Annotated in this window: 49 protein-coding genes (2 of these 49 only partly in view); 21 read left to right on the top strand and 28 right to left on the bottom strand. The window is 38.7% G+C overall.

Features of this window, described 5'->3' with window-relative positions:
* Together ACFSR6_RS10100 and ACFSR6_RS10095 are read left to right on the top strand one after the other, a co-directional pair.
* Positions 1 to 644, top strand: the 3' end of a protein-coding gene (locus ACFSR6_RS10100; RefSeq protein ID WP_379078301.1) for a DUF1800 domain-containing protein. Its footprint begins 799 nt before the window's first position; 644 of the gene's 1,443 nt are visible here — the last part of the coding sequence; its start codon lies beyond the left edge, outside the window; its stop codon occupies positions 642 to 644.
* Between the two features lie 127 nt (positions 645 to 771).
* The gene (locus ACFSR6_RS10095) at positions 772 to 1,971 is read left to right on the top strand and encodes a DUF1501 domain-containing protein (protein WP_379078299.1); all 1,200 of its coding nucleotides are present in this window, start codon (positions 772 to 774) and stop codon (positions 1,969 to 1,971) included.
* Between the two features lie 60 nt (positions 1,972 to 2,031).
* Here ACFSR6_RS10095 and ACFSR6_RS10090 read toward each other — a convergent pair whose 3' ends face one another.
* Positions 2,032 to 2,385 (bottom strand): hypothetical protein, encoded by a 354-nt coding sequence (locus ACFSR6_RS10090; RefSeq protein ID WP_379078297.1) that lies wholly within the window; start codon positions 2,383 to 2,385, stop codon positions 2,032 to 2,034.
* A gap of 107 nt (positions 2,386 to 2,492) precedes the next feature.
* On the opposite strand from ACFSR6_RS10090, the gene ACFSR6_RS10085 reads away from it, so the two are divergent.
* A complete protein-coding gene (locus ACFSR6_RS10085) occupies positions 2,493 to 2,861 on the top strand; it encodes a YccF domain-containing protein (RefSeq protein WP_183766007.1) in 369 nt (122 codons plus the stop codon).
* Positions 2,862 to 2,936: 75 nt separating this feature from the next.
* Here the strand turns inward: ACFSR6_RS10085 and ACFSR6_RS10080 are convergent, their stop codons facing one another.
* Positions 2,937 to 3,911 (bottom strand): App1 family protein, encoded by a 975-nt coding sequence (locus tag ACFSR6_RS10080; protein ID WP_379078295.1) that lies wholly within the window; start codon positions 3,909 to 3,911, stop codon positions 2,937 to 2,939.
* Between the two features lie 58 nt (positions 3,912 to 3,969).
* On the opposite strand from ACFSR6_RS10080, the gene ACFSR6_RS10075 reads away from it, so the two are divergent.
* Positions 3,970 to 4,839 carry a diacylglycerol/lipid kinase family protein gene (locus ACFSR6_RS10075; RefSeq protein WP_379078293.1) on the top strand — a complete coding sequence of 290 codons (870 nt, stop codon included), beginning with the start codon at positions 3,970 to 3,972 and terminating at the stop codon, positions 4,837 to 4,839.
* Here the strand turns inward: ACFSR6_RS10075 and ACFSR6_RS10070 are convergent.
* The 5 genes from ACFSR6_RS10070 to rbfA all read right to left on the bottom strand — a co-directional run bounded on the left by ACFSR6_RS10070 (position 4,831) and on the right by rbfA (position 7,855).
* Positions 4,831 to 5,220 carry a hypothetical protein gene (locus ACFSR6_RS10070; RefSeq protein WP_379078291.1) on the bottom strand — a complete coding sequence of 130 codons (390 nt, stop codon included), beginning with the start codon at positions 5,218 to 5,220 and terminating at the stop codon, positions 4,831 to 4,833. The two genes, ACFSR6_RS10075 and ACFSR6_RS10070, sit on opposite strands and share 9 nt — an antisense overlap.
* A gap of 9 nt (positions 5,221 to 5,229) precedes the next feature.
* Entirely contained in the window at positions 5,230 to 5,883 is a 654-nt protein-coding gene (locus ACFSR6_RS10065) for a TonB family protein (protein ID WP_379078289.1), read from the bottom strand.
* 266 nt (positions 5,884 to 6,149) lie between these two features.
* Positions 6,150 to 6,836 (bottom strand): peptidoglycan DD-metalloendopeptidase family protein, encoded by a 687-nt coding sequence (locus ACFSR6_RS10060; RefSeq protein WP_379078287.1) that lies wholly within the window; start codon positions 6,834 to 6,836, stop codon positions 6,150 to 6,152.
* Between the two features lie 6 nt (positions 6,837 to 6,842).
* Positions 6,843 to 7,472 (bottom strand): PAQR family membrane homeostasis protein TrhA, encoded by a 630-nt coding sequence (gene trhA / locus ACFSR6_RS10055; RefSeq protein ID WP_379078285.1) that lies wholly within the window; start codon positions 7,470 to 7,472, stop codon positions 6,843 to 6,845.
* A 5-nt stretch (positions 7,473 to 7,477) separates the two neighbouring features.
* A complete protein-coding gene (gene rbfA / locus ACFSR6_RS10050; protein ID WP_147227499.1) occupies positions 7,478 to 7,855 on the bottom strand; it encodes a 30S ribosome-binding factor RbfA in 378 nt (125 codons plus the stop codon).
* 266 nt (positions 7,856 to 8,121) lie between these two features.
* Here rbfA and ACFSR6_RS10045 point away from each other — a divergent pair, with 266 nt between their 5' ends.
* Positions 8,122 to 8,415, top strand: a complete 294-nt coding sequence (locus tag ACFSR6_RS10045) for a four helix bundle protein (RefSeq protein WP_379078736.1) — start codon at positions 8,122 to 8,124, stop codon at positions 8,413 to 8,415.
* A 140-nt stretch (positions 8,416 to 8,555) separates the two neighbouring features.
* Here ACFSR6_RS10045 and hflX read toward each other — a convergent pair whose 3' ends face one another.
* The 5 genes from hflX to ACFSR6_RS10020 all read right to left on the bottom strand — a co-directional run bounded on the left by hflX (position 8,556) and on the right by ACFSR6_RS10020 (position 13,787).
* Positions 8,556 to 9,746: a GTPase HflX gene (hflX, locus tag ACFSR6_RS10040; RefSeq protein WP_183766021.1), complete on the bottom strand. Its 1,191-nt coding sequence runs from the start codon at positions 9,744 to 9,746 to the stop codon at positions 8,556 to 8,558.
* 89 nt (positions 9,747 to 9,835) lie between these two features.
* Positions 9,836 to 10,618 carry an indole-3-glycerol phosphate synthase TrpC gene (gene trpC, locus ACFSR6_RS10035; RefSeq protein ID WP_379078283.1) on the bottom strand — a complete coding sequence of 261 codons (783 nt, stop codon included), beginning with the start codon at positions 10,616 to 10,618 and terminating at the stop codon, positions 9,836 to 9,838.
* Between the two features lie 200 nt (positions 10,619 to 10,818).
* Entirely contained in the window at positions 10,819 to 11,433 is a 615-nt protein-coding gene (locus ACFSR6_RS10030) for an anthranilate synthase component II (protein ID WP_379078281.1), read from the bottom strand.
* Between the two features lie 52 nt (positions 11,434 to 11,485).
* Complete coding sequence (locus ACFSR6_RS10025; RefSeq protein WP_379078279.1) at positions 11,486 to 12,883, bottom strand: anthranilate synthase component I family protein; 1,398 nt, start codon at positions 12,881 to 12,883, stop codon at positions 11,486 to 11,488.
* 457 nt (positions 12,884 to 13,340) lie between these two features.
* Positions 13,341 to 13,787, bottom strand: a complete 447-nt coding sequence (locus ACFSR6_RS10020) for a cytochrome B (RefSeq protein ID WP_379078277.1) — start codon at positions 13,785 to 13,787, stop codon at positions 13,341 to 13,343.
* Positions 13,788 to 13,900: 113 nt separating this feature from the next.
* Here ACFSR6_RS10020 and ACFSR6_RS10015 point away from each other — a divergent pair, with 113 nt between their 5' ends.
* The 6 genes from ACFSR6_RS10015 (at position 13,901) to ACFSR6_RS09990 (ending at position 25,346) form a co-directional block, all read left to right on the top strand.
* Positions 13,901 to 16,921, top strand: coding sequence for an amidohydrolase family protein (locus ACFSR6_RS10015; RefSeq protein ID WP_379078275.1), 3,021 nt, complete (start codon positions 13,901 to 13,903; stop codon positions 16,919 to 16,921).
* A 75-nt stretch (positions 16,922 to 16,996) separates the two neighbouring features.
* The gene (locus tag ACFSR6_RS10010; RefSeq protein ID WP_379078273.1) at positions 16,997 to 18,307 is read left to right on the top strand and encodes an amidohydrolase family protein; all 1,311 of its coding nucleotides are present in this window, start codon (positions 16,997 to 16,999) and stop codon (positions 18,305 to 18,307) included.
* Between the two features lie 184 nt (positions 18,308 to 18,491).
* Entirely contained in the window at positions 18,492 to 19,727 is a 1,236-nt protein-coding gene (locus ACFSR6_RS10005; protein ID WP_379078271.1) for a carboxypeptidase-like regulatory domain-containing protein, read from the top strand.
* 318 nt (positions 19,728 to 20,045) lie between these two features.
* Positions 20,046 to 23,255, top strand: coding sequence for a TonB-dependent receptor (locus ACFSR6_RS10000; protein WP_379078269.1), 3,210 nt, complete (start codon positions 20,046 to 20,048; stop codon positions 23,253 to 23,255).
* A gap of 104 nt (positions 23,256 to 23,359) precedes the next feature.
* The gene (locus ACFSR6_RS09995; protein ID WP_379078268.1) at positions 23,360 to 25,111 is read left to right on the top strand and encodes an ABC transporter ATP-binding protein; all 1,752 of its coding nucleotides are present in this window, start codon (positions 23,360 to 23,362) and stop codon (positions 25,109 to 25,111) included.
* 19 nt (positions 25,112 to 25,130) lie between these two features.
* Positions 25,131 to 25,346 carry a PLDc N-terminal domain-containing protein gene (locus ACFSR6_RS09990; RefSeq protein WP_379078266.1) on the top strand — a complete coding sequence of 72 codons (216 nt, stop codon included), beginning with the start codon at positions 25,131 to 25,133 and terminating at the stop codon, positions 25,344 to 25,346.
* Positions 25,347 to 25,426: 80 nt separating this feature from the next.
* On the opposite strand, the gene ACFSR6_RS09985 is transcribed toward ACFSR6_RS09990, so the two are convergent.
* From ACFSR6_RS09985 to ACFSR6_RS09950, 8 genes are all read right to left on the bottom strand, one after another.
* Positions 25,427 to 26,713: an MFS transporter gene (locus tag ACFSR6_RS09985; protein WP_379078264.1), complete on the bottom strand. Its 1,287-nt coding sequence runs from the start codon at positions 26,711 to 26,713 to the stop codon at positions 25,427 to 25,429.
* Positions 26,714 to 26,884: 171 nt separating this feature from the next.
* Positions 26,885 to 28,759 carry a RagB/SusD family nutrient uptake outer membrane protein gene (locus tag ACFSR6_RS09980; protein WP_379078262.1) on the bottom strand — a complete coding sequence of 625 codons (1,875 nt, stop codon included), beginning with the start codon at positions 28,757 to 28,759 and terminating at the stop codon, positions 26,885 to 26,887.
* Positions 28,760 to 28,793: 34 nt separating this feature from the next.
* Entirely contained in the window at positions 28,794 to 32,066 is a 3,273-nt protein-coding gene (locus ACFSR6_RS09975) for a SusC/RagA family TonB-linked outer membrane protein (RefSeq protein ID WP_379078260.1), read from the bottom strand.
* A 444-nt stretch (positions 32,067 to 32,510) separates the two neighbouring features.
* Positions 32,511 to 34,616, bottom strand: coding sequence for an ATP-dependent DNA helicase RecG (recG, locus tag ACFSR6_RS09970; RefSeq protein WP_379078258.1), 2,106 nt, complete (start codon positions 34,614 to 34,616; stop codon positions 32,511 to 32,513).
* A 6-nt stretch (positions 34,617 to 34,622) separates the two neighbouring features.
* Positions 34,623 to 35,525, bottom strand: a complete 903-nt coding sequence (locus ACFSR6_RS09965; protein WP_379078257.1) for an EamA family transporter — start codon at positions 35,523 to 35,525, stop codon at positions 34,623 to 34,625.
* A 2-nt stretch (positions 35,526 to 35,527) separates the two neighbouring features.
* Positions 35,528 to 35,908: a RidA family protein gene (locus ACFSR6_RS09960; protein WP_379078255.1), complete on the bottom strand. Its 381-nt coding sequence runs from the start codon at positions 35,906 to 35,908 to the stop codon at positions 35,528 to 35,530.
* Between the two features lie 10 nt (positions 35,909 to 35,918).
* The gene (locus ACFSR6_RS09955; protein WP_379078254.1) at positions 35,919 to 36,056 is read right to left on the bottom strand and encodes a DUF6728 family protein; all 138 of its coding nucleotides are present in this window, start codon (positions 36,054 to 36,056) and stop codon (positions 35,919 to 35,921) included.
* Positions 36,057 to 36,153: 97 nt separating this feature from the next.
* Positions 36,154 to 37,500 (bottom strand): OmpA family protein, encoded by a 1,347-nt coding sequence (locus ACFSR6_RS09950; protein WP_379078252.1) that lies wholly within the window; start codon positions 37,498 to 37,500, stop codon positions 36,154 to 36,156.
* 173 nt (positions 37,501 to 37,673) lie between these two features.
* Between ACFSR6_RS09950 and ACFSR6_RS09945 the strand changes: the two genes are divergently transcribed.
* Positions 37,674 to 38,963, top strand: a complete 1,290-nt coding sequence (locus ACFSR6_RS09945; protein WP_379078250.1) for an aminopeptidase P family protein — start codon at positions 37,674 to 37,676, stop codon at positions 38,961 to 38,963.
* 28 nt (positions 38,964 to 38,991) lie between these two features.
* Here ACFSR6_RS09945 and meaB read toward each other — a convergent pair whose 3' ends face one another.
* Positions 38,992 to 39,891, bottom strand: coding sequence for a methylmalonyl Co-A mutase-associated GTPase MeaB (meaB, locus tag ACFSR6_RS09940; RefSeq protein WP_379078248.1), 900 nt, complete (start codon positions 39,889 to 39,891; stop codon positions 38,992 to 38,994).
* Between the two features lie 58 nt (positions 39,892 to 39,949).
* Here meaB and ACFSR6_RS09935 point away from each other — a divergent pair, with 58 nt between their 5' ends.
* From ACFSR6_RS09935 to ACFSR6_RS09910, 6 genes are all read left to right on the top strand, one after another.
* Positions 39,950 to 40,825: a glycosyltransferase family 2 protein gene (locus ACFSR6_RS09935; RefSeq protein WP_379078246.1), complete on the top strand. Its 876-nt coding sequence runs from the start codon at positions 39,950 to 39,952 to the stop codon at positions 40,823 to 40,825.
* 46 nt (positions 40,826 to 40,871) lie between these two features.
* Positions 40,872 to 41,939: a glycosyltransferase family 4 protein gene (locus tag ACFSR6_RS09930; protein ID WP_379078245.1), complete on the top strand. Its 1,068-nt coding sequence runs from the start codon at positions 40,872 to 40,874 to the stop codon at positions 41,937 to 41,939.
* A 207-nt stretch (positions 41,940 to 42,146) separates the two neighbouring features.
* On the top strand, positions 42,147 to 43,964 hold the full coding sequence (locus ACFSR6_RS09925; protein ID WP_379078243.1) for an ABC transporter ATP-binding protein: 1,818 nt from the start codon (positions 42,147 to 42,149) through the stop codon (positions 43,962 to 43,964).
* Positions 43,965 to 43,971: 7 nt separating this feature from the next.
* Positions 43,972 to 45,138: a glycosyltransferase gene (locus ACFSR6_RS09920; protein ID WP_379078241.1), complete on the top strand. Its 1,167-nt coding sequence runs from the start codon at positions 43,972 to 43,974 to the stop codon at positions 45,136 to 45,138.
* 23 nt (positions 45,139 to 45,161) lie between these two features.
* Positions 45,162 to 45,986: a glycosyltransferase family 2 protein gene (locus ACFSR6_RS09915; RefSeq protein ID WP_379078239.1), complete on the top strand. Its 825-nt coding sequence runs from the start codon at positions 45,162 to 45,164 to the stop codon at positions 45,984 to 45,986.
* 1 nt (position 45,987) lies between these two features.
* Complete coding sequence (locus ACFSR6_RS09910; RefSeq protein ID WP_379078237.1) at positions 45,988 to 46,794, top strand: DUF5672 family protein; 807 nt, start codon at positions 45,988 to 45,990, stop codon at positions 46,792 to 46,794.
* Here ACFSR6_RS09910 and ACFSR6_RS09905 read toward each other — a convergent pair.
* A complete protein-coding gene (locus tag ACFSR6_RS09905) occupies positions 46,791 to 47,657 on the bottom strand; it encodes a glycosyltransferase (RefSeq protein WP_379078235.1) in 867 nt (288 codons plus the stop codon). The two genes, ACFSR6_RS09910 and ACFSR6_RS09905, sit on opposite strands and share 4 nt — an antisense overlap.
* Before the next feature lie 227 nt (positions 47,658 to 47,884).
* Between ACFSR6_RS09905 and ACFSR6_RS09900 the strand changes: the two genes are divergently transcribed.
* Entirely contained in the window at positions 47,885 to 48,892 is a 1,008-nt protein-coding gene (locus ACFSR6_RS09900) for a hypothetical protein (RefSeq protein WP_379078233.1), read from the top strand.
* A 2-nt stretch (positions 48,893 to 48,894) separates the two neighbouring features.
* On the top strand, positions 48,895 to 49,974 hold the full coding sequence (locus tag ACFSR6_RS09895; protein WP_379078231.1) for an acyltransferase family protein: 1,080 nt from the start codon (positions 48,895 to 48,897) through the stop codon (positions 49,972 to 49,974).
* Positions 49,975 to 50,278: 304 nt separating this feature from the next.
* On the opposite strand, the gene ACFSR6_RS09890 is transcribed toward ACFSR6_RS09895, so the two are convergent.
* The 5 genes from ACFSR6_RS09890 to ACFSR6_RS09870 all read right to left on the bottom strand — a co-directional run bounded on the left by ACFSR6_RS09890 (position 50,279) and on the right by ACFSR6_RS09870 (position 57,070).
* Positions 50,279 to 51,511, bottom strand: coding sequence for an ATP-binding protein (locus ACFSR6_RS09890; RefSeq protein ID WP_379078229.1), 1,233 nt, complete (start codon positions 51,509 to 51,511; stop codon positions 50,279 to 50,281).
* Positions 51,512 to 51,680: 169 nt separating this feature from the next.
* A complete protein-coding gene (infB, locus tag ACFSR6_RS09885) occupies positions 51,681 to 54,746 on the bottom strand; it encodes a translation initiation factor IF-2 (RefSeq protein ID WP_379078227.1) in 3,066 nt (1,021 codons plus the stop codon).
* Positions 54,747 to 54,808: 62 nt separating this feature from the next.
* Positions 54,809 to 56,053 (bottom strand): transcription termination factor NusA, encoded by a 1,245-nt coding sequence (gene nusA / locus ACFSR6_RS09880; RefSeq protein ID WP_183766072.1) that lies wholly within the window; start codon positions 56,051 to 56,053, stop codon positions 54,809 to 54,811.
* A 2-nt stretch (positions 56,054 to 56,055) separates the two neighbouring features.
* A complete protein-coding gene (gene rimP / locus ACFSR6_RS09875; RefSeq protein ID WP_379078225.1) occupies positions 56,056 to 56,520 on the bottom strand; it encodes a ribosome assembly cofactor RimP in 465 nt (154 codons plus the stop codon).
* Positions 56,521 to 56,641: 121 nt separating this feature from the next.
* A complete protein-coding gene (locus ACFSR6_RS09870; RefSeq protein ID WP_379078223.1) occupies positions 56,642 to 57,070 on the bottom strand; it encodes a hypothetical protein in 429 nt (142 codons plus the stop codon).
* Between the two features lie 18 nt (positions 57,071 to 57,088).
* Here ACFSR6_RS09870 and ACFSR6_RS09865 point away from each other — a divergent pair, with 18 nt between their 5' ends.
* Positions 57,089 to 57,433, top strand: a complete 345-nt coding sequence (locus ACFSR6_RS09865) for a phage holin family protein (RefSeq protein WP_379078221.1) — start codon at positions 57,089 to 57,091, stop codon at positions 57,431 to 57,433.
* Between the two features lie 65 nt (positions 57,434 to 57,498).
* Here ACFSR6_RS09865 and ACFSR6_RS09860 read toward each other — a convergent pair whose 3' ends face one another.
* Positions 57,499 to 57,671, bottom strand: the 3' portion of a protein-coding gene (locus ACFSR6_RS09860; RefSeq protein WP_183766080.1) for an acyl-CoA dehydrogenase. 967 nt of this gene lie beyond the right edge of the window; 173 of the gene's 1,140 nt are visible here — the last part of the coding sequence; its start codon lies off the right edge, out of view — the gene reads right to left on this strand; the stop codon is at positions 57,499 to 57,501.

The following is a 57,671-nucleotide window of genomic DNA, read 5'->3' as shown; positions in this document are numbered from 1 at the left end:
TTAATGATAATCCAAATGAGGCACATGTTAAAGAACTCGCCACGCATTTTTACAATTCGAAATACGACATCGCTTCGATGATGAAAAAAATGTTTACTTCCGATTGGTTCTATAGCCCGGAAAATGTAGGCACAAAAATTAAATCGCCGACCGAATTTTTGGTGGGTCTAAGTCGTGAGTTTTATGTTACCTACAATAAACCACAGGTTTTAATCCAGTTACAGAGCAGTTTAGGTCAGTATCTGTTTAATCCGCCAAACGTAGCGGGCTGGCCGGGTGGACAAAGTTGGATAGACAGTTCGTCATTAATGCTGCGGATGCGTATCCCTTCTCTTGTTTTAAATGATGGGGAAATTGATTTTAGTGGAAAAGCCGATCCTGAAGACGAAGCTGTAATAGCCCTAAGCCGGACAGCTACCACCAAGGCAAATGCCAATATGAAACCAAAATCGTACGTAAATGCAAGTGTTGACTGGCCTAAATTTTTAAACACGCTGCCAAAAGGTTTAACACCATTGGCCCTCACCCAGTTTTTATTACAGCCAAAATTAAACGATAAAATTACGACCATGGTAAGTGATAACAAGGGGCTACGGAGTACCGCAGTGGAGATTACAAGTATGCCAGAGTACCAATTGTGCTAAACGCCGTGGGTTAATGGTTAAACGGCTCATGGTTGATAGCCTTTTTGCTAAACATCCGGGCCATTAATATTAAAACTATTAACCATTGACAAATGAACCACTAAAAACCTCATTAACTACTAACAAGATGAACAGAAGAACTTTTTTAAGAAATACAGGATTCGTTGCTGCAGGTTCGCTATTCGTTCCTGCTTTCATGAAACCGCTTGAGGCCATGGCTCTTGATGAATTGAGCCTTTACAAAAACCTGGTGGTGGTACAGCTTTCCGGAGGAAATGATGGCCTAAACACTGTTGTTCCTTTTGGAAATGACATTTACTATCAAAAAAGAAAAAGTATTGCCATTAAACCCGAAGAGGTAATTAAGCTAAACGATATGCAGGGCTTAAACCCTAACATGGCTGCATTACAGGAGATATATGATCAGGGCTGGATGACGATTATTAACGAGGTTGGTTATCCTAATCCCGACCGTTCGCACTTCCGCTCGATGGATATTTGGCAAACCGGCAGCGATAGCAATCAATTCTTATCAACCGGGTGGATTGGCCGTTATTTAGACAGTAATTGTCAAACCTGCAAATTCCCTTATACCGCAATAGAAGTAGACGATTCACTTTCTTTAGCGATGAAAGGTCAAACCAAAAAAGGGATTGCATTAAAAGATCCCGCAGCTTTATTCCGCAATACAAACGATCCATTTTTTAAGGCCATGTTGCAGAATGATAAGGAACATTTAGATGAAGATAATTTAGGCTATTTGTATAAAACCATGATTGAAACATCATCATCTGCCAGTTATATTCAGAATACGTCGAAAATTTACCAGTCTAAATCAACTTACCCTAACTCCGGTTTTGCCAACCAGTTAAAAACAGTTTCAAAATTTATTTCTTCGGGACTAAAAACGAGGGTTTATTACGTTTCGTTAAGTGGTTTCGATACCCATGTGAACCAGGTTGGCCAACAGGGAAACCTGCTTAAACAATACAGCGAGGGGATGGCCGCTTTCTTAAAAGATTTAAAATCGAACAATAAGCTAGATGATACTTTAGTCATTACCTTCTCTGAGTTTGGCCGCAGGGTAGAACAAAATGCAAGCAATGGAACCGACCACGGAACGGCAAACAATATGTTCGTTTTTGGCGGAAAATTAAAGAAACAGGGTATTTTTAATGCTGCTCCCAACCTAAGTGATTTAGATACCGGAGATTTAAAATACCAATTGGATTTCAGGCAGGTTTATGGCACTATTCTGGATAAATGGCTGGATGTAAACAATGCCGATATTTTGAATAAGAAATTTAATACCCTGGATTTTATATAGGTGTACAAAGAAGTCAAGTTTAATAACCAACTTGCTGCAAAAAACTTGACTTCTTGTTTATTATTTCCTTTTCAACACATATACAGGCTTGTTTGATGATTGGTCTATCTGCTCGGTGTAAACACTAAACAGCTCGTAACCGTAGGCTTTCATTTTGTTCACAGCATCAATTGCTGAATTAAATTCGATTTTTTTTCCATTATCATCCCTGATATACATTTCGCTATAATCATCTACCTTTTGGCCATATTCAAGCGCAATCCATTGTTTATCTGTTAAAAAACTTTTTACTGCACGGATCTGGATATAATCTACGTGAATATCGGTCAGCTTTACCCCGTTTACATTCTGGGCTTTAACGCGCGATAGCCCAAAGCAGACGGTGAGTGCCGCTGCAAAAATTAATTTTTTCATGTTGTGTTTCTTTTGTGTGTAATTCTAAATTACGGAGAATCTATTAAGAATGCATGATTTACCTGTAACAAAAAGCAAATTCTTAAATCTTAACTTAAACAAAGACCATGAACTTTTTAGGCAATATCATCTGGATTATTTTTGGCGGAATCTTTATTTTTTTCGAATATATTATCGGAGGACTGATCCTTTGCCTAACCATTATAGGCATTCCTTTTGGTATCCAATGTTTTAAATTTGCCATTGTTGGCCTTGCGCCTTTTGGAGTTAAAATAACCGACACTTCATCAAACACGGGTTGCCTCTCTACCATCATGAATCTGATCTGGATTTTTTGCGGTGGCTTTTGGATTGCCTTAACCCATTTGTTTTTCGGCATCTTGCTTTGCATTACCATCATAGGTATTCCGTTCGGCCGCCAGCATTTTAAACTCATGAACCTGGCCTTTACGCCATTTGGGAAGTCAATTTCTTAATTTAAATAAACCTGAGTAGATTCATCATTACGACAGCAGTGGAGAAACCTGTATCCATCTTTTTGGAAAAGCAAACTATTGTATTAACCCTATTGACTTGGAATGTTCAATAGCTTCTCCACTATCATTAAATAAACAGGTCCAAACCCCCTTGTCTTCCGCTTTCTTAAGCAAAACCATGGTTTCTGCGGCTTTTTCTGGCCGGATATTCCTGATATAAAGCGCTTCAATGTTTTTAGGGTATTTTTCTACTATCGAGCTGTAAATTTCGGGGTCTTGTTGCGAATTATCACCAAAAAACACAAATTTCTGATTAGGAAAGGCATCCAGGATACGCATCACCCTCAATAATTTCCCTTCATGTCCGGTTTTACCCGTTTTAACCAGGTCTTTCCATCTTTTCAGGGTGTTTAATAGAAAAGCGCCATCGGGCAATTTGTTAAACTTAAAGGTTTCTAGCAAATAATCATACAAATTCCATTCGCTACTGCTCACGTAAAAAAAGGGATTGGGCTGTACTGCATCGGTATGAGATAAAGCCAATTGCTGATAATGACCTGCTGCATCGGGAAAGGTTTTGCGCGTATGTGGATTTTTAATAAAAAGCTCCCTCAGCCGCTTCCCAATGGTTGCTGAATGTGAAATCATAATGGTATCATCCACGTCAGAGATGAAAGCATATTGTGTAATGTGGGGTACATAAACCTTACCTTCGCCAGCATTTAAAACAGTTCCATCGTCATTAAGTGCTTCTACTTTAACATCATGCCAGCCGGCCGGGATATCCTGATCAGCCTTCCATTCGAATTTAAAAAAACCATCACTTTCGGTTTTGTTATCAATAATCTGATCAAAAAACCGCAAACGAACGCCAACAAAAGCGTATGGTTTTAAAATAAATAGTTTTAACAGATGTACAATATTAAGAAAGATATTGTTGCTGTAAACCTGTTGTGCTTTTGCCCTATATTTAAAAACATGGCCATAAACAACTAAATTATGTGCATGGCCATACCCATGATATACTTTTACACTAACAGATTTATTCATTCATATTAAAACAGAGTTTATTAAAAGTTGTTTGTGAGATAAACATCAGGTAACTACAATGAAATTACTGTTCATCATCAATCCGGGCTCGGGCAATCACGATATAAACTTAAAAGAAGTAATTTCTGCACATTTCGATGCAAAAAAAATTGAAATAGATCTTTTCGAACTGCCAAAAGACTGTTCTTTAGATAAAATAAAAGCAAAAATAAGCAGCTCAAATGCCAACAGGGTGGTTGCCGTTGGTGGCGATGGCACATTAAAACTTGTAGCAGAATGTTTATTGAATACCGAAATCCCCGTTGGCATTGTTCCGGCAGGCTCAGCGAATGGAATGGCGAAAGAACTTGGCATACCAACTGATATTGAACTCGCTTTATCGCTTTTAGAGGAAGGCAGGCTACAGAAAATACATGTAGTTAAACTGAACGATGAGATCTGTATCCATTTGTCCGATCTGGGTTTTAACGCCTATTTGGTAAAGAAATTCGATACGCTGCCCCAACGTGGCATGTGGGGCTATGCAAAAGCAACCTGGCACGCCTTGTGGAACCACCACCGAATGGACGTACAACTGAAGCTTAAAGACGAAACCATTACCTCTAAAGCAGCCATGGTGGCCATTGCCAACGCAACCATGTATGGCTCCGGACTAAAAATTAACCCTGATGGAAAATTAGATGATCAACTTTTTGAAGTAATTTTGGTAAAGGATTACTCGTATCTCGAAATATTAAAAATCTGGATTACAAAATTGCCTTTTAACCCGAAAAAGATAGAAGTGTTCCAAACGGCAGAGGTAAAAATTTCTTCAAAACACCAGGTACATTTTCAGATTGATGGCGAATACATCGGCAGGGTGAATACTGTAGAAGCAAGCATTCTTCCTGCGGCCATCACGGTGATTTTACCCGTCTTATCAAAATGATGCGCGGTGAATTTTAACACTGAAATATAACCTGAAAAATTCAGCAATAAAACAGATCTTGAATAAAATATCAAACCAGCGATCGCCCAGGTTTAAAATTTCAGGCAAATAGGTAATAAAACCTATAGAAAAAACCCAAACCACTAAACGGAAGGGAAACTGGATATAATAGGTGATGAAACCGAATTTCTTGAATAGGATTAAGCCCAGCGCCGAAATAAATAGTGATATAAATAAAGGCAATAACAAAACCACCTTGGCCTGTGAGAGTACCTGATCCGGGATTTCATTCAAATGCGTTAAAATCTGCCAAAATTGTTTGGCCAGTAATGCAATGCTGATGATATCCAATAAAGCAAAAAACCGGGTCGTATTTTTCATTAATTTATTCTACTTACAATATTGAGCTAAATACTCATCAGCTTTTTTACTACCCATATATTTAACAAAGGTAAAATCTTCACAGGCACCCTGCTTATCACCTTGCTTAATTTTTTTTAAGCCCATTTTTATCCGATCATCCAGGTACTCATCATCAATGCCCAATTGATTTTTAATGGCTATGATCTGGGCTTCCTGGCCAGGTTTCGCCTGATCGATGTTTTTATAAAAATTAATGACTGAATTGGTTAAGGCTTCTTCTGCCTGGTAGCTTCTGATAGACTCCTGCATCTCTTCGTTCGATTTTCCCTCGCAGTTATATCCCGAAAGCACAAAATTAACGGGAACCACAATAGAAACAGTAGTATCGTAACCTGCCGGAACCTGCCATTTACCACTGCTTAGCCGCACTAAACGCAGGGCTTCCTGATCAAGATCAGATAGTATACCCTTGCTTATTTTCGAAAAATAAACCTTTCCCTGCTCATTAAGCTTAAAACTTACATTTACTGTACCCTGAACGCAGTTATTTTTAGAAAACCGGGGATAAACCGTATTATCTCTTAAAAAATCAGCAAAACCATTTTTACCTGATTTAAACTGAACCTGCGCCATTGCCAGCGAACAGCAAAAAAGTAAACAAATGGTGAACAGGTTTTTCATCTTACTAATTTACGGTTTATTCAGGTTTAACCACAGAGAACGCAAAAATTTTCGTAGAGGAAATAGAAGTTTTGCCACGAAACTAATGCGGTTGTCATGCTGAATTTATTTCAGCATCGCTATGTTATAAAAACGCAGCGCGCTGTGTCTCCCTTTGGCTATTCTGTGGTTAAAAACAGGCGCCTGAGAATAATATTTGTTTATCTTAAAAAAACAGAACAATGAGAAATCCTGAAATAAATTCAGGGTGACGACATGATAGAAAGCTAAGAAAAATTAACCTTCAAAATTAAATTGGGGTCGGGACAATTGGCCAAATACTTTTCCCTTTCGCTAAACTTACACACCCCGGGATAATCGCCTTTTAGTCCTCCCATATCTTTGATCAATTGAAAATGAAGATGCGGTGGCCACGATCCGTTTTCTTCTTTTGCGCCCAGTTCTGCAATTTTTGTTCCTGCGGGGATAAATCTACCTTCATCCAATCCCTTTAAAGAAGCCAAACTTAAATGACCGTACAAGGCATTGAATTTATATCCACTTATATCGTAAGTTAGAATGATGGTAGCACCATAATCGCCAAGATTATCGTTATAGGCAAAACTTTGCACAGTTGCATCGTAGAAGTTGTAGATTGGAGTTCCTGCCGGCCCCCAGATATCTACACCTAAATGTAACCTGCGGGGTTCTTCTCCGGTATCAAAATGTGCACTTCGCGAATAAATGGTACGGTGTTCGTTATATCCGCCAATTCCGTAACGGGCATGGTTTTTAGCCAGCTTTTCGTTAACCCAATCTGAAAACAGGTCGGTATGATCTAAAATTTCGTCTGTTAATTCCGTATTGGCGGCTGTAAAGTCCAGAGGCAGAAGCTGATCGTTTTTTACATCAAAATCAACAACTTTTTGGATCCATGCTGCATTTGATTGAATAACCTGATCGAAAGTTTGCATCTGTAATTATTTAAAGATATACACGAAATTATAAATGTAGTGCGATAACGCTCCGCCAATTACAAACAGGTGCCATAATTCATGGCTGTGCATCCATCTGAACAGCTGTTTATCTTTGGCATAATAATAAGTTCCGCCGATATAAAAAACGCCTCCGAACAATAACCAGAAAATTGCACCGATAGGCAAAGCCACCAGCATTTTCTGTAGCAATGGAACAATTAAGCAGCCCATTAAAATATAAATGGATAAGGATATGGCCGTACTTTTTAACCGGTTAAAGATTTTAAGCAGGCAACCTACAAGGGCAATAATCCACACAATAGTGAACAGGCTCCAGCGCAGCCAGCCCTCAAAAACCAGTAAGGCTGTTGGCGTGTAAGAGCCTGCAATCATTAAATAAATGCAGCAGTGATCAAATTTCTGCCAGAAACGGACCCCATAATCGGTAGCAGGATAACCGTGGTACATGGCACTTACTCCAAAAAGAATAAAGGTTCCGATGCTGTAAATCCACGCAGCCGTAAATTCGATGGGGCTATGGCACTTTTGAAGCAATAGGTAGCCTGCCGGAACTGTAATTAATGCCGGGATGAAGTGTGTGAAGAAATTAACGGGTTCCCTTAGCTTCCTCACAAAAATTATTCGCTGTCTTCGTCTTTTTGCCTGGGTTCTTTTGCAATCTTATCGAAAAGATGGTCCATCCGTTCTACATATTCATTGGTATCGTCCACAAAGAAAGTAAGCTCTGGCACCACCCTCACCTGGTGGCGGATACGACTGCCAAGTTTATACCTGATCTCCCCGGCATGGGCATTAACCGTATTGATTGAAAGCGTGGTATTGTTGGTATTGAGAAAGCTCAGGTAAACCTTAGCGACGGCTAAATCTGGTGAAACCCTAACACGGGTAATGGTTACCAATGTGTTGGGCAAAAATGCAGCTCCTTCGCGCTGAAAAACCTGGGCCAACTCCTCTTGTAATACTCCTGCAAATTTCTGCTGACGTTTACTTTCCATAATGTTATAATTATCAATTACCAATAATTAATTATCAGACCCTACAGGGTCTTTTAAATTAAATTGATAAGGTTTTAAAATTATCAATAGTCAATTATCAGACCATAATAAATCTGCTAAAGGAAAAAGATAATAATATTAAAATGCTATCCTCGGGACAATTAAATCCCTTTAGTTTTTTGTAAAAATACTTATATTTAATTAATGAGCAACGGAACAAATTTTAATCTTGAAGAAAGAACTTTCTTGTTCGCTCAATCTGTTAGATCTTACTGCAAAAAGGTACCCATAACATCATTAATATTCAAGACATTAAGCAGGTTGTCCGGTCTTCCGGCTCGGTATCTGCAAATTACATCGAAGCCAATGAAGCACTAAGCAAAGCTGACTTTATTTACCGGCTAAAAGTTTGCAGAAAAGAAGCAAAAGAAACCAAACTCTGGCTTAATCTGATCGATATTGAAGATAAGAAAGACCTGGAACCTACAAAATTACTTTTAGTCAGTGAAGCAAATCAATTGATGCTGATATTTAATGCAATAATTAAAAAATCTCAATAGCTAATGACAAATCACAACAACCAAATTCAATTGAAAAAGCAATTTTTGATTATTTACTCATCTTTCTAAGCCCATTGCTATGGTTTGATCATTAAAAATTGGTGATTGATTATTAATCTACCAGATTCTTTTCCTAACAATTAATACAAAAGGTTACTATCATATGGGTACCTAGCTACATGCGCAGCTTTTACCTTATCATACAACAGCGTTTTAAATTCTTCAAGGTTTTCTTTTTGGGTTGCCGATATAAACAATACAGGTACTTTATCGTGGCTCATCCAGCTTTTTTTGAAGTCTTCTAAAGTGAGCTTGCCGTCATCCTCTTCATTATCTACCTCTGGCGAAACATAGGCATCAATTTTATTAAAAACCAAAATCATGTCTTTATCAATTGCGCCGATATCTTTTAATGTTTCGTTAACAGTATTGATCTGGTCTTCGAAGTTGGGATGCGAAACATCAACCACATGAACCAACAAATCGGCCTCGCGCACCTCGTCTAGAGTAGATTTAAAACATTCTACTAAATGGTGAGGCAATTTGCGGATAAACCCAACAGTATCCGAAAGCAGGAAAGGCAAGTTCTCGATCACTACTTTACGAACAGTCGTATCCAAAGTTGCAAACAACTTATTTTCTGCAAATACTTCCGATTTGGAAAGCATGTTCATAATAGTCGATTTACCTACGTTGGTATAGCCAACTAAGGCCACACGGATTAACTGCCCCCGGTTTTTACGCTGTGTTTCGTTCTGACGGTCGATATTTCTTAAACGCTCTTTTAACAAAGAGATTTTATTTAAAATGATACGCCTGTCACTCTCAATCTGTGTTTCACCCGGACCACGCATCCCAATACCACCCTTCTGGCGTTCCAAGTGGGTCCACATACCGGTTAAGCGTGGCAAAACGTATTGTAACTGTGCCAGTTCTACCTGTGTTTTTGCCTGTGCCGTTTGGGCCCTGTTGGCAAAAATATCGAGAATTAAATTACTTCTATCCAACACTTTCACACCAAGCTCACGGTCGATATTACGCAGTTGCGAAGGCGATAATTCGTCATCAAAAACAACCACATCAATCTCTTCTGATTTTACGTAAGCTTTAATTTCTTCGAGCTTACCCGTACCAACAAATGTGGCACGGTCTGGTTTTAACATTTTCTGGGTAAAAACTTTTTCCACCTTCCCACCAGCTGTATCAACCAAAAAGGCCAGCTCATCTAAATATTCCTTTGTTTGGGCTTCTTTTTCGCCAGGAGTAACCACTCCAACTAAAATTACCCTTTCCTGCACAATGGCAGTATCATAAAATTTTTGTTTTCCCATGTAATTGGTGCAAAGATACGAAATTTGATAACGTAAATCTGTTAGTTCAAACCTAGCAGGCCCGCGAAACCTGCGAGATTTGTAAACATTTATATCTGCGCTACAAATTCTTTAATGGCAGTTCCCGGGCGATCGGTTTTCATGAAATTCTCACCGATCAGGAACCCATTAAAGCCTGCAGCTTTTAACTCCCTAATAGTTTGCGGGTTACTGATGGCACTTTCTGAAATCTTTAAAAACTCATCCGGAATTTTGTTCACCAGGCTGAAAGAGGTCTGGATATCAACCGTAAAATCGCCAAGGTTTCTATTATTTACCCCAATAGCATCCAGGTTCGGGCAGATGCTCCTTTCCAGTTCTTCGAGGTTATGAACCTCTAAAAGTACATTTAAGCCCAAATTATGTGCAAACTTACCGAAGTCGTTAATCTGTTGCGGAGTTAAGATAGAGGCAATCAATAAAATAATATCTGCTCCCCAGGCTTTTGCTTCCAGAATCTGGTATTCGTCGATCATGAAATCTTTTCTTAAGATCGGAATATTATTTACTGCCCGGGCAGCCAGAATATCGTCGGTTTTGCCTCCAAAAAAATCAACATCAGTTAAAACCGAAAGCGCAGATGCTCCTGCAGCATTGTAGGCCTGTGTAACTTCAGCTACATCTGCTACCCCATTAATTAACCCTTTTGAAGGCGATCGGCGCTTGAATTCGGCAATAATGCCTGTACGATCTTTGGCCAATAAGAAGTCTTTAAAAATATAAGGTGTTCTGTTAAAATGTACCGAACTTTCTAAATCCTGCACAGAAACCAAAGCCTTGGCCGCCGCGACTTCTTCTTTTTTACGTAATACGATTTTATCTAAAATATTCATTATATCAATCTATCATGAGGGTGCATTATAAATATAAATTGTCATCCTGAGCTTGTCGAAGGGCTTTTATTAACTACTTAAGAAGCGTTTCGACAGGCTCATATTGAGAAAAAAGCTCAACGATATACCCTTATCTAAAATTTAACTAATCCCAGTAAGATCCTGAAACAAGTTCAGGATGACGACCGGATGAATAAGTGTTAGAGGGTCGACGTTAACCAATTGGTCATCATCTGCTTACCATATTCGGTAAGTACGCTTTCCGGATGGAACTGTACCCCTCTGACATCCAATGTTTCGTGCCTCAAAGCCATAATTTCACTTTTGTGATCTCTTGCCGTAATTTTTAAACACGAAGGGAAGTTCTCCTTACTCACCACCCAACTGTGGTAACGCCCAACATTTATGGTTTGCGGACATTCCCAAAACAATGGTTCATCTCCATCTACAACCGTTACCGGGGTGGCAATTCCATGCATCGGCCTGCCCAGGTTTAATAAAGTCCCCCCAAAAACTTCGGCAATGGCCTGTTGCCCTAAACATACACCAAAAATGCTTTTGGTTGGCGCATAAGTTCTGATTACATCTAACAGTAAGCCGGCTTCTTCCGGAATACCTGGCCCCGGAGAAAGTAAAATTTTATCGTACTTTTCTACATCAGCCAGATCGAACTTATCATTTCTCCAAACTTCGGCCTCATAACCCACTTCATTAATGAGGTGTACCAAATTGTAGGTAAAACTGTCGTAGTTATCGATTACCAGAACCACCCCCTTGCCCCCTGAAGGGGGAGTATTATTTATATTTTTCTCCATTGTATTTCTTACTTGTGGATTTTGCTCCAAACTAAAAACTCTTAATGCCCAACTATATTCCTTCTGCCATTTCCACCGCCTTACGCAATGCGGCAATTTTATTGTTCACTTCCTGCATTTCTGTTTCAGGCACTGAATCTGCAACAATACCTGCCCCCGCGCGGTAATGCAGTTCGTTGTTCTTGCTCATAAAGGTCCTGATCATGATGGCATGGTTAAAATCTTCGTTAAAGCCCATAAAACCGATAGCACCTGCATAGAAATTCCGGCCCAGTTTTTCGTTTTCATCAATCAGCTGCATGGCTTTATATTTTGGCGCGCCACTTAAAGTACCTGCCGGGTAAGTATCGGCAACCACTTTAAAAGCACTTACATTTTCCTGCAGGTGTCCGCTCACTTTACTTACCAGGTGAATCAGGTGTGAATAGTATTGTACTTCTTTAAAAGATTTCACTTCTACCCGGTTACAGTGCCTGCTTAAGTCGTTTCTGGCCAGGTCGACCAACATTACATGTTCAGCACTTTCTTTAGGATCCTGCTCCAGTTTACGTGCCTGTTCTGCATCTTCGATATCGTTTCCGCTGCGCTTAAAGGTTCCGGCGATCGGGAAAATGTTTGCCGAATTATTTTTGATGGTAATCTGTGCCTCCGGCGAGGAACCAAATAATTTGAAATTGCCGTAATCGAAGTAAAACAGATAAGGTGAAGGGTTAATGGAACGTAAACAACGGTATACGTTAAATTCATCACCCGAAAATGCCTGTTTAAATGCTCTTGAGGGCACAATCTGGAAAACATCACCACGGTAAATGTGCTTCTGTAATTTTGCTACCAGGTCCATAAAACCCTGATCGGTTAAATTTGAAGATTCTTTTCCTCTCTTCTGGAATTTATATTCAGGGTAATTTTTATTTTGAATCAGGTACTCCATTTTCTCCAATCCGCCTTCCTCTTCGCCCTCGAAAGTATTTTTGAAAAGGGTAATTTCGTTTTTAAAGTGATCAATAGCGATGATGTAACGATATAAATGGTACTGCATCTCCGGAATCTCTTCTCCTTCCGGTGTTTCGGAAATAAACTTAATATCCTCGAAATGCTGTACAGCGTTCCAGGTAAAATAACCGAATAATCCACTCGAGATAAATTTGATTTCAGGCAATTCGGTTTCTTTGAATTTGTCTTTAAAATCAGCGATCTCATCAATCAGGTTTTTACTTTCGGTAATTTCTACCGTCCCATCTGGAAAATAAGTTTCCAGGCGCGATCCCTTCAGGATAATTCCGGCAACAGGATCGGCACAAACGAAACTCATGGAGTTTTCTCTACTGTGGTAATCTGAACTTTCCAATAAGATACTGTTCGGGTACACATCACGTAAGCGTAAATAAATGCTCACAGGGGTAGTGGTATCAGCAAGCATTTTTTTGTAAGTGGTATTTATTTTATACATGATAAAGCTAAAATGGTATAAGGCTTATGGTTTCTATTTTTGTATTTTATTTAACAATAAAAAGCCCGGCGTGTGGTTCTACGCCGGGCTTTAATGGTTCTTTAATAAGGTTTAGGTTGATAAACTATATTTCTTTCATACGCAGCCAGCGCAATCCGTTTTCGAATTACTTTGCCAAAGCCATGTATGTATATTGTTGATCATTAGACACAAAAATATAAAGAATTTTGAAAACGCGAAATATTTATAAAAATAATTTAAACAAATAGTTCTTTAGCCGCAAAGTTGGTAATAGTGCTTTTTTTACCCCTTAAGGCATATAGATTGGCTCTCCTCTCTGCATAAAGCTGCAAGAGCCAAAATTGCTGTTGTATTGAGTGAGTATACAAAAAATCCCACCCTGTAAAGGGCAGGATTTAATTTATAAAAATACCATAAAGGCAATCAACCGGATGAACTAAGATACCCCAAAGAAAGATCTTCCCGGAACATCCTTAACCATTAGTAACAGGGTTACAATGATAAGAATCAGGGCCAGCCCGAAGAAAACAGCAATGGTGCGGTGTTTGGCAACAGCGTCAGCCACTTTTTTCGATTTCGCATTACCCACGGTAATCAGGATAATGGCGATAATCATCATACTGGTATGTTCCATTTTAAAATAGCGTACCGCCGGTGCGCCTGCACTGCTTAATTTATACCAGCCTTCGCTAAAATAAAGCACTAATCCGATCAACAGCTGAATGTGCGCGCTGATTAAAGTGAAAACATTAAGTTTCCGGTCGCCTTCTGTATAGGTTTTGTTGCCAAACCAGCCCGATAGCGCTTTAATAACCGCAATAACCAATAAAAGAAATACTACATAACGCCATCCTGAATGTGCGCTTTTTAAAATATCGTTCATATCTATAAATTTCTGTGTTTCAAAAATAGGTAATTATTGTAAAAAATAGGTTATCCAACAGAATGAAGCCTAATTTATATTAGTTTTAAACAATTTAAACCCTAAAACTTATTATGAAGAAAATTTTACTCGCCATTGGGCTGGTAATTTCTACTACATTTCTGTTTGCACAGCAAACCACCTTTCCGGTTAATGGCTCTTTTGATACCAGGCCTGGAATGTTTGCCTTCACAAACGCAACAATAGTAGTGAATGCCAACCAAACCCTTAGCAATGCTACCCTCTTAATTAAAGGACAAACCATTCAGGCCGTTGGGGCAGGCTTAGCCGTTCCTAAAGGTTATGTGGTGATTGATTTAAAAGGAAAATTTATTTATCCATCGCTTGTTGATGCCTTTACCAGTTATGGCCTTAGCGAAACACCTGCAACGCAGCGTGGCTTTGGCGGTCAGCGTCAGTCTATTTTTGTTTCGACCAAAAAAGGTGCTTATGGCTGGAATGAAGCGATCAGACCGGAAACTTATGTAAAAAACATTTTCTCAACCGATAGTAAAAAAGCAGACGAATTGCGCAAGGTTGGTTTTGGAAGCGTAAATGTGATTAACCGCGATGGTATTGCCCGAGGGGTTTCTGCAGCCGTTACCTTAAACGAAGGTGCAGATAACAGCGTGATCCTGAAAGATCAGAGCGCAGCCAATTATTCTTTTAACAAAGGGACTTCCTCGAACGATTACCCTACCTCGTTAATGGGTTCTATTGCTTTATTGCGCCAAACCTATTACGATGCACAATGGTATGCCAAACAAAAAGAGGAATACAACATTTCTTTAGATGAATTCGGTAAACAGCAGAATATCCCGCAGATTTTTGAAGTAGACGGATGGCAGAATGTACTCCGTGCGGATAAGATCGGCAAAGAGTTTGGCAAAAAATACATCATCAAATCAACCGGCGATGAATACCAGCGTATTAATGAAGTTAAAGCAACAGGAGCAAGTTTAATTATTCCATTAACTTTCCCTAAAGCTTATGATGTAGAAGACCCTGCGGAAGCCAGGAACGTAAGTTTATCGCAGATGAAAGGCTGGGAACTGGCACCTACAAATCCTGCAGCACTTGAAAAAGCAGGGATTAAATTTGCACTAACAGCTTTCGGTCTGGAGAACAGCCGCGATTTTTGGGCAAATATCCGAACCGCAATCGAAAATGGGTTAAGCGAAAAACAGGCATTACAATCGGTTACCGAAATCCCTGCTTCCCTTTTGGGCATCAGCGATAAGGTCGGTTCGTTAGAAAAGGGCAAAGTTGCCAACTTTTTAATCTCATCTGATAACCTGTTTAAAAACGGAAACATCATTTTCGAAAACTGGGTACAGGGCAAACGTTTTGTGGTAAACAAAATGGACGTAAGCGATATACGTGGCACTTACAATTTAACTGTTGACGGTGTTGGTGCCTTAACCCTAAAAATTACCGGAACCGGCGGCGGATCTACCGCGGCGATTGAAAGAGTTGGTGCAGACAGCGTAAAAACAACCGCCAATTTTACCAGAAACGGCGATTGGATCAGCATCAATTTTAACTTAAAGAAAAATCCAAAAGGCGATATCCGTTTAAGCGGCTACCTTACTTCGGCAAATCCGGTTACGATTAAAGGCGAATCGGCATTGGCTGATGCCACTACCGGAAAGTTTACCGCCACTTATAAAGAGGCCGCGAAAGAAACCCCTAAAAAAGACGAACCTAAAGCTACTTTAGCCCTAGGTCAGGTCATTTATCCTTTTTCGGCTTTCGGCAGTGCTGAACTGCCTAAACAAGAAACCGTGCTGATTAAAAACGGTACCGTTTGGACGAACGAAAAAGACGGCATCCTTCAAAATGCCGATGTACTTTTAGAAAATGGGAAAATTAAAGCTGTTGGCAAAAACCTTTCTGCAAACGGGGCCAAAGTGATCGATGCTACCGGTAAGCATGTTACTGCCGGTATTATCGATGAGCACTCGCACATTGCCGGCTCGGGAGGAATTAATGAGGGTGCGCAATCCGTTTCAGCAGAAGTACGTGTTGCCGATATTATCAACTCTGAAGATGTAAACATTTACCGCCAATTGGCCGGAGGGGTTACCACTTCACATATTCTACACGGTTCTGCAAATCCGATTGGCGGACAATCGCAGTTGATCAAATTACGCTGGGGCAAATCTCCTGAAGAATTAAAATTCGCAGGAGCCGATGGTTTTATCAAATTCGCATTGGGCGAAAACGTTAAACAAAGTAATTTTGGTACAGGTGCCCGTTTCCCTGTTACGCGTATGGGTGTTGAGCAAACTTTTGTAGATGAATTTACCCGTGCAAAAGAATACGCGAAAGCCCTATCCGTAAAAGGTAATAGTGTACGCCGCGATTTAGAGTTAGATGCTATTGTTGAAATTTTAAACAACAAGCGTTTCATCACCTGCCACTCTTATGTGCAGAGCGAAATCAACATGCTGATTCACGTAGCTGATAGCCTGGGCTTTAAAATCAACACTTTTACACACATTTTAGAAGGCTATAAAGTGGCCGACAAAATGAAGGCGCATGGCATTGCTGGTTCAACTTTCTCTGATTGGTGGGCTTATAAGAACGAAGTAGCCGAAGCAATTCCTTATAACGGAAAAATTATGCACAATGTGGGCATTACCACTGCTTTCAACTCTGATGATGCAGAAATGGCCCGTCACTTAAACCAGGAAGCCGGAAAATCGGTTTTATACGGTAACGTTCCGGAAGAAGATGCCCTGAAATTCGTAACGCTTAATCCTGCCAGGATGCTGCACATTGATGATAAAGTAGGAAGTTTGAAACCAGGTAAAGATGCCGATGTGGTAATCTGGACAGCCAACCCGCTTTCTATTTATGCCAAAGCAGAAAAGACCTTTGTAGATGGTATCGCGTATTGGGACATCGATAAAGATGCCCAGATGATCAAAGCACAACAGGTAGAAAAAGCCCGTTTGATCCAAAAAATGTTAGAAAGCAAGAGCAAAGGTGGCCGCATGCAGCGCCCAATGGGTGATGCCCCGCGTTTATACAATTGCGAAACTTTAGAAAACTATTCAGCAGAATTAACCGAAAAAGAACATGCATATTAAAACCATCATGAGCCGTCCAATTACAATTTACAGGCCTACGATAGTTTGAATGCATTTGAAAAATATAAAAACGCGATGAAAAGATATATATTCAGTCTGGCTTTATCGGCAACAAGCCTGATATGCCTTGCACAGGCAAACATTTCGCCAGCTAAAAAACAAAGTAAAACCATTGCCATTACTGGTGCAACTGTACATGTGGGCAATGGAACAGTGATCGAAAACGGCACCATTCTTTTTGGCAACGGAAAAATTATTTCGGTTACGGCCAACGGACAGGTACCACAGGACGATGTGCTTCGGATTGTAGCTACAGGGAAACATATTTATCCTGGTTTTATTGCCGCCACCACTAACCTGGGTTTAACAGAAATTGAAGCTGTAAAAGCAACTTTGGATTTTCAGGAAATAGGTGATTTTAATTCACATATCCGTTCTATTGTAGCCTACAATACTGATTCGAAGGTTCCGGCTACTTTGCGCAGCAACGGAATTTTAATGGCACAGCCAACCCCGCAGGGCGGAACGGTTTCGGGCAGCTCGTCCGTAGTACAGCTTGATGCCTGGAACTGGGAAGATGCCGTAATTAAAACCGACGATGCCATGCACGTTACCTGGCCGGTTACTCCACGCTTCAGAGGCGGTTTTGGTGGTTTCGGCCGTCCGCAGCAATCGCCCGAAGCCTTAGCCGAAAGAACACAGGCCGCCATTGCACAATTAACTTCTTTTTTTGCTGAAGCTAAAGCTTATTCGGAAATGGGCAAGCCAGAGGTAATCAATACCCGTTTCGAAGCCATGAAAAAGGTATTTGCAGGTAGCGAGAAATTGTTTATTGCGGCCGACAGTCAGAAAGATATTGTTGCAGCGGTTAATTTCGCCAAAAAATTTGGCATTACACCAGTAATCACCGGCGCAGATGAAGCTTACCTGATTATCGATTTTCTTAAAGACAACAACATTACTTTAGTGGTAAAACAGCCACATGCTTTACCCAACAACAATGATGATGATGTAAATATGCCTTATAAAAATGCGGCTGTATTAGCCAATGCAGGTTTAAATGTAGTATTGAGTATTGATGGTTACTGGCAGCAACGCAACCTGCCTTTTATGGCGGGCACGGTTACGGCCTGGGGGCTGGATAAAGAAAAGGCTTTATCAACCATTACCTTAAACGCAGCAAAAGCCATGGGTATTGATAAAACTGCGGGTAGTATAGAAGCTGGTAAAGATGCCACTTTCTTTATCTCTGCCGGCGATGCATTGGATATGCGCACCAATAAGGTAGAACAGGCTTTTATCCAGGGTAGAGATATCAATCTCGATAACCTGCACAAACAACTGGATAAAAAATTCAGCGATAAATATGCCGCTGAGAAGAAATAAGTAGTTAACCGTTTATTCCATAAAATACAACGGCCGATAAATAAATATCGGCCGTTTTTATTGTACTTTCACCTGTCCAATATATAACCCGGTCTTTTTTTGTAAAATTGATTAATTTTTTCACTTTACTTCAGTAATTTTCTCCAATCTAAAAATAACCATTGCTCTATTAACGCCTTTAGAAATGAAACCTCAATCTATCTTAAAATTCCTCACTCTTATTTTATTCTTTTTTACAGTTCCGGCTTCCCTTTTTGCCCAGGTGATGCTTCAGGGCAAGGTTCTGGATGCGGAGAGCAGAAAACCTATAACCAATGCTAGCGTATATTTTAACAATACCCAAATTGGTTCGGTTACCAATGATAAAGGACAATTTAAGCTATATGCCCCCAGGTTATACAACGATCTGGTGATATCGGCAGTAGGCTATGAGCGGGCGATTGTTAACGTAGCCGAGAGCAATTCATCTTACACTGTGCTTTTAAAAGAAAAAGCCAATAACCTTATGGAAGTAAGGATAAGTAGTGGAAAGAACAATTGGCAAAAATGGGGTGATTTATTTTTCCGTTTATTGCTGGGCAAAAACAATCATATTACCAGCAGCTTCAAAATCTTAAATCCGGAAGACATTAAATTCTATTACGATGAACAGGACCATTATTTAGAAGCCCATTCGGATAAAGCCATTTTAATTAAAAACTCCTTATTAGACTATACTATCCACCTCGATATTGAAGATTTTACCTACAACATTGTTGACGACGAATTGAATTACAATTCAGCCGCGTATTTCGAAGGCATTAATAAAATTGATAAGAGACGGCAGTTAATTTTAAGCAACAACTACCTGGGCTCAAAAATGCACTTTTACCGAAGCCTGTATTCCAAAACGCTTGAAAGTGAAAACTTCAGATTATACCGTTATCATTCAGTTAAAAATTTAAAAAAAGAAAGTGTATCCCGCACAGTACAATTGTACCGGATCAAAAAAATGGCAGCAGGAGCAAAAGGGGATGAATTACTAAAATTATCAGATAACCGCGACTCAGCAGCATACTATAAAAAAATATTGTTGCAGGATGATGTTTTAAAATGGGACACCACCCAAGTTGATTACCGCCAATATCTTGCTTACGACAGCCTAAATCATAAAATGACTTTTAAATTTAGCGACACTTTAATGGTAGTATACCGGCGCAGTTTCGATGCCAACCTGGGCTTGTTCAGATCCCACGTTGGCAATGCTCAACAAGCCACCAGGGTTGTAGAATTAAAAACCCTTTTATACTTAACCAATAAAGATGGGGTGCAATTGGATCCATCAGGTTTTTGCCTGCCCAATGCAATTCTGATGACCGGTAACATGGGCGACAGAAGATTAGCCGAACACCTGCCCTATGATTATGTTAATAGTCCTTAAAGTTTTGATATAATTTCAATTCCTGGTATCGCTTTTCCATTGCTACAGATTAAACTTTGTAATAATGGCAATATCCCGCCTAACATTAGCTTAACATCAAGCGTTTAAATAATTTGCAGCATGCACTTTATTTTAACAATAAACCTAAAATCTAACTATTTCTAAACCATTTCATAATACGGAATCCAATTTTGCTTAACACTGCAGTAACATCTTTGTGGTCATAAAATCAGAAAACTATTCATGACGAAACTAGCTTGAGCAATCACAAAAAATAACCTGTTCAGGCAAGCTTCATGACAGCAAAAAAATCAAAAGATGATGAAAAATTTACTTATTGCAGTGTTGCTACTGCTGTGTTGTACTTATAATGCAGCTATTGCGCAAACTACGCAGGCATCCATTTCGGGTATTATTACCGATCAGCAAAAGAAACCCATCCCTGGCGTTTCAGTACAGATCCGGAACAATTCGACCGGTTTTACCACTAAAACCTCTACCAATGCTCAGGGAGAGTATACTTTTAAGGAGCTTCCGTTAGGCGGACCTTATGCTATAAAAGCCGTTTATGTGGGTTTTGGTGAGCAAACCAGAAGTGGTTATTACTTAAATCAGGGCGACGCGGTAAAAGTTTCCATCAATATGCAGGAAGCTTCTCAGGATTTAGAAGCCGTACAAGTAGTAGGCACCACCTTAAAAAACAAAATCGAAAATATCGGCGCAGCTACAGCCATTTCCGCAAAAGCGATTACACAGTTGCCTGTTAATGGGCGTAATTTTACCTCATTAATGGATTTATCTCCATTGAGCAGGGGCGGTAATATCTCTGGACAATTAGGATCTTCTACCAATTATACCATTGATGGTATGAATGCAAAAAACCCAACATCGGCTGGAAGTACAACCAGCCGCAGCGGTGCACCATATTCTATTTCAATCGAGGCTGTACGTGAGTTTAAGGTCGTAACCAATCAATACGACGTTACTTATGGACGTAGCGGTGGCGGTACGGTAAGTGCGGTAACCAAACAAGGAACCAACACTTTAAGCGGAAGTGCATTTACCTATGGCCGTGCCGATTGGTTATCAAGCGGGTATGATATCAGGGGAAATAAACGTCAGGCAGATTTCTCTACCTATCAATATGGTTTCTCTTTGGGCGGACCAATTATTAAGGATAAATTACACTTTTTTGTAGCCTGGGATCATCAACGCGATGCACGTCCCTTGTTAATTGCTGATGTTCAATCTCCGGCTGATGAGCTTCGTTACAACATTAACCGCTCTACTTTGGATTATTTTGTTGGGGTTGCCCGTTCTAAATATGGTGTCGCAAATTCTCCTCAATATGGTTCATTCCCTAAAAAGAGAGGTTCTGATGCAGCTTTTGCGCGTTTAGACTGGCAAATTGATGAGAAAAACTTGTTAACCATTCGCGACAATTATACCAACGATCGCAATAAATTAGGTTTGGAAGATAACACAGCCATCAACTTATACGAATCAACCGGTAATGATAAAAACGTAGATAATAGTTTATTGGCTACTTTACGTACATCAATCAATTCGAAATTAACTAACGAATTAAAAGTTCAGCATTTATACACTTACCAAAAAAGTTCTCCTGGCGATCAATTACCTTCAGCGAATATTCCACGTGTAATTGTAGAGGGTGTAACTTCTGTAATAAACGGTACAAACAGGGCAACCAATATCGAAATGGGCGGGCACCGTTTCGCACAGGAAGGTTTTACCAATAATGTATTGCAATTTGTAGATAACCTTTATTATAATACCGACAAGATTAAATATACTTTCGGTGTTGATTTTATGTACACCCATGCCAAATCTTTATATGGTAGCGAGGTAAATGGTCGTTTCCATGTTCAGGCCGGCACAAAAGATGTAATTACCAGCGCTCCTGGGGTAACGCCTGTAGTAACAACCAAAGTACCTAACTTTGATAATTATGAGAATGGAACAGCTTACCGTTATTTTAGGGAAGTACCTTTAGTGGCTGATCCAAGTGTCCGTTCGAACATTATTAATGCGGGTATTTATGCCCAAATGCAGACTAAGCTGGCTAAAGGTTTAGATTTAACTGCTGGTATTCGTTTAGATTATGCGCACTATCCTTCATCACCATTAAATCAGCTGGTATTTGATGAATTGGGTGTACGTACCGATAATAAGCTAAAATCGTTCGTTATCCAGCCCCGTGCACAGTTTACCTGGGATATTAACGAGCAAAAAACAGACTTTGTACGTTTAGGAGCAGGTATCTTCGCTTCTGATATCAATAACTATGTTACCATTAACAACTTAACTTTTGATGGTAAACATTACGGAACCGTTGATACACGTGTCGGCATACCAACAGCCTATTTAACAGGTTATAGAAACGATCCTTCAAGCACGCCAACATTAAGCCAATACCAAATCCCGACGATCAACACTTATGGTAAGGATGCTAAAGTACCGGTTGTTTATAAATCAAATTTATCTTATAGCCACTTCTTCACTCCAAAATTAAGGGTAGGTATTGCTGGTTATGCAACTTTAGGTAGAAATAACTACGTATATGTAGACCGCAACATGGTTGCTAATCCATATTTCAGGTTATCGAATGAAGACAACCGTGGTGTATATGTTCCGTTAGCGAGTATCCCACTTACCAATGGTGCAGCCGATTGGCAAAAGGGACGCATTAGCGATAAAATTGGTAGAGTGTTAGAAATGAACAGTGATGGTAAGGTGAACCAGTTTGCGGTTGTTCTTGATGCTACCTGGCAGTATTTCAGGGATGGCGAGGTTACTGTAAGTTACACCTATAATGATACAAAAGATAACACTTCATTTAACGGAAACGTTGCCAATACATCAACTTTATCGTTACCTGTAAAAGATGATCCACGTAATTTAAGCAATATGACCTATTCTGATAACCAGTTCAGAAACAAAGTCGTTTTTTACGCAACATCACCTAGTTTGGCAGGTTTTAACATTGGTGTGCGTTACTCTGGCATTGGTGGAACGCGTTATAGCTTACTATCAGGTGCCAATACCAATGGTGATTTTGTAGGCACTAACGATCTGGCATTCATTTTCGACAGGAACAATCCAAATGTTGCTACCAATGTGCGTAATGGCTTACAAGCTATTCTGGATAATCCTTTGGCCAGCCAGAGTTTAAAAGATTACATCAATAAATACTCAGGCCAGATTGCACAGCGTAATGGTGGTATTAATGGATTTTACGGTATTGTTGATGTGAGGGTGACCAAAAAATTCAAACTCTACAAAACCCATACTTTCGAATTATCTGTTGATGCATTTAACGTAGGCAACATCTTCAAAAAAACGTGGGGTGTTAACGAATCGTTAGGTTCGCAGGCCTTATATGCGTTGCAAAACCCTGCATTTGATGCCACCAACCAAAAATTTAATTACAATGTTAACAATGCCGGTATTGTAACACCTTCAGGTAATCCTTACCAGTTTCAGATAGGTTTACGCTACGGTTTTTAGCCTTTAGCTTAGCTAACTTTCTTAGCTTAAAGTCATAAAAAAGGGGAATGGATTTTTATCCGTTCCCTTTTTTTATGTTTGCATTAACAAACGACAAAACTTTAATGGGATTATTACTTAACTACCTGAAACAACACAAGTGGATTGTGGTTTTAGCGCTATTGCTTGCAGGTATAAATATCGGCTTTTCACTTTTAGATCCATATATCACCGGGCGGATTTTAGACCGTTTTATCAATAAAAAAGATTCGTTGACCTATAGCCAATATCTTTGGGGATCGCTGGGTCTAATAGGCCTGGCTATCGGTGCTGCGATGGTTTCTCGTATTGCCAAGAATTTTCAGGATTATTTCACCAGTGTAATCGTTCAGAAGGTTGGGGCAAAAATGTATGCCGATGGATTACAGCATTCGCTAAAATTGCCTTACCAGGTTTTTGAAGATCAGCGTAGTGGCGAAACTCTGGGCATTTTACAAAAGGTACGTTTAGATTCAGAAAAGTTTATTACTGCTTTTATCAGCATTCTTTTTGTAAGCTTGATCGGTATGATCTTCGTGATCGTATATTCTGTCTCGGTAAGTTATAAAGTTACTTTGGTTTATTTTTCTGCCATTCCGATCATCAGTTTCGTAAGCTGGTTTTTGAGCCGCAAAATCAAAACCATACAACGTTCCATTGTTGGCGAAACTACAGCCCTGGCAGGTTCAACTACCGAATCATTAAGAAATATAGAGCTGGTTAAAAGTTTGGGGCTTGCCGATCAGGAAATCGAAAGATTGAACAAAACCACTTATAAAATCCTGGGGTTGGAGCTTAAAAAGGTAAAATATGTACGCAGTATGAGTTTCGTTCAGGGTACTACGGTAAACCTGGTTCGCAGTACCATGGTATTGGTGTTATTGCTGCTAATTTTCGATAATACGATTTCTGCGGGCCAATATTTCTCCTTCCTTTTTTATTCATTCTTCCTTTTCGGGCCACTACAGGAATTGGGTAATGTAATTTTAACCTGGCGTGAAGCTGAAGTTTCGTTAGGTAATTTTAAAAAGATCTTAAGCACACCTGTTGATAAAAAACCGGAAAACCCAACTTCTATTGCAAAAATTAAAGACCTTACTTTTAGCTCGGTTGGTTTTAAACACCTTACTGCCAACAGGAATGCATTAGAAGACATTTCGTTTAAAACCCAAAACGGGCAGACCATTGCTTTTGTTGGTCCATCAGGCTCAGGTAAAACTACTTTGGTGAAATTACTGGTAGGCTTATACCAGCCTAAAGAGGGCGAAATTTTATATAATGGTATTCCCAGCAATGATATAGACCTGGATGCCTTGCGTGAAAAAATCGGCTTCGTAACCCAGGATACACAACTGTTTTCGGGTACCATACGCGAAAACCTCTTATTTGTTAACCCTGCTGCTACTGACGACGATTGTTACAGGGTTTTAAATCAGGCGGCCTGCCAGACCTTATTGGCACGGGCAGATAAAGGATTAGACTCAATCATCGGAGAAGGCGGCGTGAAGGTTTCGGGCGGTGAAAAACAACGCTTATCGATTGCAAGGGCACTTTTACGTCAGCCTGATATCCTGGTATTTGATGAGGCTACTTCTTCGCTCGATTCGATCACTGAAGAAGAAATTACCAAAACGATCCGTTCGGTTTCAGATTTGACTGATCACATTACAATTTTGATTGCGCACCGCCTCTCGACCATCAAACATGCCGATAAAATTTATGTATTAGAGAAAGGTCATATCATTGAACAGGGCCAACATGAGGAACTGATTGCGCAAAATGGCCTGTACCAGGCGATGTGGCGCCAACAAATTGGCGAAAGAGTTGTTGAAGTTTAAGTAATCAAAATTTATTTAAATGTTATTAGCAGAAATTAGCAGCAACCAGATAGCTCTTTTTGTGATAATTCCCGCCATTTTATGGTTGGTTTTAATCTTGATAGCCCTTTACCATATTTCCAGAAACGGCTCAATGGGCTTCAGTGTAAAAGTATTGTGGTTCATCATTATCTTGCTTGCTCCCTTTTTGGGCTCGATTATTTACCTGATGTGGGGCAAAAACAAGAAGTTTTAATTTCGGTAATTAAAACATGAATTTCAGAGTTGTCAACTTTATAGCAAACTGGCCATTAAAGTTGACAACTCTTTTCGTAACTAAACAGCCTTCGTGGTCTGCTTGTTAATGTCTTCTAAACTTAATTTGGTAAGCGGTTTTGTTTTTAACCAAGTAAAGAAAGCGATCCCGATAGTCATACTGCCACCAAAAACAACAGCTGGCACCAGGGTTAACAGTCTGGCCGAAAGTCCGGATTCGAATTCGCCGATTTCGTTAGATGAACCGATAAACATACTGTTTACTGCCGAAACCCTGCCACGCATATTATCGGGTGTGAGCAATTGCATAATGGTTTGACGGATAATTACGCTAACACTATCGAATGATCCTTCGAGAAATAAGAAGAACAAGGTTAAATAGAAGTTTTTAGATAAACCATAACAGATTATACTTAGGCCAAAACCGGTTACGGCAATCAGCAAATTCCTCCATGGCTTTCCCATCGGCGAAAAGCGGGTCATGGCCAACATGGTAATTACTGCTCCTAAAGAAGCTGCTCCACGCATCATGCCCAGACCGTAAGAGCCAAGGTGAAAAACATCTTTCGCAAACATCGGCAACAGCGCCACTGCTCCACCAAAAAACACAGAGAACAGATCTAAGCTCATGGCCCAAACCATCATTTTTGTTTTGAATACAAACTGGATACCCTCTTTTAAACTGTGAAATATATTTTCTTTTGGCAAATAAACTGACGGATGCTCTTTGAGCGTAAAAATACAGATCAAAGAAATTGAAATCAGCACCACAATAAAAGCATAAGCAATGGTAATACCCCATAACCAGTTAACAAAACCACCCGCAATAGGGCCAATAATTGTTGCCAATTGCCAGCTGCTGCTGTTCCATGTACTCGAATTTGGATACAGTTCTTTAGGTACGATTTTCGCCATCAAAGAGAAGGTTGCAGGCCCGAAAAAGCCCCTGGCAATCCCGATGCAGAAAACCAGGCCATACATAATGAGTACAATAAGATCTTCTTTAAGATGCAGGTATTTACTGGTAATGATGAGCATTAAAACAGATGCCAACCAAACTCCCGAAAAAATTTTGATCAGCAAACTGCGCTTTTCACTTTTGTCGGCAATGTAACCACCATATAATGCAATCCCTATAGCAGGAACAGCTTCGCAAAGACCTACCAAGCCTAGCTTTAATGGGTCGTGTGTTAAATCGTAGATATGATAACCAATAACAACAGCCTGCATTTGGTATGCAAGCGTAAAAAAGAACCGCATACCCAGGAAAGATCTGAATTCTTTATAACGCAAAACTGCAAACGGATCTGGTTTTACAATAACCGGGTTGGGATCTGAATCTGCCACAGAAAAAAATTTACCTGCAAAACTAAGCTTTGAAAATTAAATATCGCAAAAGATAAATGCTTAATAGAACTTCTTTTTTTAAAAGTAAAAGACTACCTATCGTTTCAGGTTTTATGGCATAAAAAAACCCGATGAATCATACGATCCATCGGGTTATCCAGTAGGGTCAGTTTAGTAACCCGGATTTTGTTCTAATAAATTATTCTTATTTACTTCATCGCGGCTAAACGGCCTGAAATAAAGTTTATCGTTCCAACTTCTGTTCTCTTGTGCGTTTTCCTCTACCGGGCTATAAGTATAATCGTAAACGGTAGGATCGTAATGGTAAGGGGCCGACATGGTTTTACCAGCTTTAAATTTACCGGTAACTTTGATATAAGTAACTTTTCTACCCAGTGTTTCATTTGCGATTAACCACCTGCGGGTATCATGATAACGTTGTTCTTCGTAAGCCATTTCTATACGGCGCTCGTGGCGGTACATCTGTCTAAGTCCATCCTGGTCTGTTGCGGTAACTGCTGGCATACCTGCCCTGAAGCGGATTTTGTTTAACCACTCCGTTGCCTTACTTAATTCGCCAAGTTCTATACTGGCTTCAATGAAGTTAAATACTGCCTCGGTATACCTGAAGAAAGGCCACGGCACATTCTGTGACATGGAAGCATCTACAATGGTTGGATCCGGATCGATAAATTTATGATAATAATAACCTGTCCAACTGCCATTCCAGTTTTCAATTGAGCTTCCACGGGTATCCAAGCCTTTAAAATCAATTCTGCTACCATTATCAATTAAATCATAAATACCAGTCTGGATCTGGTTTGCCGGATCAACGTTGCCTGAAGCTTTATCGCGCGGTTTCCAACCTGCGCCATCATATAAAACGGTAGCATAAAAACGAGGGTCTCTATTCTGATAAGGATTCGCTTTTTGTACCGCATTTGCCCAGCTAAATTTACTGCCATCTTTCATCTCATAATCATCTACCAATAAGCCTATAGGCGTATTGCCGGCCCAGTTATGGTAACCATTAGGGCCATTCTGCTGTGCGTGTTTAATGTTATTTTGGATAATAAAATAACGGGCAAAAATAAGTTCTGATGCCGCGGTAGCATCTATACCCGGCGCCTTACTTGCTCCCCCCATGGCAATGCTCTTATAATTTAACTGACCATCGGCAACAGAAACCGGGGCTGTAAGGTTTAATTTATAGCCCGTACCCAGTTTCATTACAGCATCTGCAGCAGCTTGTGCTAAACGGTAACGGTCTGACTGGTTCCCACTGGCATAACTTAAAAAGTCTAATTTTTGAGCTGCAATACCAGTAATTTTAGCCGTAAGCTTTGCCCTGTCGTGCAGGTCGCTTGCAGCGTAAATCAGTACTCTTGATTTTAGGGCCAGTGCGGCAGTTGCAGTAGTACGCCCTTTATCTAGTGTTTTACCGGTTAACAACCTGCTGGCCTCATCGCAATCTTTAACTATAAAATTTACACACTCTTCGTAAGTATTTCTTTTTACGTTATAGTTATCATCCAGCACATAAACTTTTGTGATAAGTGGTACAGCGCCGTAATAACGCAATAACTGCTGATAGTAGTAAGCCCTTAAAAAATAGGCTTCGCCCAATAACTGATCTTTTAACGATTGGCTACTCAGGCCATTATCGCCACTGGTTATTTTTTCGATGGTAATATTACATGCCCTGATGCGGTTGTACATTTGCTTATATGCCCAGGTATCGTCTACCCAACCTAAGGTAGAAGGGTTAATGGTGGCATTGTTAACCAGGTCGATACCTCGGGTTGGGTGTGTAAACAGGGCTTCATCTGAAACAGATGCCAGCATTTGTTCAGAGAAACCACCATTACCTAATCCGTTATAGATATCATTAACGAAGGCCTGTGCAGTTGCCGGATCTTTCCATACTGATTCTGCGGGCACCTGACTAGGCGATTCTACATTTAAAAAATCTTTTTTACAGGACGCTGCAAAAAAGGCAGTGAAAATTAATATATAGAACTTTATATTTTTATTTATTGCTTTCATATTCTTGATTGTAACGGTTAAACTTTATTACATTTTAAAAAGCGGCTTTAATGCCAAAGTTGATTACCCTGGCCTGCGGATAATACTGGCCGCTCGAATTGGTTGATTCGGGATCCCATATCTTGATTTTATCCAGCGTAAACAGGTTTAATCCGTTTGCATAAACCCTTACACTGTTCAACCCCACTTTTTCTACCAGGGTATTTGGTAATGTATAGCCTAACTCTACGTTTTTAAGTCTGATGTAATTATTGCTCCGCAACCAATAGGTATTATTTAGTGCATTGTTGCCATCGGTGTAATAAGTGGCTCCGCGGTTTGATAAGCGTGGATTTACTGAACTTGGGTTATCAATGCTCCAACGGTTCTCGTACGACCACTCCAGGAAATTACCAATATCGCCTGATTCTGTTATACCTACAATCTGCATCCCGCCTGTTGCGCCTTGAATCAGAACAGATAAATCAAAACCTTTATATTGCAGGTTTAAGTTAACCCCGCCAGTAAAGGTTGGTGTGCCGTTTTTATCTAAACGCACCTTATCGTCTGCATTGATCTTACCATCGCCGTTAATATCCTTAAACTTCATATCGCCAAGGCGTAGGTTGTTGGTTAATGCACTGTAATTTAATGTATTGGCATTAATGTCTGCCTGATCTTTAAAAACACCATCATATTGATATACCAACCACGAATTGGTTACACGTCCGGTTGAGCGCTGCCATTCAGGCGCACCAGGGGTTTCATCCCAAAAAATGATTTTATTTTTCGCATAACCGCCATTTACGCTTACACCATAATTTAATTCGCCAACCTGATCGTTATAGCTTAATTTAAACTCGAAACCTTTATTGTTTACTTTCCCTAAGTTAACAGGCGGTAAGCGGTCTGTTATACCTGAGCTTTCAGGAACAGAACTTCCTCTGCTGATCAGGATATTGGTACGTTTATTATAGAAATAATCAAATTCAAGTGATAGTTTGTTGTTTAGGAACGATGCATCCAAACCTACGTTGGTATTATTGGCCACTTCCCATCCAAAGTTGAAATTAGGTACTTTTCCTTCTGTTAACGTTTTAGTAACAAGGTCATTAAAGGTATATGTTCCAAAATTCATTAAACTGAGGTATTGATATTCTTGTAGTGCATCTCCAAAATAGGCTTCAGCCCCCATCTGGCCATACGATGCCCTCAGTTTTAAATTGTTTACGAATTTAACGTTTTCTTTGAAGAACGATTCTTCAGATAAGCGCCAGCCTACTGATACACCCGGGAAGAAACCGAAACGCCTGTTGGTTGGGAAAATATAGGAACCATCTACCCGCCACAAAAATTCGGCAAGGTATTTTTCTTTATAGTTATATCCTGCCCTTCCAAAATAACTTAAACGTGCCCGTCTGAATAAGTTGTTCGGGTCGCCCGGATTATTACCTAATGATTGTTCGCGTTCATCACCAGCCAGTAATTCCTGAACAGATTGTGAAATAAAGTACCTTCTGAAGGCTGTAAAACCATCATTATCAACCGTCTCACGGGTTACACCAGCCATTAAGCCAATATTATGATTACCGATTTTTTTATCATAATTGATCATTCCGGTTAAGTTGATGGCCAATTGTCCGCCAGCGGTTTCCCTCAGCCTTGGATCAGTATATTGCGACCTTACCGTACCCGTTAAAACAGGAGTTACACCATCAGCCTGGAAAGTTTTTTTATCCCAATCGTAAAGTGTCCATGGTAGCTGCCAGTTTTTCTGTCTGCCGGAATATTTATCTATCGCAGCAGTTCCTGTTACTTTTAATCCTTCAACGCCAGGAATTTTGATTTCTACCTTACCCGTGGTTTGAAAGTAATCTCTCACATCTTTATTATACCCGGTTAAATCTGTTGTAGATACCACTGGGTTATAACCATATTCAATATCTCTTCCCGGCTTGCCATCTGGCCATATTGCGATTTCATTCGGGCGGCCCCTCATCAAAAACCTGAATATGTCGCCTGCACTTACCGTAGGGAAATTACGGTCTTCTTCCCTTGCCGATACCCCTAAAGTGGTGGTAATATATTTACTCAGCTTTGCTTCGAGGTTAAACCGCATATCGTACTGTTTGTACCCCGTGGCAGAATTTTTATAATATCCATCCTGGTCAAGATAGCCCAGGGAAACGAGGTATTTTACATTTTCGCCACCTCCATTGATCTGAACATTATGCCTTTGCTGTGGAGACCAGTTTTGAAAAGTGGTTTTAAACCAATCGGTATTGGGGTACCTGAGCGGATCCGATCCATCACCAAATTTCCTGATTTCATCAGCTTTATAAGCTGCATTAATTGTTTTCCCCGCGGTAGAAGTATAGGAACCGGTTGTTTTAAAACTGTTCCAGGCGGCCGACCATTCATTTGGGTTAAGATCGGAGCCAAAAATATTCAGCTCGTTTAAAATTTCTGCATATTCCACTGAATTAGCCATTTTAGGTATCCGTGTAGGTTGTTGTAAACCATAACTAAAATCGTAAGAAAACTGCGGCTTGCCTGATTTGCCTAATTTGGTGGTAATTAAGATTACACCATTTGCTGCCTGCGAGCCATAAATGGCGGCAGAAGCATCCTTTAAAACCGATACACTTTCAATATCGTTTGGATTCAGCCTTTCAATACCACCCGCACGGTTCGGGATCCCATCAATTACGATTAACGCATTGTTGTTCCCCAGTGAATTTATACCACGAATCCTGATGGTAGAACCATCATACCCCGGTTCTCCGCTGCTCTGCAATGCCGTTACGCCCGGTAAACGTCCTGCTAAAGAGTTGGTTAAGTTTACGGATGAAGATTTGGCCAGTTCCGTACCTTTAACTGAAGCTACCGCACCAGATACAACAGCTTTCTTCTGTGTACCATAACCTACTACCACAACTTCTGAAAGGTTTTGATTCGTTTCCGTTAATACAACGTTAATACTCGTTTGATTTTTTACCTGTATCTCTTGTTCTACATAACCCACATAGCTAAACACCAGCGTTGCATCTTCAGGTACTTTGATGCTAAAATTTCCGGAGCCGTCAGTTACCGTAGTTGCTGTGCCCCCTTTCAACTTCACACTTACACCTGGAATCGGACCTTTGGCATCTGTAACTTTCCCCTTCACAATAATATCCTGTAAAGGCAGTTTGTAAAAATCAAAAGGTTCCTTTTCATGAAATGATGCTTTGGCAGACACGCCGGCAAGTGGAGAAAAAACAAGACAACCACCACAAACAAGAAACATGCTACTTCTGGCAAAAGTCCTCAATAGATTTTTTTTCATAGTTTTTCAAATTATTTTGGTTAGATATTGATTGTAATACAATTTAATATTCATGAGTTATCATGAATGGTCAGTATTCGCATTTAATATTGATCTATTGAGTCAATCATTAGCATAGTCTCCGTAGAGAAAAAAAATTAGCTATTGTTAAATTGTTCAATAAACCATGGTTAACCATTATGAATCCCCTTATCTGATACATAGACTAATTATGGTTAATAAAACTACCGAACAGGTACGTGCTGATTTAAGCTTGTCAGCTAAACAGGTTCATAATTTGGTTATACGCAAGATAGGGATATTAGAAATGTAAAAAAGGGGGTATAATAATAATTATAGGGGACTGAATCGTAAAAAATCCATTACAAAACAACACAAAGTAAGACAAATAATACAGTGTTAAATGTTATTGTAAATAAGCAGAAAATTAAAGTAGTTAATGCGTTAACTTATTTTATCAAAAGAAATCCCTCTTTGTAATTTCTGCAGGTATGCTTTTAAAGCTGCGTGCTCGGGTTTTTCCAGTTGAGGATCTTCTGAAAAAAGTTCGATGACCGTATTACGTGCTTCAGACAAGATAATCTGATCTTTGGCCAAATCGGCAAGTTTTAAATCTAAAACGCCGCTTTGCTGTGTTCCGGTAATATCACCTGGGCCACGAAGTTGCAAATCAATTTCAGAAATTTCGAAACCATTGTTTGTCTTCACCATGGTTTCTAAACGTACTTTACCTTCTCTGCTCAGCTTATTACCGCTCATTAAAATACAAAAAGATTGTTCGGCACCCCGTCCAACCCTGCCCCGTAGCTGGTGGAGTTGCGAAAGCCCAAACCGCTCGGCATTTTCGATTACCATTACCGAGGCATTGGGCACATTAACTCCAACCTCAATTACTGTTGTGGCCACCATAATCTGGCTCTTACCTGCTATAAACTGCTCCATCTCGAACTGTTTATCTACATTAGCCATTTGACCATGAACAATACTGATCTGGTAATCGGGCCGTGGAAAATGATAACTTAACTGCTCTATTCCTGCTTCAAGATGTAAAAGATCAAGTTTTTCACTTTCTTTAATCAAGGGATAAACAATATACACTTGGCGCCCTTTGGCAATCTCCTGTTTCATAAAACCGAACATCCGAAGTCTCTGCCCTTCAAAAAGATGTCTTGTTTCAATAGGCTTTCTTCCTGCAGGCAGTTCATCAATAATTGAGACATCCAGGTCGCCATAGAGGGTCATCGCCAGGGTTCTCGGAATCGGAGTTGCCGTCATAACCAAAATATGCGGTGGAATAATATTTTTGCGCCAGAGCTTGGCACGCTGTTCCACACCAAAACGGTGTTGTTCATCAATGACCACCAAACCCAGGTTTTTAAACTGAACTTTATCTTCGATCAGCGCATGGGTACCAATTAATATATCAATTTCGCCATTTTCAAGCTGTTCATGTAAAATGGTCCGTTCTTTCTTTTTAGTATTACCCGTTAAGATGGCAACTCTGACCAGGTCATCCGTTACGAGACCGATTATTGATGCGTAGTGTTGGCGCGCCAAAATCTCGGTCGGAGCCATCATACACGCCTGGTAGCCGTTATCATTTGCCAAAAGCATGCTCATTAGTGCCACAGCGGTTTTCCCGCTACCAACATCACCCTGAACAAGCCTGTTCATCTGTACATCCCTTTGGGTATCTAGCCTGATTTCCTTTACTACCCGCTTTTGGGCATTGGTGAGTTCGAAGGGTAAAAATTCATTGTAGAAACGGTTCACTTTTTCCCCAACCTTATCAAATATTACGCCTTTAAATTTCAATTGCCGAAGCTGTTTATTGTGCAAAAGCTGAAGCTGAATAAAAAACAGTTCTTCAAATTTTAAACGTCGTTCGGCAGCATTTAAATCTTTTTGGTTCTTAGGAAAATGTATATTAAGCACCGCTACTCTTTTATCGGGCAGCTGGTATTTTTCAATAATATAAGCAGGTAGATTTTCTTGTACCTGCTGTATTACCTGGTCAAGTAATCCGGCAATTAAACGCTGCAGGCCTTTGGAATCGAGGTTAAACTTTTTTAATTTTTCTGTAGAGTTATAAACGGGCTGTAATGTTAAATTCCCCCTTCCAACCTGCCGGTTCTGGTATAGTTCCATTTCAGGGTGTGAAATGCTGAAAGTCCCGTTAAAAAAAGTTGGTTTACCAAAAGCCACATAAGCGGCACCTACTGTAATATGCTCTTCAACCCATCGTAAACTTTGGAACCATACCAGCTCCATAATTCCGGTTTCATCTTTGAAAACAGCAACTATGCGTTTTGCCCTTTTATCGCCAATTACCTTTTTGGAAATGACCCGGCCAATAATCTGGATATACTGCGAATCGATATTGATCTGGTTGATCTTGAAATATTTTGTACGGTCGATGTAGCGAAAAGGGTAATGTGATAACAGGTCCTGATAGGTAAAAATGCCAAGGTCTTTTTTTAGCACATCCGCACGGCCTGGCCCAACGCCTTTTAAAAACTCAACAGGTGTATCTAAAACCGAATTAAACAAAATATTCTACTGTTTCTTGTAAACAACACTTTTTAGCAATTGTGCATTAAAAATAACGATCGATAGCAGCAAAAGCAAATAAGCAAAAAGTTGGTGCAGATCTATTTTCTCTTTAAAGTAGAAAAATGCAACGGTAAAAGCAACAATTGGATTAAGATAGATTAAAATACCCAGGGCAGAAGAGGGCATTCCTATTAAGGCATAGGAATTTAAGAAAAGTGGAATAATGGTAAATACAATGGCAATCAAAAATATATGCACCCAAAAAGAAGTTTGGGCAGGAAAAGAAGCGGCATTGAGAAAATATAAGGGCAGCATCATTAATCCTGATAAAATTAGCTGAATACCTAAAAAGTTAAATTTATCTACACCTTTAATTATTTTTAACACAATAACATATATGGCATAAAAAGAGGCAACAATAATGGCCCATATTACTTCGTGCAAAGATCCCGTTGCCAGTAGTATGATACTCATAAACGCAACAACCAGTGCAATAACCTTTGCTTTGGTTAATTGCTCTTTTAAAATGATAAATCCGCAGAGTGCAGTTAATAGTGGGCATACCATATAAGCAAAGGCGGCAGCCTTTAAACTCACACTATTTACGGCATAAATGTAGGTGAACCAATTTCCTGTAATTAGAAATGACGACACTACTGTAAGTAGCACGAGCCTAGTTTTCCTGCGTGTACTTAAAGATTTTAAGAAGGCCAGATCATTTTTTAATGCTTCTTTTCTGAATAAAAAAATGATTCCCCAAACTACAATTATGGAAACAAGTATCCTATAGTATAAAATTTCGTGTGGCGGAAAACCTTTTATGTTACGCAAAGGTACAGACATTGTTCCCCAGATGAGGTATGGAACAATGCCCGCTATAAAATATTTGCTCTTATTTTCTGCCAAAACTAGCCTGTAACGGCAATTACAGAGATTTCTACATTAACATTTTTTGGTAATACAGAAACCTGAACCGTTTCACGAGCTGGAAAATCAGCAGTAAAGTACTGTCCGTAAACTTCGTTTACCTGAGCAAAAGTACCCATATCGCTTAAGAAGATAGTAGATTTTACTACGTTATCGAAAGTTAAACCTGCTTCAAGTAAAACTGCTTTAAGATTACGCATTACCTGGTGCGTTTCTTCTTCGATATTGCCAATATTCAATTCTCCGTTTTCAGGATTAATGGCTACCTGACCTGATACGAATAAAAAGTTTCCGGCCTGTACAGCTTGGCTATATGGCCCAATTGGAGCTGGGGCATTATTGGTATTGATAATTTGTTTCATACTGTTGAGATTATTTGGCAAGCCATTGGATAAGCTTATAGATGATACCCGCCAGAAAAATTGAAATGGCCAATGCATTGATAAAATGCATAATTTTAATATTGATATTACTTGGCCTGTTTGGATCCTTTTTTCTAAAGAAGTACATGATACAAACTTAGCGAAAAAGCTTAACAGGCGAAACTAAAAGGCATAAAAAAAGTCCCGATTTGCATCGGGACTTTCTTAATTTTTATATTGAAATACTAGTTTCTAGCAGTTTCAACACGACGGTTTTGGATACGACCTTCTTCAGTATCGTTAGAAGCAATTGGGTTAGCTTCGCCATAACCTTTAGTAGCAACTTGACTAGCGTTAACGCCAGAGTTTACTAAGTAAGTTTTAACAGAGTTAGCTCTGTCTTTAGATAATTTCAAGTTATATGCAGCAGTACCTTCGCTTGAAGCGTAACCGTTTACAGTTACTTTACCACCGTTTTCACGTAACACTGAAGATAATTTATCTAAAGTAGGGTAAGACTCAGTTTTTAAAACTGAAGAGTTGAAATCGAAACCGATTTTTTCGAAACCAGTTACATTAGAAGTTGGGGTTTCAACTGGAGCTGGTTTTGGAAGAGGACAACCTGAACCATCAACAGCAGTACCAGCAGGAGTACCTGGGCATTTGTCGAATTGATCAGCAACACCGTCACCATCAGAATCTTTTTTCAAATCTTCAACAGATTTCTCAACAGCAGAAACACGGTTTTTCAATGCTTCAACTTCTTGACGTAAAGTTGGATCTTTTAACTCATCGTACATAGTAGCTAATGGGTTAGTCCACTCTAAAGTTGGTTTAGCAGAAGAACCTAAAGAGAATTCTAAACCAGCATAACCGTAAGAGAATTTATCTTTAGTTTGACCTTTTGCATAAACTCCGTCTAAGTTATCAGCATCAACAAAGTTCATAGTATAACCTAAGTTGAAGTTAACACGCTCAGAAACTTTGAATTTAACACCAGCTCCAACTGGAATGTAGAAACCTTTTACGTAATCTTTAGCATCGTGTCTGTCATCAGCAGGACCAACAGCTTTACCTTTCCAGTCAATTACTGAACCATTAGCTAAAGTAATTTTTGGAGCATAAGCCATATAACCAGCACCAGCTGTTACGAAGAAACCTACTGAGTTTTCACGACGTAAGAAATCGATAGAACCAACGTTAACAACTCCACGTAAATCAACAGCATATTGTAATTGAGTTTCGAAATCTTTTACAGCTGGGTTAGAAATACCTTCGTTATTACCAGAAAGTTTACCGCGGGTTCCGTTTAATTCTAAACCGAATGAATGACCTAACTGTTTACGGATGTTTAAACCATAACCTAAGTTAGCATCCCATTTGTTAAAGTCGTTAGAACCGCCGATAGCTACAACTGGCATTAAAACACCACCATGTACACCAATAGACCAAGTTCTGTACTGTCCTCTACCGCCAAATACCTTAACAGCAGAAGAGGTTGCAGGAGCATCCTGAGCGACAGCAAGAGAAGCAACTCCTGTTAATGCCACTAAAGAAAGCGCAACACTTTTCTTTAAAGTAGAATAATTCATAATCTTTTTTTTCTTTTTTAAGGGTTAAACAATTTAATTGATTAATTTTTTAGTAATCGCAAAATTAAACAAATTTTTAAATTTTCAAACTTTTATACAAACTCCGTTCCAAACTTCACGGTAAATAATCATTTTATTACTTTTGGCCATTTCCACATAAAAATACCATTTTCATGAAATATCCCACTATTGATCAGTCATTATTTACTTTAAATAGAAAAAACTTTACTAAAAACCTAAAAAACAAGTCGTTATCTATATTCAACTCAAGTGATGAATTTCCTAGAAGTGGCGATCAGAACTTTATTTTTAAGCAAAATCCAGATTTATTTTATTTATCGGGAATTGACCAGGAACAAACCATATTGTTATTATTTCCGGATTGTCCTAATCCCTTGTACAGAGAAGTCCTGTTTTTAAGACAGACTAACGATTTCATTAAAATTTGGGAAGGATACAAGTATACCAAAGAACAGGCTAAAGCAGCATCAGGTATCCAAGCCATATACTGGCTAGAAGATTTTGACAACATATTACATAGCATTGTGAACTATGCTGAGCATATTTATTTAAATACAAATGAAAATGACAGGTATGCCCACGAAGTTCCTTATCGCGATATCCGTTTTATTGAGAAAATGAGGGCAAAATATCCTTTACATCATTATGAACGTTCGGCACCAATTATGCGAAATTTACGTGCAGTTAAGTCTGATATTGAGATTGAACTCACTAAAAAAGCATGTGCAATAACCCGCGATGCCTTTATCAGGGTATTAAAATTCACTAAACCGGGCGTTAAAGAATATGAAATTGAAGCAGAAATTATACACGAATTTATCCGCCAGGGGGCAACAGGCCATGCTTATACACCTATTATTGCTTCTGGCCACAATGCGAACATTCTGCACTACAATGATAATAACCAGGAATGTAAGGATGGTGATGTAATACTTTTCGATTTTGGAGCCGAATATGCCAATTACAATGCCGACATGAGCAGAGCGATTCCCGTTAATGGCAGGTTTACGCAAAGACAAAAGGATGTATACAATGCAGTATTACACGTAATGAAAGAGTCGATCAAATTAATTGGCGAAGGAACCATGTGGAATACCTACCACGAACAGGTTGGCGAAATTATGACTGAGCAGCTGGTTAATTTAGGGCTTATTTCTTTATCAGATGTAAAGAACCAAACAGCAGCCTGGCCAGCTTATAAAAAATACTTTATGCATGGCAATTCGCACCATCTGGGTATTGACGTGCATGATTTTGCAGGAAGATACACACCATTTGCAGCGGGTAATATCCTTACAGTTGAACCGGGTATTTATATACCAGAAGAAAATCTGGGTATCCGTTTAGAAAATAACATCCTTATTACTCCAAACGGAAATGTAGATTTAATGGCCGATATCCCATTAGCTGCTGAAGAAATTGAAGACATTATGAACAGTTAAATCAGTTTTTAGTTAAAAAACCGAACTATTAGCTTTCATTTATAAATTCTTCTGCAAAACGGTAAATATTAAAATTATCAAGCTTCACGGCTGCCTGAATTCGTTCAAGCAGCCTTTTTTTATCAATGTGCTGCATTTTTTGATGCTGAATAATTTTCCAGGCTTTCTCAGCAAACAAAAAAACCCTTCGGTTGTAATCGGGAATAAATGGCTTGTTTATCCAGGCACACAATTCATCAATACCTGTATTTTTATCTGCCACGGTTTTTAATATCGGTATAGCTTTCGTCCCCTGATGAACAATTTTCTTCAGGTTATTGGCAAAAACATCAGCACCTTCCCTATCAGCTTTATTAATCACAAAACAATCGGCAATTTCCATCAAACCAGATTTTATATTTTGAACCTCATCTCCTGATTCCGGCACCAATACAACAACAGTTTTGTCTGCCAGTCCTGCAATTTCCACTTCTGATTGCCCAACACCAACCGTTTCAACTATAATCAGGTCAAAATTGGAGGCTTTTAAAACATCGACCATTTCGATGGTTTTTGCAGAAATTCCACCCAATGCACCTCTGGTAGCCAACGATCGGATGTATACATTTGGATTGTTAAACTGACTGGACATACGGATACGATCGCCCAGTAAGGAACCAAAATTAAACGGTGAAGTGGGGTCGATCGCTAAAATAGCAATACGCTTTCCAAGCGCAGCAAAATAATTCGTTATAGCATTTACAAGCGTGCTTTTACCCGCTCCCGGAGGACCAGTAATGCCAAGAACAGTTGTACTGGCTTTACCATCTAAACCCTTTAAAATCGAATCGGCCGGACTGATATTGTTTTCGACAAATGTTAACGCCCTTGCTAAAGCCCTATAATTCCCTGCTTTTACTTCGCTTAAAATGGATAGATGCGTATTCATCAATAAAACTATCTTTGTACAAATAAACAAAAATTATCAGCTACCAAGCACGCCCATAATGAAAGTAACCGGTTTTTCCTTTTTAAGAAACGCAATTATAAACGATTATCCGGCCAAAGAAGCCATACTTTCGGTATTACCTGTGTGTGATGATTTTATAGTTGCATTGGGCAATTCATCAGATGAAACATCTGAGATGGTTAAAAGTATCGACCCGAAGATCAGGACAATTGATACGGTTTGGGATGATAGCATTCGAGAAGGTGGACGCGTTTTTGCCGACGAAACCAATAAGGCTTTAGCAGCAATAAGCGAAGATACCGATTGGATGATCTATATTCAGGGTGATGAAGCCATACATGAAGATTATCTTCCGCTGATTAAAAAAGAAATGGAGCAGGAACTTAACAACAGCAATGTCGAAGCCCTCCTTTTAAAGTATAAGCATTTTTATGCTTCTTATGATTATCTGGCAGAATCCAGGCGCTGGTACAGAAGAGAAGTCCGGATTATTAAAAACCTGCCTGGAGTTCGCTCTTACCGTGACGCCCAGGGCTTCAGAATTAACGACAGGAAGTTAAAGGTTAAATTAATTGATGCCTACGTTTATCATTATGGTTGGGTAAAACCACCAAAAGGCCTGCAGGGCAAAGTGCGTAATTTTAACCAATTTTATCAGACACCAGAATGGATAGAGGAGAATTATCCTATCCAGGATACCTACGATATGCACAATGCCGACCGTTTAGTTCATTTTAAAGGTAGCCACCCAAAGGTAATGCAGACCAGGATTGCCGCAGCAAACTGGAAATTTGATAAAGATTTAACGAAAGCCCCCCCCAAAATGAATTTCCGCAGAAGGTTGCTCCAGAAAATTGAAGACTTAACCGGATTGCGCTTATTCGAATACCGCAACTATAAAATTGTAAAATAGGCTTCAACTTAAATCTGCCTATATTTGCACTAATAAATATTATTTAATGAAAAAGCCTAAAGTCTTAGTCACATTTGATTCGATGAAAGATGCCAACTGTGGCTATTTTTCGTTTGGAAAAGGATTGGGCGATGCATTGATCCAGGAAAACAGAGGGAAATTTAATTTAAAATTTTATCTCTTTAAACATACCCAATATCTTTTTAACGGCCTGGTTGATATTATCTATCTCTCCAGATTAGACCGTTTGTTCTTTAGAGGGAAAAATGATTTTGATGTGGTCCATCTATCCGATCAAACCTGCAGGTTAAGGCCAAAAAGAGTAAATGCAAAAAAAATAATGACTATTCATGACATGAATAAGGTGCATTTAAAGTTTAGCAAGCCACACAGGATCAAAGTATATTTAAAAAAACTGGGTAAACTGATTTCACAGTGCGACAAAATCGTATGCATTTCGCAGTTTGTTGCAAATGATGTAGTTCAGTATTTCCCTGAGGCCAAAGAGAAAGTTAGCGTAATTTACAATGGTGCCGATAAGTTGATTTCGGATGAAAAACATCAGCCAAGCTTTGCCCCACCAAAACCTTTCTTATTTACCATAGGGTTATTGTCGGTACAGAAAGGATTTCACCTGCTGCCGGCCCTATTAAAAGATAACGACTTTCATCTTGTTATTTCGGGCAGGGAAACCCCACATAAACAAAGGATTTTGGAAGAAGCAGAAAAATACGATTGTTTAGACAGGGTACACATCACAGGACCAATATCTGATGATGATAAGGCCTGGTACTATAAAAATTGTGATGCTTTTTTGTTCCCTTCCGTTGCTGAAGGTTTTGGGCTACCTGTAATTGAAGCAATGCATTTCGGAAAGCCGGTTTTTCTGTCAAAGTTTACTTCACTCCCCGAGGTCGGTGGTGATGTAGCTTATTATTTTGACAATTTTGAACCTAAACACATGCAGGAGGTGTTTACCAGAGGGATGATTGATTTCATACAAAACAATCGTTTTGAAGAAGCAAGAGCCCAGGCCGAAAAGTTTTCGTGGGGAATAGCCGCCAAACAGTACATGAGTTTATATCAGGAATGCCTGGAAAACAGCAATTATTAAATAAATGCTGACATCCAGCCTATTTAGGGTTCATTCTTTCTAAAACAATATGCCTACCAATTCCAGGAACCAAGAATTGTAATTTTAATTCTGCCAGGAACCTGCACCTTATTGATATGTATGAAAAACCGTACATTTGCCTGAACTTTATTATATTTTTTACGGCAGGGTACTCCCCTGAATCCCGTTATATACATCAATACATTAATGAAAACTTATTTTCGTTTATTATCATTTGCCAAGCCGATTGAAAAGTTTGCAATACCATATGTGATTACCACATTGTTCGCAATTTTTTTTAATACCTTTCTTTTTACATTATTGGGTCCTTTAATGCAGGCCTTGTTTTTAGGAAAATGCGACCCGGCTAAAATTGCAGAAGAGAAAAGCGGTTGGGATTTATTGGGCCGCTTTAACAATTACATAGATGGCATTATTGCAGAGGATAAAATCCTGGCATTAAAAGTAATCTGCATAGTCATCATTGGAACGGTATTTCTTGCCAACTTTTTCCGTTATTTTTCTCAGCGTTTTATGGAAGATTTGCGGGTACACACGCTATTAAACATCCGTAAAACCGTTTTTAATAATGTGATGAATTTACATGTTGGCTACTTTAATAATGAACGCAAGGGCGATATTATATCAAAAGTGGCGTCTGATGTCCAGGTGGTCCAATTTACGGTTACCAACACCTTGCAGGTAGTTTTCAAGGAGCCCTTACAGCTGCTTTTTTTTATTGGTGTGCTGATTTCTATATCTGTCAAATTAACCTTATTTTCTCTGCTAGTGATTCCGGTTTCGGGTTTTATCATTAGTAAAATCGTGAAAAGATTAAAACAACAAGCCACGCAATCACACGAATCTTTTGCCAAGATGATCGGATTTTTGGATGAATCGCTTAGTGGCATAAAGATTATCAAAGCCTTTAACTCTACCGAACGTACAAAGGAAAAGTTTGATACTGAAAACAGGTTTTATTCATTTTTAAATAGAAAAATGGCCAGAAGGCAACAATTGGCTTCGCCGGTTTCTCAAACTTTGGGTGTTTTGGTGGTTGTATTTATTCTTTTATATGGTGGTACCCTGATATTGAGTGGAGAAGGTGATTTGAAAGCAGCAGAATTTGTGGTGTACCTTGCTACTTTTTCACAGGTATTACAGCCAGTAAAAGCCCTTGCCGATTCTTTTAGTGGCATCCACTCGGGTATTGCTGCCGGTGAGCGTGTATTAGACCTGATTGATACCGAACCTGCGCTTAAAAATAAGGCTGGAGCAGAAACATTAGGCGATTTCAGTACCGCCTTAACCTTACAGGATGTTTCATTCAATTATGGCGATAAAGAAGTATTAAAAAACATTAATATCGACATAGAAAAAGGTAAAACAGTGGCCTTGGTAGGACCTTCCGGAGGTGGCAAAAGCACGTTGATGGATTTACTACCACGTTTTCACGATCCAAAATCAGGGGTTATCAAAATCGATGGTCACGATTACAAAGACCTTACAGTAGAAAGTATCCGTTCGCAAATGGGGATTGTTAACCAGGAATCTTTCCTATTTAACGATACCATTTTTAACAATATCGCCTTTGCCAAACCCGATGCAACCGAAGAAGAAGTTATTGCGGCGGCGAAAATTGCAAATGCGCACGATTTTATCCTCAATACAGAAAATGGTTACCAAACCAATGTGGGCGACAGGGGCAATAAATTATCTGGCGGGCAAAAACAACGGGTTTGTATTGCCAGGGCAGTTTTGGCCAACCCACCAATTATGCTTTTAGATGAAGCTACATCAGCCTTAGATACTGAATCTGAAAAACTGGTACAGGATGCTTTAAATAATTTAATGAAAAACCGTACTTCAATTGTCATAGCGCACCGTTTAAGTACCATCCAACATGCAGATAAGATTGTAGTGATTGATAAAGGCGAAGTTGTAGAAAGCGGAAGCCACAACGAATTGATGAATAAAAATGGTTTATACAGGCGTTTAATCGACATGCAGGCCTTTAACGACTAAATATCGGATGAAAAAAGTATTGTTCTTTATGCCCGATAACCCGTTAAAAAAAAATGCGGGGAATAGGACCAGGGCCTTAAGTATGTTAGATTACTTCAAATCGAGAAACTTCGAGATTGATTTCGTAAGCGAATACTACACTGGTCGCTGGAGCAAGGAAGAAATCAAAGCATTTGAACAATCGGGCCTGGCTAATAATTCTTATGTAATTAAAAAAAAGCCCTCAAAAAAAAATATCCTATTTTACCTATTATTTTATAAGCTGCCCAATTTTTTCTACCAGAACAAAGCCTGGTTTTTCCCGCTTAATTTCCCCGAACTGGTTACTTTAAGGTTTAAGCGGGCTTTCAAAAAAATTCTGAAAAGTAAGGATTACGATTATATCTTCATTAATTACGCAAGTTGGGCTACACTGGTTGAAAATAACCCGCTTGCAAAGAAACCGGTCAAAATAATCGATACTCACGATTTTATAACCGCCCAGCTTCAAAGAAAAGTGGATATCGGAAGTTCTTTTAAAGAAGAGATCCGCAGGATTTCATTATTTGATATTGCTTTGGCCATTTCTGTAGAAGAGCAGTATATTTTTAGCCAGTTCTGCAAAAACAAGGTTGTTTTAGCACCAATGATGCTCGAAAAACCAGAAAACCATCATTCCTCGGAAGAAAAACCGTTTGATCTCATATATGTGGCCTCCGATAATATACACAACCAAAAATCGGCCGCTTGGTTTTTTAATACGGTATACCCACTGTTACCTGGCAATATACACATATGCGTTATCGGGCAGATCAATGAGCACCTATCGGTAAAGGCCCCCAATATTATTACCGTAAACTTTGCCGAAGATTTATCAACTTATTATCAAAAGGCAAAAGTAGCCTTATGCCCGATGTTAACCGGCACCGGAACCAAAATAAAAGTTGTAGAAGCACTATCTTATGGACTGCCCGTGGTATGTAATACGAGGGGGATTGATGGCTTGATCGACAAAACTAACAATGGTTGTTTGGTTAGCGACGATCCTGTTCAGTTTAAGAACAATATCATCAGGTTACTAACTGACGATGCAATATATAAACAAGAGGCAAAAAATGCAGCTGCAGCTTTTAACCTCAACTATGAAAAAGAACAGTGCTTTAAAAAGCTCGACAGCGTTTTTGGTATAGTTTAACCACTCAAAATAAAATTTCTATTATGAGTAAAAAATTATCAATTATAACTATCAATTACAACAATAAGGCAGGGCTGGAAAAAACAGTTCAAAGCGTAGCAAACCAAACTTGGCAAGATTTTGAGTTTATCGTTATTGATGGAAATAGTTCGGACGGAAGCAAAGACGTTCTTAACGCCTACTCTTCATCTTTTAGCTATGCTGTATCTGAACCTGATAGCGGTATATATAATGCCATGAATAAGGGCATTAAGATTTCAACGGGTGATTATTTAATGTTTTTGAATAGTGGGGATGCTTTAATTGATAATACCATTTTAGAGAAATTGAATTCGGAATTAAATGGTCAATATGATATTTACTATGGAGATATTCTACATATTGATGGAATAAAACAAGAAGTTCGCACTTTTCCTAAAAAGTTAAATTTCGCCTTTTTTTATGAACAAAACATCTCTCATCAGGCAAGTTTTATTAAGGCTAATCTGTTTAAAGATATTTTTTTATATAATGAAAATTTCAAAATCGTATCTGATTGGGAATTCTTCACCTATGCAATTTGTAAACGCGAGGCCTCCTATAAACACCTAGATTGTGTAATTGTAGCTTACGATGGCACTGGAATATCCTCAAACTCGATAAATAACCCAGAAATTATCAAAGAAAGGGATGCTTCTTTGCATAGATATTTCCCTGAGTTTGTTAGAGACTATGAATATTTAAAAGAGATAAAATTTAAAAAGGCAGAACAATTTATGCATATAAAAAAGTATCCGGTAGCCTATAAGATCTTGAAAGGCTTTATGAATATTATACTGTTATTTTTGCCAAAATTCAATAGAAGCTAAAATGAATAGTTCCTGCGTAATTGTAATACCAATTTATAAATCCGAGCTTTCAATTTACGAAAAGATAGCATTGACCCAATGTGGAAAGTTATTGTCTGATTATGATATAGTAATACTTAAACCAGATGACCTGGAAACATCGAATATGCAGATAGGATTCTCCTACAGTGAGGTTTCTTTCCCAAGTTTTTATTTTAAGAGCGTGTTTAGTTATAACGATTTAATGCTTTCGGAACACTTTTATGAGAAATTCCTGAGTTATAATTATCTGCTCATCTATCAATTGGATGCTTTCGTATTTAAAAATGAATTGGAATATTGGTGCAACCTGGGTTATGATTATATAGGTGCGCCATGGTTGAGAGAAAAAGAATTTCCGACTTTATTTAAAAGAATTAAAGAGAAACTTAGGTCTTACCTGCATAGAAGGTATAATTTACTTGATAAACAGGGCAGGCCTGATATTGAACGGCAATTGTACAATTACGTCGGCAATGGGGGCTTTTCTTTGAGAAAAGTTAAATCCTTTTATAATGTTTGTATCCAGGAAAAAGAACTCATAGAGAATTATGTTGGCCGGAAAAGCAGCGACTATAACGAGGACATGTTTTGGACCGTAGAAGTGAATCGAAAGAAAAAGAGAATAAAGATTCCTACTTATAAAAAGGCATTGAACTTTTCTATTGAAACAGCTCCGCAAAGGGCAATGGCTTTACTTAATGGAAACATGCCTTTTGGTTGTCATGCCTGGGATAAAAACATTCATTTTTGGAAACCATACTTTAAAGAAGCTGGTTATCAGATTTAACTGCGCCAAATTTCTTTATTTAACATTAAAAACAGACTAAAGGTACTTTTTAGCTTACTTCGCCAAAATATCTTGAATATTTCTATCTTTTTATACCCTACTATTTTCATCTGCTTCAGAAAGAATTTGAATGAATGTTTTTCAGTAAAGAAAATTTCTTTTTTTGATAAACCCTCCAGATCTATAGGTAAATCAGCTGCCCATTTTTCATGTAATTTTAATGTTTCCTCTACCCAGGTTTTACCATAATTTCCTTCTGAGAAATGTTCTAATAGTACCTGAAAGGTTACAACTGCACGATGTGTTTTTTGTACTTGAAGTGAAAAATCGAGATCATAACAATGAAACTTTTTAAATGTTTCCTCATCAAAATTATGAACTTTAACGATTTCTTTTTTTGTACAGAACCAAACTCCATCTACCACAACTACACTTGAATATTTTTCATTTTTTACATTTTGAGAAATGTGTTGTGTTTTCTCTTCGCTAAATTTATAACGTTGAAGGATATTAATATAATTGGTTTTTTTTTCACCAGCGCTACAAAACCATCCAGACGGAACTTGAGTTTTATAACTGCTCCCGGCTATGCCAATCAGCCCTATTTTCTGATCTTCATTAAAAATAGCTGCAACGATACTACCCCAGTCTTTCGTTCTAATACTGATATCCTCGTGCATATAGCAAAGCAGCTCATATTTGGCCCGCTTCGCTCCTTCATTATAAATTTCGCATAATCCACGTTTTCCATCAGCATTATCAAAACTGATAATTTCATGCTCTGCTCCTATGGTTGCGGCAATGTTCTCTTTAATATCAGAAAGCTGATCTTTATTTACCGAGGCTATAATTATTGATATCATCTCCTTCAAAAATAAAATAAAAAACAGTACCTATTGTAGAAATAAAAACATAGCTTGGCCTTAGTTAGATATCGTTAAGTCAAAATATCTGGTAAATTTCAGCATTTAATCAAATTTTAAGCTTTGAGTTGTTAAAAAATCTAATGCATACCCACAGTCAAAGAATAATCTTTTCAAACCTATTTTATTGATTATTTTTGACGATCAAAATATTATATATCTGTTTAATGCAAGTTAATTCAAACTCCATATTTTATATTTTTTGCCCGGCTAATTTTGCCACAGGAGGTCCTGAAGCTCTTCATCAACTTGGGCACAGACTAAATAGTTTAGGCTTTAATGTTTTTATGCACTATATCTTAAAAACAGATCAAGACCCTGTTCACCCTAACTATTTAAAATATAACTTATCTTATACTGATGAGATTGTAAATAGTAAAAACAATATAATCATCTTACCAGAAACATATTTAGCTCCAATTTTCAAGGCAAAATATAATGCCATAAAAAAAATTGTTTGGTGGTTAAGTGTTACAAATTATCAAATTACTTTTAACCAAGAGAAGGAAAAGGTAAAACATAAAAAATTCTACGGCATCAAGTCCTATTTAAATCCTAAAAAATATGCACCACTACCTACCATTTCTGCATTAAAAAGAAAAAGAGTTTTAAACCTGGCGCATTCTCATTTTTCAATGGATTTCTTAAAAACCAATAAATTGGAAATTATTGGAAAAATCTCTGATTATATGAGCGATTCCTTCTATGAGAAGATAGCCAATCATGTCAAAAAAGAGGATTTTGTACTATACAATCCAAAAAAGAATGGCGAATATCTAGAGCGTGTGAAGGCGCTCTGCCCTGACCTATCTTGGAAAGCATTAGTTAACATGTCGCCCGATGAAGTAGCATATTGGATGAACAAAAGCAAGCTTTATATTGATTTTGGTTACCACCCTGGCCAGGAACGTATGCCACGAGAGGCCATTTTAATGTCTTGTTGTGTAATTACCGGAAGCCAAGGGTCTGCGGCATATCAAGATGATGTTCCTTTACCCGAGGGCTTTAAATTTAATGAGGCTATTGATAGTCCGGAAGCAGTTGCTAACCAAATTATGTTAACTTTAAATAAATTTGAAGATAAAATTCAATTATTTAGTGATTACAAACAGAAAATCTTTGCTGAAAAAGAAAACTTCGATAGAGCCGTTAACCATGTTTTTAATAAGAATTAAATTTGAGCACTTCTAATATAAATTCCTCTAAAATAAATTACGATTTCATTGACTCGTTGCGTTTCATATCCATGTTTGGAATTGTAATGGAGCACAGTTCTTTCTTTTTTGGAGCTAAGTTTAATACGCTCAACGAAAAAATAGTCCAGATTTTTAGCTTACAGGTTTTTAAGTTTGGGACGATAATTTTTTTCTTGCTCGCGGGTTTTTTAATCGGCGACAAATTCACAAAATATAGCACGAAAGAATATCTTCAAAGAAGGATTCAAAACACGCTAAAACCCTGGCTTTTTTGGGTAATAATTCTGCTAGTTACCAATTACCTCGATGTTATTGTAAAAAATATCAAATATGGAGAGAATCCATTCCTGACTATAAGTGCCCAGAATGTACTTCTAAACATCGAAAATATTGTTTTTACTACAAGTTTTTGGTTTATTCCCAATTTCCTTATATGCATAGCCATATTGCTTCTTTTCAGGAAGTATTTATATTCCATGAAACTTGGCATAGCACTCTTATTATTATCAATTTTTTATTCTATTAATCTTTATATTGACCTTATACCTACTTCACACACTACAGCCTTGTTCGGATTTATATTTTATTTATGGTTAGGTGTACAGATCAATAAATACTATGATCAGTTTAAATCCTTTGTTGGCAAAATCTCAATGTCTTTAATTTATATATTATTAATGGTAGCCTTTTCTTTGGCAAGTTTAGAGAGTTATTACCTACTTAAGCTGTTACCAACCGATCCTTTTAATACATTAAGGATAACTAATATAATTTACTCCTTACTGAGTTTTGTTTTCTTGTATAAACTTGGCTCTAAAATCCAAATCAAGCGATTTAACCCCAGTGTTCTCACCTTCGGAATATATCTGGTACATCAAATTTTAGTGTTTAGATTAATGCCTTTAATTTTTAGGCCGCTTCATATAAGCTTTGAAAATAAATCAGCTTATTACTTCTTAGGTATTCAGTTAATGACATTTCTTATTGTGTACACAGGCTCAATCCTAATCGTCTCGGTGATTAACAAAATACCCAAAGCCAGGTGGTTAATTGGAAGGTAAAATGAAATGAGGCTGGTAAGTACAAATGATAGGGTTGATCACGACAACAAACAATAGGACTATATAGACATGGGAAATAGGACAACTATATTATTTGAAAAAAGAGGGATTTATTTTATCATCCCTCTTTTGTTAAATCTCAGCTGGCCCCATAATATATCATAATATTTGGTTCATCTTGCTAGTAATATCTTTCACCAACCTGCTTCTTAACACTATCGGATTACCTACAGAAAATGAAATTTTGCTTCAATAAAAAGAACAAAAAAATTTAATGCTCCATATTTATCTTCTGGTCAACAAACTATAATCGAATCGCCTCTATTGATCCCTCTTTGGCGCTTATCTTACAAATACATTTCAAGTCAAAATTAGGATAGGCCTCCACAAATTTTTTATACTTGTTAGGTTTAAACTGGGCATCGTTATATTTAACTTCGTAAGCAAGGCCTGTTTTTAATTGTTCTTCAACCACGAAATCTACTTCGTTACCATCGGCAGTACGCCAAAAATGGAGGCTATCAGCATCGTATAACTGTCTTAATCTACAATATGTATAATTTTCTAATAATTCGCCTTTGTCTGCTCTATCGTTTAACTTCGAAAAATTATTCAACAATGCATTCCGCAAGCCATTATCATTAAAATAAATCTTTTGCATTTTGGTTAATTCTTTTCGCACATTACCATAAAAAGGAGATAACAGCTGCACAATAAAGGTTTTCTGCATGAGGTAAATATAATTTTCTACCGTAGAACTGGCCATTTGCAGGGTATTTCCCAGCTCATGATTATTTACGAGATTCCCAGTCTGGTCTGCCAATAGTCTTGCCAATTGAAAAAACTTAAGTTCTTCTTTAATACCAGCTTCTAAAGCATCCTTTTTCATGTAACTGTTTACAAGCTCTTTAAGCATCTCCTGCTTTTCCTGTTCAGTATCAGCCAAAACGACAGCTGGATAACCGCCGTAAATCAGATATTCATCAAATAAAACACTTATACGATTCAATTGAAGACCTTGATAGGATGGTCTCCTGATCATCTGTTCCCACTCAGTGATTAAAACATCTTCACCTTTAAAATGGAGAAATTCATCAAAAGCCAAAGGAAAAAATTCAAATACCTTTTTCCTACCCGCCAGGCTATCCTTAAAACTTTTATCAATATAAAAGGCACTGCTCCCTGTTGCAATAATTTTTAGTTTTGGCGAATATTTATCGTATAGGAGCTTTAAAAAATTACTAGGGTCTTTTGCATACTGCACCTCATCTATGATAATGTACAAGCGCTTATCTGCTGGTACATCAGCCGGTAATAAGGTATAGTTGAATATATTTTCAGCATGGTTATTTACAGCCTCTAAAATGGCAGGATCTTCAAAAGTTAAGAAATAAACCAGCTCATTATCATTCTGCAACTGCTCTGCCAGTTGTTTAACAAGCGTGGTTTTGCCAATCTGTCTCGGCCCTATCAAAATGGTATGCTGAGGCTTAGCGAGGTGATTTTTTAGAGATTTTAGTGCCGTTGATCTTTCCATAAAATAAATCCTAAATACAAATATCGATAATTTTAAGGTATAATCTTAAAAATATCCGATATTTTTAGTTTTTAATCTTAAAATTATCCGATATTTTTGAGATAAAAAATTTAGCGGCATAAAAAAAGTGGCCGTTTCGGGCCACTTCAAATTTTATATTATTTAGATATTATAGCTTTCTAGCTACTTCTACCTGTTCGTAAGCTTCTACGATATCGCCCACTTCGATGTTGTTAAAGTTCTGGATATTTAAACCACACTCGTAACCTTTGGCTACTTCTTTTACATCATCTTTAAAGCGTTTTAACGAAGCCAATTCACCGGTATAAATTACCACACCGTCACGCACTACGCGGATTTTGCTGTTACGGGTAATTTTACCATCCAATACCATACAACCTGCAATGGTACCCACTTTAGTGATTTTGAAGGTTTCGCGGATCTCCACATTAGCCACAATTTTCTCTTCAAATTCCGGATCCAACATACCCTCCATAGCCGATTTAATCTCGTTGATGGCATCGTAAATGATAGAATATAAACGGATATCGATCTGCTCAGCTTCAGCCAGTTTACGTGCACCTGTTGATGGACGAACCTGGAAACCGATAATGATCGCATCAGAAGCTGAAGCTAACAATACATCGGATTCTGAAATCTGCCCAACACCTTTGCTGATCACATTGATCTGGATCTGCTCGGTAGATAGTTTCAGTAATGAATCTGACAAGGCTTCGATAGAACCATCCACATCACCCTTAACGATAATGTTAAGCTCTTTAAAGTTACCAATTGCCAAACGACGACCAATCTCGTCCAAAGTAATGTGTTTCTGCGTACGTAAGCCCTGCTCGCGCTGCAACTGCATCCGTTTGTTTGCAATATCACGTGCTTCAGTTTCACTTTCTAAAGCATTAAATCGATCGCCTGCTGTAGGAGCGCCCTGCATACCCAAAACCTGTACCGGCTGTGATGGGCCTGCTGAGTCTACTTTTGCACCACGCTCGTTGGTTAATGCTTTTACACGTCCGCTGTAGCTACCTGCTAAAATTGGATCTCCAACTTTTAAGGTACCACCCTGAACGAGTACTGTAGTTACAATACCACGTCCTTTATCTAGTGCCGATTCGATTACCGTACCTGTAGCACGCTTATTCGGATTAGCTTTCAATTCTAGTAACTCGGCTTCTAATAGTACTTTATCTAAAAGTAAATCAACATTTAAGCCGCTTTTGCTCGAAATTTCCTGCGATTGATATTTACCACCCCAGTCTTCTACCAAAATGTTCATTACCGATAATTGTTCGCGTACTTTATCTGCGTTTGCACCTGGTTTATCCACTTTGGTGAAAGCAAATACCAACGGTACACCTGCAGCCTGTGCGTGGTTAATTGCCTCTTTTGTTTGAGGCATCACGGCATCATCAGCAGCGATTACAATAATCGCAATATCAGCAGCCTTAGCACCACGTGCACGCATCGCGGTAAAAGCTTCGTGACCCGGAGTATCCAAGAACGTTACTTTTTTACCAGACGGAGTGGTTACCATATAGGCACCAATGTGCTGGGTAATACCTCCCGCCTCACCAGCTACTACGTTGGCTTTACGGATATAATCCAGCAATGAGGTTTTACCATGATCTACGTGTCCCATAATCGTAACAACCGGAGCTCTTTCGATTAAATCTTCTTCGTTATCTTCTTCCTCAATTACATTATCCTCCTCTTCATCCGGTTTAACGAATTGGATTTCGTAACCAAACTCATCGGCAACAATGGTTAAAGTTTCAGCGTCTAGACGTTGGTTAATGGAAACAAACATACCAAGGCTCATACAGGTACCAATAATTTTGGTAACCGGTACATCCATCATGTTCGCTAACTCATTAGCCGTAACAAATTCTGTTACTTTTAATATTTTCGATTGCGATTCAAGCTCATTTGCAGCCTCTTCAGCATTAGATGCAACATCATCACGTTTCTGACGGCGTAATTTAGCACGTTGTGCAAACTTACCTGATTTACCGGCACCACTTAAACGGGCAAGTGTTGCCTTAATCTGATCTTGAATTTCCTTTTCAGTAGGTTCCTCTTTAGGTCCGCTTGGTGCGGCATTTCTATTTTGGAAACCTGGCCTGTTATTGTTATTGTTTCTGTTTCCCTGGTAAGGAGTACCACCTTGTCCGGCTGGTCTGTTACCCTGGTATGGTGTACCGCCACCTGGCCTGTTGCCTTGATAAGGTTGACGAGGCTGTCCCGGTGCACCTCCCTGACCTTGACCTGCAGGATTATTTTGTCCTTGCTGGCCTTGACCACCGTGTTGACCTGGTGCTCCCGGAGTTTTTTTACGTTTACGCTTACGTTTTGCGGCCTCGCTATCGCTAGACGAAGCAACCGGACCATTTCTGCGGTCTGGTGCGGTTGGTAAATCAATTTTACCAATAATATTCGGACCAGATAATTTAACAGTCCGTGCTTTAATTACCTCAGGTTCATTGTTTGCCGGTTTAGCATCAGCAGTTTTCTCCTCCGCTTTAGGTTGTTCAACTGGTTTTACAGGCTCAGCTGTTTTAACCACGGGTGTTTCTGCAACCGGTGCCGGTGTAGAAGGAGTTTCTTCTTTTTTAGCCTCAACCGGTTTTTCTTCCACTTTAGGTTGTTCAACCGGCTTTACAGGTTCTGGTGATTTAACCACCTGTTGTTCTACAACAGGTGCTGACGCAGCAGGTGTTTCTTCTTTCTTAACCGGGCGTGTTTTCGAGTTAAGATCATTTAAATCTATCTTTCCTACAATTTTAACTCCAGGCAATCCGGTTTCTTCCGGTTTAGTTTCTTTTACTGGCGTTACTGCTGCCGCAGGTGCCGGCGTATCTACCTTAGGGCTTTCTACAACCTTTGGTTTCTCTACCGGAGGGGTAAATGATTGAGCATTTTTAATTAAAATCTCTTCATTTTTCTCAAAATCGGTATTTTTTTTCGGCGCTTCTACTGGCTTTTCAGTCTCAGGCTCGTCACGACGTATTTTACCAATCACTATTTGTTTGGCTTCTTCTCTTACGATCTTATCTCCCTGATACTCTTTTAACAAGGCATTATACATGTCTCCCGTAAGTTTAAACATAGGGCTTTTCTCGGCAGAGAATCCCTTTTTGTTTAAAAACTCAACGGCCGTACCCATGCCTATATTAAGTTCTTTAATAGCTTTAATTAAAATGATTGGTTTGTCGTCTGACATTTAGCTCCTATTATTGTTTTTTATTTAATACAAAAGTAGTGTTTATTTGGCAATTACACCACTCATTCAAATTCTGACTTCAAAATTTGAATCACTTCTTTAATCGTTTCCTCTTCAAGGTCGGTGCGTTTTACCAAATCTTCTACCGTAAGAGCCAATACACTCTTGGCAGTATCGCAACCGATAGCCTTTAATTCATCAATGATCCAGCTATCAATCTCATCTGAGAATTCTTCTAAATCAACATCCTCATCGCTTTCTTCTCCAGCTTCACGGTATACATCAATTTCGTAACCGGTTAATTTACCAGCCAGTTTAATGTTGTGTCCGCCACGTCCAATGGCCAATGAAACCTGATCTGGCTTTAAGTAAACCGATGCATGTTTAGTTTCATCATCCAGTTTAATGGAAGTGATTTTTGCCGGGCTTAAAGCACGGGTAATGTATAATGAAATATTATTGGTGAAGTTAATCACATCAATGTTTTCGTTTTTCAATTCACGAACGATACCGTGGATGCGGGATCCTTTCATACCCACACAAGCACCTACAGGATCAATACGGTCATCGTACGATTCAACTGCAACTTTAGCGCGTTCTCCAGGCTCACGAACAATTTTTTTAACGGTAATTAAACCATCAAAAATTTCTGGCACCTCCTGCTCAAACAGGCGTTGTAAAAATTCTGGTGCTGTTCTCGAAATGATAATTTTAGGGTTCGCGTTGATCATTTCTACTTTAGAGATTACTGCTCTTACAGAATCACCTTTTTTGAAATAATCGGCCGGGATCTGCTCTGTTTTAGGCATTAAAAGTTCGTTACCTTCATCATCTAAAACCAAAGTCTCTTTTTTCCAAACCTGGTAAACCTCACCGGTGATGATTTCACCAACCCTATCTTTATATTTTTTGAAGATTTCGTCTTTCTCTAATTCCAATACTTTAGACACCAAAGTTTGGCGGGCAGCTAAAATTGCCCTGCGGCCAAAACTTTCTAAAGTAATCTGCTCTATATAATCGTCGCCAACTTCTAAAGTTGGGTCAAGTTTGTGTACATCAGCAAGCTCAATCTCTAAATCATCATCTTCAGAAAACCCATCTTCCATTACCCTTCTCGTTCTCCAAATCTCCAAATCCCCGTTATCCGGATTTACAATTACATCACAGTTTTCGTCTGTTCCGTATTTTTTACGCAACATGCTACGGAAAACTTCTTCCAGCACACTGATCACTGTTGGGCGATCTATATTTTTGAAATCTTTAAACTCCTGAAAAGAGTCGATCAAATTAATTGTTGTAGTACTCATTTTTACTTAAATGAAATTAACACACTTGTTTCTAATATATCATTAAACGGCACATCTGTTTGAACTGCTACCGCCTTTTTCCCTTTTTCTTTAACAGACTCTTCGATCTGTAGGTTATTTTCTGTAACCGCGAGTAGTTTTCCTTCTTTTTTCAACCCCTCTTTCAGCTTGATGCTTACCGTACGACCAATATTTTTATTGTACTGACGGATCATTTTTAAAGGTTCGCCAACACCAGGCGAAGAAACTTCCAGATTATAAGCCTGTTCTATTGCATTTTCTTCTTCGAGATGAAAACCAACATGCCTGCTTATATCTACACAATCCTGTATGTTAATGCCTTCATCACCATCAACATGTATAATTAATTTATTGTTTGGCAACATCTTAACCTCTACCAGGAACAACTCCGGACGGTCTGCTATTTTTTCCTCAACAAGGGCTGCAACTCTCTTTTCTACCTGCATATTTTAACCTGATTTCATAGAAAAAGGGGACTGTGTCCCCTTCTCTTTTCTTCGATTACAATGCAAATGTAGTAATTTTTTAAGAAAAATCAAACACCCGCACTAATTATTATGCTGATTATTACCGCCTAAGTGTTTGTTTTTGGGGCTGTAAGTTATGCTTTGCACTACTTGTAATGAGGTTACCAATGGTAGCAAATTTGACACCGATATAACTTTGCACCAGGTAATCTTTGCCTTTAACAAAAGGCTGATCGGGATTAAATATAAGTGAATCTCCAAGGATTTTAACTTTTCCAGCCAATTCCAATTCATCCTGGAGACTGTCTGATTCGCCTGGTTTTATTGAAACCGAAATCAGATTAAGTGTATCGCCACCAGCATTGTAGGTATTTTTAACTTGCAATAGGCTTGCCTCATCAATATTTTTAATTATTATTGAGGAGCTATCTCCCGAAAACTTAATGACCGGTCTGTTGTTTCTATTCGAACAGGAAAGTGCAAATATGACAACAACTACGACCAAATAGTTGAAAAAGAATTTAAACATTTACAAAAATAAGCAATTATGAGATTTATTATCGAAATCCTTTTAACGGGACTGGCATTCTTTATTGGGGCGAAACTAGTACCAGGCGTAAGCATTGATGGCTATGGCAATGCGATTATCGCCTCAATATTGATTGCACTTGCGAATGCAACCATTGGATTCATTTTAAGGTTATTAACTTTTCCGATCAACTTCTTAACCTTAGGACTGGTATCATTTATCATTACGGTTTTAATGATTTTACTGGTTGATAAAATGATGACATCTTTTAACACCTCAGGCTTTATTGCCGCTGCATTCTTAGCAATCGTGGTAGCACTGATTAAGGCGATATTCAGTGCGGTAGGGGGAGAGAAGGATTAAGTTTGGGATTTTAAGTTGGGAGTTTGGACCAGTTGACTCCAGGCTCCCAACTTCAGGCTCAAAAACTAACGGATCACTTCTCTCGAAATCACCATTTTCTGGATCTCTGAAGTACCTTCGTAAATCTGGGTGATTTTGGCATCACGCATCAAACGCTCAACGTGGTATTCTTTTACAAAACCATAACCTCCATGCACCTGTACGGCTTCGATAGTTACGTCCATAGCCACTTTTGAAG

It is taken from the genome of Pedobacter vanadiisoli, assembly GCF_042684385.1.
Taxonomy (GTDB): domain Bacteria; phylum Bacteroidota; class Bacteroidia; order Sphingobacteriales; family Sphingobacteriaceae; genus Pedobacter; species Pedobacter vanadiisoli.
This window is presented reverse-complemented; position numbering and strand designations above follow the sequence as displayed.

What these genes read in the sequence shown, in the direction of transcription:
- ACFSR6_RS10095 (WP_379078299.1), top strand. Translation starts at nt 772, where the DNA reads ATGAACAGAAGAACTTTTTTAAGAAATACAGGATTCGTTGCTGCAGGT.
- ACFSR6_RS10090 (WP_379078297.1), bottom strand. Translation starts at nt 2,385, where the DNA reads ATGAAAAAATTAATTTTTGCAGCGGCACTCACCGTCTGCTTTGGGCTA.
- ACFSR6_RS10085 (WP_183766007.1), top strand. Translation starts at nt 2,493, where the DNA reads ATGAACTTTTTAGGCAATATCATCTGGATTATTTTTGGCGGAATCTTT.
- ACFSR6_RS10080 (WP_379078295.1), bottom strand. Translation starts at nt 3,911, where the DNA reads ATGAATAAATCTGTTAGTGTAAAAGTATATCATGGGTATGGCCATGCA.
- ACFSR6_RS10075 (WP_379078293.1), top strand. Translation starts at nt 3,970, where the DNA reads ATGAAATTACTGTTCATCATCAATCCGGGCTCGGGCAATCACGATATA.
- ACFSR6_RS10070 (WP_379078291.1), bottom strand. Translation starts at nt 5,220, where the DNA reads ATGAAAAATACGACCCGGTTTTTTGCTTTATTGGATATCATCAGCATT.
- ACFSR6_RS10065 (WP_379078289.1), bottom strand. Translation starts at nt 5,883, where the DNA reads ATGAAAAACCTGTTCACCATTTGTTTACTTTTTTGCTGTTCGCTGGCA.
- ACFSR6_RS10060 (WP_379078287.1), bottom strand. Translation starts at nt 6,836, where the DNA reads ATGCAAACTTTCGATCAGGTTATTCAATCAAATGCAGCATGGATCCAA.
- rbfA (WP_147227499.1), bottom strand. Translation starts at nt 7,855, where the DNA reads ATGGAAAGTAAACGTCAGCAGAAATTTGCAGGAGTATTACAAGAGGAG.
- hflX (WP_183766021.1), bottom strand. Translation starts at nt 9,746, where the DNA reads ATGGGAAAACAAAAATTTTATGATACTGCCATTGTGCAGGAAAGGGTA.
- trpC (WP_379078283.1), bottom strand. Translation starts at nt 10,618, where the DNA reads ATGAATATTTTAGATAAAATCGTATTACGTAAAAAAGAAGAAGTCGCG.
- ACFSR6_RS10030 (WP_379078281.1), bottom strand. Translation starts at nt 11,433, where the DNA reads ATGGAGAAAAATATAAATAATACTCCCCCTTCAGGGGGCAAGGGGGTG.
- ACFSR6_RS10025 (WP_379078279.1), bottom strand. Translation starts at nt 12,883, where the DNA reads ATGTATAAAATAAATACCACTTACAAAAAAATGCTTGCTGATACCACT.
- ACFSR6_RS10020 (WP_379078277.1), bottom strand. Translation starts at nt 13,787, where the DNA reads ATGAACGATATTTTAAAAAGCGCACATTCAGGATGGCGTTATGTAGTA.
- ACFSR6_RS10015 (WP_379078275.1), top strand. Translation starts at nt 13,901, where the DNA reads ATGAAGAAAATTTTACTCGCCATTGGGCTGGTAATTTCTACTACATTT.
- ACFSR6_RS10010 (WP_379078273.1), top strand. Translation starts at nt 16,997, where the DNA reads ATGAAAAGATATATATTCAGTCTGGCTTTATCGGCAACAAGCCTGATA.
- ACFSR6_RS10005 (WP_379078271.1), top strand. Translation starts at nt 18,492, where the DNA reads ATGAAACCTCAATCTATCTTAAAATTCCTCACTCTTATTTTATTCTTT.
- ACFSR6_RS10000 (WP_379078269.1), top strand. Translation starts at nt 20,046, where the DNA reads ATGATGAAAAATTTACTTATTGCAGTGTTGCTACTGCTGTGTTGTACT.
- ACFSR6_RS09995 (WP_379078268.1), top strand. Translation starts at nt 23,360, where the DNA reads ATGGGATTATTACTTAACTACCTGAAACAACACAAGTGGATTGTGGTT.
- ACFSR6_RS09990 (WP_379078266.1), top strand. Translation starts at nt 25,131, where the DNA reads ATGTTATTAGCAGAAATTAGCAGCAACCAGATAGCTCTTTTTGTGATA.
- ACFSR6_RS09980 (WP_379078262.1), bottom strand. Translation starts at nt 28,759, where the DNA reads ATGAAAGCAATAAATAAAAATATAAAGTTCTATATATTAATTTTCACT.
- ACFSR6_RS09975 (WP_379078260.1), bottom strand. Translation starts at nt 32,066, where the DNA reads ATGAAAAAAAATCTATTGAGGACTTTTGCCAGAAGTAGCATGTTTCTT.
- ACFSR6_RS09960 (WP_379078255.1), bottom strand. Translation starts at nt 35,908, where the DNA reads ATGAAACAAATTATCAATACCAATAATGCCCCAGCTCCAATTGGGCCA.
- ACFSR6_RS09955 (WP_379078254.1), bottom strand. Translation starts at nt 36,056, where the DNA reads ATGTACTTCTTTAGAAAAAAGGATCCAAACAGGCCAAGTAATATCAAT.
- ACFSR6_RS09950 (WP_379078252.1), bottom strand. Translation starts at nt 37,500, where the DNA reads ATGAATTATTCTACTTTAAAGAAAAGTGTTGCGCTTTCTTTAGTGGCA.
- ACFSR6_RS09945 (WP_379078250.1), top strand. Translation starts at nt 37,674, where the DNA reads ATGAAATATCCCACTATTGATCAGTCATTATTTACTTTAAATAGAAAA.
- meaB (WP_379078248.1), bottom strand. Translation starts at nt 39,891, where the DNA reads ATGAATACGCATCTATCCATTTTAAGCGAAGTAAAAGCAGGGAATTAT.
- ACFSR6_RS09935 (WP_379078246.1), top strand. Translation starts at nt 39,950, where the DNA reads ATGAAAGTAACCGGTTTTTCCTTTTTAAGAAACGCAATTATAAACGAT.
- ACFSR6_RS09930 (WP_379078245.1), top strand. Translation starts at nt 40,872, where the DNA reads ATGAAAAAGCCTAAAGTCTTAGTCACATTTGATTCGATGAAAGATGCC.
- ACFSR6_RS09925 (WP_379078243.1), top strand. Translation starts at nt 42,147, where the DNA reads ATGAAAACTTATTTTCGTTTATTATCATTTGCCAAGCCGATTGAAAAG.
- ACFSR6_RS09920 (WP_379078241.1), top strand. Translation starts at nt 43,972, where the DNA reads ATGAAAAAAGTATTGTTCTTTATGCCCGATAACCCGTTAAAAAAAAAT.
- ACFSR6_RS09915 (WP_379078239.1), top strand. Translation starts at nt 45,162, where the DNA reads ATGAGTAAAAAATTATCAATTATAACTATCAATTACAACAATAAGGCA.
- ACFSR6_RS09910 (WP_379078237.1), top strand. Translation starts at nt 45,988, where the DNA reads ATGAATAGTTCCTGCGTAATTGTAATACCAATTTATAAATCCGAGCTT.
- ACFSR6_RS09905 (WP_379078235.1), bottom strand. Translation starts at nt 47,657, where the DNA reads ATGATATCAATAATTATAGCCTCGGTAAATAAAGATCAGCTTTCTGAT.
- ACFSR6_RS09900 (WP_379078233.1), top strand. Translation starts at nt 47,885, where the DNA reads ATGCAAGTTAATTCAAACTCCATATTTTATATTTTTTGCCCGGCTAAT.
- ACFSR6_RS09890 (WP_379078229.1), bottom strand. Translation starts at nt 51,511, where the DNA reads ATGGAAAGATCAACGGCACTAAAATCTCTAAAAAATCACCTCGCTAAG.
- infB (WP_379078227.1), bottom strand. Translation starts at nt 54,746, where the DNA reads ATGTCAGACGACAAACCAATCATTTTAATTAAAGCTATTAAAGAACTT.
- nusA (WP_183766072.1), bottom strand. Translation starts at nt 56,053, where the DNA reads ATGAGTACTACAACAATTAATTTGATCGACTCTTTTCAGGAGTTTAAA.
- rimP (WP_379078225.1), bottom strand. Translation starts at nt 56,520, where the DNA reads ATGCAGGTAGAAAAGAGAGTTGCAGCCCTTGTTGAGGAAAAAATAGCA.
- ACFSR6_RS09870 (WP_379078223.1), bottom strand. Translation starts at nt 57,070, where the DNA reads ATGTTTAAATTCTTTTTCAACTATTTGGTCGTAGTTGTTGTCATATTT.
- ACFSR6_RS09865 (WP_379078221.1), top strand. Translation starts at nt 57,089, where the DNA reads ATGAGATTTATTATCGAAATCCTTTTAACGGGACTGGCATTCTTTATT.